The 55648-nt window shown below is 54.1% G+C and carries 62 protein-coding genes (1 of these 62 running past the window's edge); 38 read left to right on the top strand and 24 right to left on the bottom strand.

The window, feature by feature from the left end; all coding sequences use genetic code 11:
* The 6 genes from DFG60_RS10145 to DFG60_RS10120 form a co-directional block, all read right to left on the bottom strand.
* Positions 1-161, bottom strand: partial view of a methyl-accepting chemotaxis protein gene (locus DFG60_RS10145; RefSeq protein ID WP_114571652.1) — the 5' end (the start) only. Its footprint begins 1585 nt before the window's first position; 161 of the gene's 1746 nt are visible here — the first part of the coding sequence; its start codon is at positions 159-161; the stop codon falls past the left edge of the window.
* Between the two features lie 218 nt (positions 162-379).
* Positions 380-1093 (bottom strand): peptidoglycan DD-metalloendopeptidase family protein, encoded by a 714-nt coding sequence (locus DFG60_RS10140; RefSeq protein ID WP_114571651.1) that lies wholly within the window; start codon positions 1091-1093, stop codon positions 380-382.
* Between the two features lie 236 nt (positions 1094-1329).
* Entirely contained in the window at positions 1330-2217 is an 888-nt protein-coding gene (locus DFG60_RS10135; protein WP_114571650.1) for a diacylglycerol/lipid kinase family protein, read from the bottom strand.
* 110 nt (positions 2218-2327) lie between these two features.
* On the bottom strand, positions 2328-4193 hold the full coding sequence (abc-f, locus tag DFG60_RS10130) for a ribosomal protection-like ABC-F family protein (protein WP_114571649.1): 1866 nt from the start codon (positions 4191-4193) through the stop codon (positions 2328-2330).
* A gap of 277 nt (positions 4194-4470) precedes the next feature.
* Positions 4471-5352 carry a DUF1002 domain-containing protein gene (locus DFG60_RS10125; protein ID WP_114571648.1) on the bottom strand — a complete coding sequence of 294 codons (882 nt, stop codon included), beginning with the start codon at positions 5350-5352 and terminating at the stop codon, positions 4471-4473.
* 111 nt (positions 5353-5463) lie between these two features.
* Positions 5464-6372 (bottom strand): sensor domain-containing diguanylate cyclase, encoded by a 909-nt coding sequence (locus DFG60_RS10120; protein WP_114571647.1) that lies wholly within the window; start codon positions 6370-6372, stop codon positions 5464-5466.
* 238 nt (positions 6373-6610) lie between these two features.
* Between DFG60_RS10120 and DFG60_RS10115 the strand changes: the two genes are divergently transcribed.
* Positions 6611-6976, top strand: a complete 366-nt coding sequence (locus tag DFG60_RS10115) for a PH domain-containing protein (protein ID WP_114571646.1) — start codon at positions 6611-6613, stop codon at positions 6974-6976.
* Between the two features lie 220 nt (positions 6977-7196).
* Here the strand turns inward: DFG60_RS10115 and DFG60_RS10110 are convergent, their stop codons facing one another.
* Complete coding sequence (locus tag DFG60_RS10110) at positions 7197-7550, bottom strand: DUF2200 domain-containing protein (protein WP_114571645.1); 354 nt, start codon at positions 7548-7550, stop codon at positions 7197-7199.
* A gap of 70 nt (positions 7551-7620) precedes the next feature.
* Positions 7621-8394: a sporulation protein gene (locus tag DFG60_RS10105; RefSeq protein WP_114571644.1), complete on the bottom strand. Its 774-nt coding sequence runs from the start codon at positions 8392-8394 to the stop codon at positions 7621-7623.
* Between the two features lie 106 nt (positions 8395-8500).
* Between DFG60_RS10105 and DFG60_RS10100 the strand changes: the two genes are divergently transcribed.
* The 10 genes from DFG60_RS10100 (at position 8501) to DFG60_RS10055 (ending at position 15920) form a co-directional block, all read left to right on the top strand.
* Positions 8501-9682 (top strand): class I SAM-dependent methyltransferase, encoded by a 1182-nt coding sequence (locus DFG60_RS10100; protein ID WP_114571643.1) that lies wholly within the window; start codon positions 8501-8503, stop codon positions 9680-9682.
* A 28-nt stretch (positions 9683-9710) separates the two neighbouring features.
* Positions 9711-10136, top strand: coding sequence for a BrxA/BrxB family bacilliredoxin (locus tag DFG60_RS10095; protein ID WP_114571642.1), 426 nt, complete (start codon positions 9711-9713; stop codon positions 10134-10136).
* 60 nt (positions 10137-10196) lie between these two features.
* On the top strand, positions 10197-10505 hold the full coding sequence (locus DFG60_RS10090; RefSeq protein ID WP_157964524.1) for a DUF952 domain-containing protein: 309 nt from the start codon (positions 10197-10199) through the stop codon (positions 10503-10505).
* Between the two features lie 232 nt (positions 10506-10737).
* The gene (locus tag DFG60_RS10085) at positions 10738-11505 is read left to right on the top strand and encodes a transporter substrate-binding domain-containing protein (RefSeq protein ID WP_114571640.1); all 768 of its coding nucleotides are present in this window, start codon (positions 10738-10740) and stop codon (positions 11503-11505) included.
* Between the two features lie 60 nt (positions 11506-11565).
* A complete protein-coding gene (locus DFG60_RS10080; protein WP_114571639.1) occupies positions 11566-12222 on the top strand; it encodes an amino acid ABC transporter permease in 657 nt (218 codons plus the stop codon).
* Positions 12223-12250: 28 nt separating this feature from the next.
* Positions 12251-12973 carry an amino acid ABC transporter ATP-binding protein gene (locus tag DFG60_RS10075; RefSeq protein ID WP_114571678.1) on the top strand — a complete coding sequence of 241 codons (723 nt, stop codon included), beginning with the start codon at positions 12251-12253 and terminating at the stop codon, positions 12971-12973.
* Positions 12974-13037: 64 nt separating this feature from the next.
* The gene (locus DFG60_RS10070) at positions 13038-13580 is read left to right on the top strand and encodes a GNAT family N-acetyltransferase (RefSeq protein ID WP_114571638.1); all 543 of its coding nucleotides are present in this window, start codon (positions 13038-13040) and stop codon (positions 13578-13580) included.
* Positions 13573-14184, top strand: coding sequence for an HD domain-containing protein (locus DFG60_RS10065; protein ID WP_114571637.1), 612 nt, complete (start codon positions 13573-13575; stop codon positions 14182-14184). Before DFG60_RS10070 ends, DFG60_RS10065 begins: the two co-directional genes overlap by 8 nt.
* Before the next feature lie 21 nt (positions 14185-14205).
* Positions 14206-14907: an ABC transporter ATP-binding protein gene (locus DFG60_RS10060; RefSeq protein WP_198661580.1), complete on the top strand. Its 702-nt coding sequence runs from the start codon at positions 14206-14208 to the stop codon at positions 14905-14907.
* Positions 14907-15920, top strand: a complete 1014-nt coding sequence (locus tag DFG60_RS10055; RefSeq protein WP_114571636.1) for an ABC transporter permease — start codon at positions 14907-14909, stop codon at positions 15918-15920. Before DFG60_RS10060 ends, DFG60_RS10055 begins: the two co-directional genes overlap by 1 nt.
* A gap of 75 nt (positions 15921-15995) precedes the next feature.
* Here DFG60_RS10055 and DFG60_RS10050 read toward each other — a convergent pair whose 3' ends face one another.
* The 4 genes from DFG60_RS10050 to DFG60_RS10035 form a co-directional block, all read right to left on the bottom strand.
* The gene (locus DFG60_RS10050; protein ID WP_114571635.1) at positions 15996-16709 is read right to left on the bottom strand and encodes a ZIP family metal transporter; all 714 of its coding nucleotides are present in this window, start codon (positions 16707-16709) and stop codon (positions 15996-15998) included.
* 73 nt (positions 16710-16782) lie between these two features.
* A complete protein-coding gene (gene fadH / locus DFG60_RS10045) occupies positions 16783-17550 on the bottom strand; it encodes a 2,4-dienoyl-CoA reductase (protein ID WP_198661583.1) in 768 nt (255 codons plus the stop codon).
* 91 nt (positions 17551-17641) lie between these two features.
* On the bottom strand, positions 17642-18571 hold the full coding sequence (locus DFG60_RS10040; RefSeq protein ID WP_114571633.1) for a manganese-dependent inorganic pyrophosphatase: 930 nt from the start codon (positions 18569-18571) through the stop codon (positions 17642-17644).
* A gap of 56 nt (positions 18572-18627) precedes the next feature.
* Entirely contained in the window at positions 18628-19713 is a 1086-nt protein-coding gene (locus tag DFG60_RS10035; RefSeq protein WP_114571632.1) for an N-acetylglucosaminidase, read from the bottom strand.
* Positions 19714-19791: 78 nt separating this feature from the next.
* On the opposite strand from DFG60_RS10035, the gene DFG60_RS10030 reads away from it, so the two are divergent.
* Together DFG60_RS10030 and DFG60_RS10025 are read left to right on the top strand one after the other, a co-directional pair.
* Positions 19792-20748 carry an aromatic acid exporter family protein gene (locus DFG60_RS10030; protein ID WP_114571631.1) on the top strand — a complete coding sequence of 319 codons (957 nt, stop codon included), beginning with the start codon at positions 19792-19794 and terminating at the stop codon, positions 20746-20748.
* A gap of 229 nt (positions 20749-20977) precedes the next feature.
* Positions 20978-22102: a M20/M25/M40 family metallo-hydrolase gene (locus DFG60_RS10025; protein WP_114571630.1), complete on the top strand. Its 1125-nt coding sequence runs from the start codon at positions 20978-20980 to the stop codon at positions 22100-22102.
* Between the two features lie 103 nt (positions 22103-22205).
* Here DFG60_RS10025 and DFG60_RS10020 read toward each other — a convergent pair whose 3' ends face one another.
* Positions 22206-22385, bottom strand: a complete 180-nt coding sequence (locus DFG60_RS10020) for a hypothetical protein (protein ID WP_114571629.1) — start codon at positions 22383-22385, stop codon at positions 22206-22208.
* A 107-nt stretch (positions 22386-22492) separates the two neighbouring features.
* Here DFG60_RS10020 and rnz point away from each other — a divergent pair, with 107 nt between their 5' ends.
* The 11 genes from rnz to DFG60_RS09965 all read left to right on the top strand — a co-directional run bounded on the left by rnz (position 22493) and on the right by DFG60_RS09965 (position 30610).
* Positions 22493-23398, top strand: a complete 906-nt coding sequence (rnz, locus tag DFG60_RS10015; protein WP_114571628.1) for a ribonuclease Z — start codon at positions 22493-22495, stop codon at positions 23396-23398.
* 3 nt (positions 23399-23401) lie between these two features.
* Positions 23402-24298 carry a hypothetical protein gene (locus tag DFG60_RS10010; RefSeq protein WP_114571627.1) on the top strand — a complete coding sequence of 299 codons (897 nt, stop codon included), beginning with the start codon at positions 23402-23404 and terminating at the stop codon, positions 24296-24298.
* On the top strand, positions 24295-24705 hold the full coding sequence (locus DFG60_RS10005) for a DUF4430 domain-containing protein (protein WP_114571626.1): 411 nt from the start codon (positions 24295-24297) through the stop codon (positions 24703-24705). The genes DFG60_RS10010 and DFG60_RS10005 overlap by 4 nt, the downstream gene beginning before the upstream one ends.
* Positions 24683-25378 (top strand): hypothetical protein, encoded by a 696-nt coding sequence (locus DFG60_RS10000; protein WP_157964523.1) that lies wholly within the window; start codon positions 24683-24685, stop codon positions 25376-25378. The genes DFG60_RS10005 and DFG60_RS10000 overlap by 23 nt, the downstream gene beginning before the upstream one ends.
* The gene (locus DFG60_RS09995) at positions 25338-26270 is read left to right on the top strand and encodes an ATP-binding cassette domain-containing protein (protein ID WP_114571624.1); all 933 of its coding nucleotides are present in this window, start codon (positions 25338-25340) and stop codon (positions 26268-26270) included. The genes DFG60_RS10000 and DFG60_RS09995 overlap by 41 nt, the downstream gene beginning before the upstream one ends.
* A complete protein-coding gene (locus DFG60_RS09990) occupies positions 26270-26845 on the top strand; it encodes an ECF transporter S component (protein ID WP_114571623.1) in 576 nt (191 codons plus the stop codon). Before DFG60_RS09995 ends, DFG60_RS09990 begins: the two co-directional genes overlap by 1 nt.
* Positions 26846-26890: 45 nt before the next feature.
* Complete coding sequence (locus DFG60_RS09985) at positions 26891-27238, top strand: hypothetical protein (protein WP_114571622.1); 348 nt, start codon at positions 26891-26893, stop codon at positions 27236-27238.
* Between the two features lie 204 nt (positions 27239-27442).
* Complete coding sequence (locus tag DFG60_RS09980) at positions 27443-28618, top strand: right-handed parallel beta-helix repeat-containing protein (protein WP_114571621.1); 1176 nt, start codon at positions 27443-27445, stop codon at positions 28616-28618.
* Positions 28615-29154 carry a nitrous oxide reductase accessory protein NosL gene (locus DFG60_RS09975; RefSeq protein WP_114571620.1) on the top strand — a complete coding sequence of 180 codons (540 nt, stop codon included), beginning with the start codon at positions 28615-28617 and terminating at the stop codon, positions 29152-29154. Before DFG60_RS09980 ends, DFG60_RS09975 begins: the two co-directional genes overlap by 4 nt.
* On the top strand, positions 29151-29939 hold the full coding sequence (locus tag DFG60_RS09970) for an ABC transporter permease (RefSeq protein WP_114571619.1): 789 nt from the start codon (positions 29151-29153) through the stop codon (positions 29937-29939). Before DFG60_RS09975 ends, DFG60_RS09970 begins: the two co-directional genes overlap by 4 nt.
* Positions 29936-30610 (top strand): ATP-binding cassette domain-containing protein, encoded by a 675-nt coding sequence (locus DFG60_RS09965; RefSeq protein WP_114571618.1) that lies wholly within the window; start codon positions 29936-29938, stop codon positions 30608-30610. Before DFG60_RS09970 ends, DFG60_RS09965 begins: the two co-directional genes overlap by 4 nt.
* Before the next feature lie 55 nt (positions 30611-30665).
* Here DFG60_RS09965 and DFG60_RS09960 read toward each other — a convergent pair whose 3' ends face one another.
* Together DFG60_RS09960 and DFG60_RS09955 are read right to left on the bottom strand one after the other, a co-directional pair.
* Positions 30666-31094: a hypothetical protein gene (locus DFG60_RS09960; RefSeq protein WP_114571617.1), complete on the bottom strand. Its 429-nt coding sequence runs from the start codon at positions 31092-31094 to the stop codon at positions 30666-30668.
* A 142-nt stretch (positions 31095-31236) separates the two neighbouring features.
* Positions 31237-32040 (bottom strand): SDR family NAD(P)-dependent oxidoreductase, encoded by an 804-nt coding sequence (locus DFG60_RS09955; protein ID WP_114571616.1) that lies wholly within the window; start codon positions 32038-32040, stop codon positions 31237-31239.
* 154 nt (positions 32041-32194) lie between these two features.
* On the opposite strand from DFG60_RS09955, the gene DFG60_RS09950 reads away from it, so the two are divergent.
* The 4 genes from DFG60_RS09950 (at position 32195) to DFG60_RS09935 (ending at position 38284) form a co-directional block, all read left to right on the top strand.
* Complete coding sequence (locus DFG60_RS09950) at positions 32195-33655, top strand: MDR family MFS transporter (RefSeq protein WP_114571615.1); 1461 nt, start codon at positions 32195-32197, stop codon at positions 33653-33655.
* A gap of 60 nt (positions 33656-33715) precedes the next feature.
* Positions 33716-34207 (top strand): CDP-alcohol phosphatidyltransferase family protein, encoded by a 492-nt coding sequence (locus DFG60_RS09945; RefSeq protein ID WP_114571614.1) that lies wholly within the window; start codon positions 33716-33718, stop codon positions 34205-34207.
* Between the two features lie 161 nt (positions 34208-34368).
* Positions 34369-35064: an ABC transporter ATP-binding protein gene (locus DFG60_RS09940; RefSeq protein WP_114571613.1), complete on the top strand. Its 696-nt coding sequence runs from the start codon at positions 34369-34371 to the stop codon at positions 35062-35064.
* Positions 35057-38284, top strand: coding sequence for an FtsX-like permease family protein (locus tag DFG60_RS09935; protein ID WP_114571612.1), 3228 nt, complete (start codon positions 35057-35059; stop codon positions 38282-38284). Before DFG60_RS09940 ends, DFG60_RS09935 begins: the two co-directional genes overlap by 8 nt.
* A 216-nt stretch (positions 38285-38500) precedes the next feature.
* Here DFG60_RS09935 and DFG60_RS09925 read toward each other — a convergent pair whose 3' ends face one another.
* Positions 38501-39379, bottom strand: a complete 879-nt coding sequence (locus DFG60_RS09925) for a DMT family transporter (protein WP_114571610.1) — start codon at positions 39377-39379, stop codon at positions 38501-38503.
* 42 nt (positions 39380-39421) lie between these two features.
* Here DFG60_RS09925 and DFG60_RS09920 point away from each other — a divergent pair, with 42 nt between their 5' ends.
* Genes DFG60_RS09920 through DFG60_RS09905 form a run of 4 tightly spaced genes read left to right on the top strand, consistent with a single transcriptional unit; the run spans position 39422 to position 43266 of the window.
* The gene (locus tag DFG60_RS09920; RefSeq protein WP_114571609.1) at positions 39422-41536 is read left to right on the top strand and encodes a DNA topoisomerase III; all 2115 of its coding nucleotides are present in this window, start codon (positions 39422-39424) and stop codon (positions 41534-41536) included.
* A gap of 3 nt (positions 41537-41539) precedes the next feature.
* On the top strand, positions 41540-41962 hold the full coding sequence (locus tag DFG60_RS09915) for a hypothetical protein (RefSeq protein WP_114571608.1): 423 nt from the start codon (positions 41540-41542) through the stop codon (positions 41960-41962).
* A 12-nt stretch (positions 41963-41974) separates the two neighbouring features.
* Positions 41975-42841, top strand: coding sequence for an alpha/beta fold hydrolase (locus tag DFG60_RS09910; RefSeq protein WP_114571607.1), 867 nt, complete (start codon positions 41975-41977; stop codon positions 42839-42841).
* Positions 42838-43266, top strand: coding sequence for a hypothetical protein (locus tag DFG60_RS09905; RefSeq protein WP_114571606.1), 429 nt, complete (start codon positions 42838-42840; stop codon positions 43264-43266). The genes DFG60_RS09910 and DFG60_RS09905 overlap by 4 nt, the downstream gene beginning before the upstream one ends.
* Before the next feature lie 56 nt (positions 43267-43322).
* Here DFG60_RS09905 and DFG60_RS09900 read toward each other — a convergent pair whose 3' ends face one another.
* Genes DFG60_RS09900 through DFG60_RS09875 form a run of 6 tightly spaced genes read right to left on the bottom strand, consistent with a single transcriptional unit; the run spans position 43323 to position 47420 of the window.
* The gene (locus tag DFG60_RS09900) at positions 43323-43901 is read right to left on the bottom strand and encodes a peroxiredoxin family protein (protein WP_114571605.1); all 579 of its coding nucleotides are present in this window, start codon (positions 43899-43901) and stop codon (positions 43323-43325) included.
* Positions 43888-44508 (bottom strand): hypothetical protein, encoded by a 621-nt coding sequence (locus DFG60_RS09895; protein WP_114571604.1) that lies wholly within the window; start codon positions 44506-44508, stop codon positions 43888-43890. Before DFG60_RS09895 ends, DFG60_RS09900 begins: the two co-directional genes overlap by 14 nt.
* Positions 44505-44894 carry an OsmC family protein gene (locus tag DFG60_RS09890; RefSeq protein WP_114571603.1) on the bottom strand — a complete coding sequence of 130 codons (390 nt, stop codon included), beginning with the start codon at positions 44892-44894 and terminating at the stop codon, positions 44505-44507. Before DFG60_RS09890 ends, DFG60_RS09895 begins: the two co-directional genes overlap by 4 nt.
* A gap of 48 nt (positions 44895-44942) precedes the next feature.
* Positions 44943-46007 carry a sensor histidine kinase gene (locus DFG60_RS09885; RefSeq protein ID WP_198661579.1) on the bottom strand — a complete coding sequence of 355 codons (1065 nt, stop codon included), beginning with the start codon at positions 46005-46007 and terminating at the stop codon, positions 44943-44945.
* The gene (locus DFG60_RS09880; protein WP_114571601.1) at positions 45994-46692 is read right to left on the bottom strand and encodes a response regulator transcription factor; all 699 of its coding nucleotides are present in this window, start codon (positions 46690-46692) and stop codon (positions 45994-45996) included. The genes DFG60_RS09885 and DFG60_RS09880 overlap by 14 nt, the downstream gene beginning before the upstream one ends.
* Positions 46693-46709: 17 nt before the next feature.
* Positions 46710-47420, bottom strand: a complete 711-nt coding sequence (locus DFG60_RS09875; protein ID WP_114571600.1) for a cytochrome c biogenesis CcdA family protein — start codon at positions 47418-47420, stop codon at positions 46710-46712.
* 184 nt (positions 47421-47604) lie between these two features.
* Between DFG60_RS09875 and DFG60_RS09870 the strand changes: the two genes are divergently transcribed.
* The 5 genes from DFG60_RS09870 (at position 47605) to DFG60_RS09850 (ending at position 52495) form a co-directional block, all read left to right on the top strand.
* On the top strand, positions 47605-48801 hold the full coding sequence (locus DFG60_RS09870; RefSeq protein WP_114571599.1) for an FAD/NAD(P)-binding oxidoreductase: 1197 nt from the start codon (positions 47605-47607) through the stop codon (positions 48799-48801).
* A 13-nt stretch (positions 48802-48814) separates the two neighbouring features.
* Positions 48815-49363: a hypothetical protein gene (locus DFG60_RS09865; protein ID WP_114571598.1), complete on the top strand. Its 549-nt coding sequence runs from the start codon at positions 48815-48817 to the stop codon at positions 49361-49363.
* Positions 49364-49369: 6 nt separating this feature from the next.
* Positions 49370-50770: an MBL fold metallo-hydrolase gene (locus tag DFG60_RS09860; RefSeq protein WP_114571597.1), complete on the top strand. Its 1401-nt coding sequence runs from the start codon at positions 49370-49372 to the stop codon at positions 50768-50770.
* Positions 50771-50832: 62 nt separating this feature from the next.
* Complete coding sequence (locus tag DFG60_RS09855) at positions 50833-51888, top strand: PAS domain-containing sensor histidine kinase (protein ID WP_198661578.1); 1056 nt, start codon at positions 50833-50835, stop codon at positions 51886-51888.
* Positions 51851-52495, top strand: a complete 645-nt coding sequence (locus DFG60_RS09850; protein WP_232818691.1) for a response regulator — start codon at positions 51851-51853, stop codon at positions 52493-52495. The genes DFG60_RS09855 and DFG60_RS09850 overlap by 38 nt, the downstream gene beginning before the upstream one ends.
* Positions 52496-52550: 55 nt before the next feature.
* Here the strand turns inward: DFG60_RS09850 and DFG60_RS09845 are convergent, their stop codons facing one another.
* The gene (locus tag DFG60_RS09845; RefSeq protein ID WP_114571595.1) at positions 52551-53867 is read right to left on the bottom strand and encodes a cation:dicarboxylate symporter family transporter; all 1317 of its coding nucleotides are present in this window, start codon (positions 53865-53867) and stop codon (positions 52551-52553) included.
* 343 nt (positions 53868-54210) lie between these two features.
* Here DFG60_RS09845 and DFG60_RS09840 point away from each other — a divergent pair, with 343 nt between their 5' ends.
* The gene (locus tag DFG60_RS09840; protein WP_408608664.1) at positions 54211-54999 is read left to right on the top strand and encodes an endonuclease I family protein; all 789 of its coding nucleotides are present in this window, start codon (positions 54211-54213) and stop codon (positions 54997-54999) included.
* Positions 55000-55072: 73 nt separating this feature from the next.
* On the opposite strand, the gene DFG60_RS09835 is transcribed toward DFG60_RS09840, so the two are convergent.
* A complete protein-coding gene (locus tag DFG60_RS09835) occupies positions 55073-55582 on the bottom strand; it encodes a YtxH domain-containing protein (protein ID WP_114571593.1) in 510 nt (169 codons plus the stop codon).
* Between the last annotated feature and the right edge of the window lie 66 nt (positions 55583-55648).

Below are 55648 nucleotides of genomic sequence, written 5' to 3'. Positions count from 1 at the left end.
CGGAGCGCGTCCTGCTCGGCATTCTTCTTCAATGTCGAGAGTGCGGTCTGCTTCGTGTTGAAGTACAGGGCGAAGCTGCTGAAGAGAAAGGAAAACATGAGAATGAGGCTGATCGTAAGGAGTAGGCGTGTTCGAACGGAGTGGGTTTTTGAATGTTTCATGGTGACCCCCTGATATTTTTGATATGGTCTTAACTATCTTATCGACAAAAAATCGAAAAAATGAAGGGGGATATGTATTTTGAGCGAATGCATTACGGAGATTAACATCGGGGATCCTCGAACGATATCTTCTGGAGAACGCAAAAAACGTTCAGGTCCCCTCAACTCTGTCGAAAAAGAGAGAAGGGTTCCTGAACGTTTTTTTCGTTTTTGACGAATTAGAAGAAATTGAGCGGGTTCAAGCTGTTTGCAGCTGTCGAAGAACTGTAGATATAGGCGCCGCGGTGAATCTCGAAATGGAGATGCGAACCGAATGAGTTTCCAGTGTTGCCGACCGTTCCGATTTTTTCGCCTTTTGCAACCTTGTCACCTACGCTTACACCACGTGAATTGAGGTGGGCGTAGACTGTCGTGTAAGCGACACCGTTGACCGTATGTGACATCATGATGTAGTTGCCATATGCCCCGTAGTTTTTAGACGTGATGACCGTACCTGCCGCTGAAGCATAGACAGAAGTCCCAGTCGGTGCTGCGATATCAATCCCGTTATGGAACGTATAGCCATATGCTCCACTCGCTTTGCCGTAGCCTTGCGAGATCGAACCGCTAGCAGGCTTCATGAAGCCGCTCGAAGCTTTCGATGCGACAGTCGCCTTATATGTTTTCGTATATGCAGTGTAGACGTACCGTGTCTTGTTCTTATATGAAATTTTAGTCCAAGAACCTGATTTTCCAAGATAGTTGAATGTCTGGCCTTTGTTCACGACACCGACGACCGTCGATTTCGTGCTTGCAGCCGCACGGACACGAAGCCCGTTGTCCATGATTTTAACTTTCGTGATTGTCGCTGCCTCAACCTTTTCTGTACCCGTCATAGCGAATCCTGAAACCATCATTGCTGTCATCGTCATTGTTGTCAAAAAGCGTTTCATCGTTGTGATTCCTCCTAAGTTATGTAAAAACCAGTTTGGACAATCTATGTATGTGTCATAAAAATTAATTCTAAAGCATATGTTTTCACTCATGTTTTACAAATAAAGTATAGCATCGGGTTACTTCAGAATAATATTTCAATTGTATTTCAAAAGTATGCCTAAATAATATATATTGTAATAGCCATAAAATGTAAAAACCGAGCGTGCAGGCTCGGCTTTTCCGGATATCGTATTCAAGATACAGGGACGAACACGTCAAGATGATGCGGCAGTACTTCGATCGTTGCAGGAAGTTCGCCGCCGGTGTCACCGTCCGCGTTGACAGGAAGGCGCTCCGGGGAATTGATTTCAACCTTTTTAGTCGTGAAGTACTCGACCTGGTCCGAGTCGTGCATGTTTCCCGTCAACAATTTCGGCAAGAGCTGGAGCGCATCGAAGAAACCGAGTTGATGGATGATGAAGACGTGGAGAAGACCGTCATGTACCTCGGCCTCTGAAGCGAATGTCTCGAAACCGCCGACTGAGTTCGTCAAGGAGACGATCAGGAGCGGTGACTCGCCGGACCACGACTTTTCCTTTGCTTCGACGCTGAGGGGATAAGGGCTGTGATTTTTGAATGCCTTCAACCCTTCGATCAGATAAGCGACGGATCCGAGTTTCGTCTTTTGTTCGACGCTGACCTCCTCCACGGCTTCGGCGATCAGGCCGACTGCGATGACGTTCATGAAGTAGCGGTCGCCATATTTCCCGATGTCGAGCGGGTGCGTGACGGCGTCAGCGAGCATCGCGATCGCCTGTTCAGGATCACTCGGGATGTTGAGCGCGCGAGACAGGTCATTGACCGTTCCAAGCGGGATCAGCCCGAACGTGGGACGGTGCGGCTGTTCTGCCAGCCCGGCAATCGCCTCATTGACGGTGCCGTCTCCACCCATCGCGATGACGGCGTCATATTTTTTCTCGCTTGCTTCGCGAGCGAATGCGGTCGCGTCATATTCCTTCTCCGTATACCGGACATCGACACGGTCGAACCGTCCGTTGAGAACGGCCTCTGCTTCCTTCGCATGGATTTTGCCTAACTCTTTCCCGGAAGACGGGTTGACGATCAGCATGACAGTAGACAATTGGACTCCTCCTTCTAATACATTCCTCCTCTTTATTTTCCCAGAATAGATGAAACTAATCTTTTCTTATTCAATATTAAAGCGCCCTCCAAAATAGAGGGCGCGCTGTTTCAGCTCTCACTTGAGAGCAGCTGCTCATATTTCCGTTCGATCTCATCACTCATTCGCTCCCGCTCAGCGAACAACACCGACAGTGACTCGGGATCATTCGTCTCGGCCATCTGGTCGTCGATCGAGCTCAGGACGGTCTCGAGCTGCGCGATGTCTTGTTCGATATCTGTTGTTCGGACGACAGGGGAGACGACTGCTGATTTCTCCTTCAGCCGTCCTTCCGGTTTTTTCTTTTCGACTTGTGCTTCAGGCGGAAGTTCCTTTCGCTTCTCTTTCGCATAAGCATATGCTCCAGGATAAGAGACGATCGACTTATCGAGCCAGAGCGTGCGGGCGAACAGTTTGTTCAGCAAGTAACGGTCATGCGATACGGCGAGGATCGTCCCTTCGAACTGTTCAAGGGCATCCTCGAGCGCTTCACGGGACTCGATGTCGAGATGGTTCGTCGGTTCGTCGAGGACGAGGACGTTGATGTCGGAGTGGACGAGCTTCGCGAGCATCAGGCGCATGCGTTCACCGCCGCTTAAGTCTTTGACGTGGCGGAAGACGGAAGGTCCATAAAAGAGAAACTTCGCGAGCCTTTCCCTGGATGTTCCTTCGTCAAGCGGTACGGAATCGCGGAAGGCATCGATCAGGCGCGGATTACCTTCGAACGTGATGTGTTGTGACAGGTAGCCGATTTTCGCGCTCTCTGCCTTGAATGCCGTACCGGACGAGGGTGGAAGCGTGCCGAGCAACAGTTTCAAGACGGTCGACTTCCCGCTACCGTTTCTGCCGACGAGCGCGACACGCTCCCCGTACTCGACATGCAGGTTCGCGTGAGAGAATACCTCTGACGTCCCGAATGAAACGGTCGCGTCCTCGAGCTTGAAGACCACTTTGCTCGCACGCGTCGTCTTCGCGAAGTGGATGTCCGGCCCTTCGTTCTCAAGTTTTGGCCGTTTGATCTTCTCCATCCGCTCGAGCGCACGCTCCATCGATTTCGCGCGGCGATAGAACTTCTCGTTCGGCGGGTTCGCCTCATTCGCCCATTGACGCAGGCGCCGGATCGCGTCCTTCATCTGTTTGATCTTCTTCTGCTGCTCCTTGTATGCGTGGAACTGCTCGAGCAGGCGGCGTTCCTTCTCGGCCGTAAAGGCGGAGTAGTTGCCGCCGTAACATGTGATCTCACCGTCCTCGAGCTCCGCGATCGCCGTTACGACGGCGTCAAGGAAGACACGGTCGTGTGAGACGATCAATACGGTCCCTGCGTAGTCCTTCAGGAAGTACTCGAGCCATTCGACAGCCTCGAGGTCGAGATGGTTCGTAGGTTCATCAAGTATCAAAAAATCAGGATTCGACAGCAGCAACCGTCCGAGACAGAGCTTCGTCTGTTCGCCGCCGCTCAAGGAGCGGAACGGGCGCGCGGAAAGCTCATGAAGCTGCAGGCCTTCGACGACCATCCCTACTTTTGATTCAAGGGAGTACCCGTCGAGCCGTTCGAACTCGGTTTGACATTCACCGTAGACGGCAAGCGTCTTCTCGAGGTCGCACGAAGAATCACTCATCTTCTTCTCGAGCACGAGCATCCGCTCGCGGAGCAGGGTGATGTTCTCGAACGCGGTCCAGAGGACGTCTGCCCCTGTGAAGTGTTCCGGATACTGTGGAATTTGAGCGAGATAGCCGATCGAAAGACCGCTCTTCTTATAAAGGACGCCACTGTCCGGGGAATCAAGACCGGCAAGAATCCGCAGCAAGGTCGTCTTACCGGTGCCATTGCGCCCGACGAGCCCGAGCCGTGTCTTTTCGTTCATTTGCAGGGAAGCATCCGTCAGGACGGCATGGCCTCCGAATTGTTTCGTGATATGTTGCATCTCTAGTATCATGGGAATTTCCTTTCCCGCACCCTGCAAAAAAAGGTGAGCGCAAAGAGCGCTCACCTTATGCATCAGAGGTACGCTTCGCGAATTGGTTTCATCTATGACGTTCGTGTTGATGAAAAAGGGCAGACTCATCCCTTAGAACGCCATTCCATGAAAAATCGCGCGCAAGATATACAGTTGTTCCATCAACCAATGCACGCGTTTCGCGAAAGTCATGCCTCTGACACCTCCTTTAATCTGATATGTTCAGTTTACAAAATAAAGAGAACGCTTGCAATCATCATTTGAACATGTTGGAAATGGAGCTGAAGAAACTGCTCAGGCCGTCGAACAGCTTCGCGAAGAAACCTTTCGTCTCCTCGGACGTCGCGAACGCCTGGATATCCTGGCCGGCGTTCTTCAGGCCGGACTCGATTTGCCCCCAGTTGACGTTCGCCTGCTCCATGTTGTTGAAGAAGTCCGTCAACTGCTTGAGTTGCGCGTCCGTCAGGTTGATGTTGTTCTGCTGGATGACGTTGATGACGAGATTCTCGATCTCGACCTTCGTCTCCGGTTTCTCTTTCGCGATCTCGGCCTTGATCTCGTTCATCAGGTCCGTCACCTTGTCTGCACCGACCGTCTTGCCGACGTCCGACGTGACGGTCAGCTCTTCCTGGGCGAGTTCCTTGCGCTCATCGCTGAGCTCGATGCCAGTCTCGCTTGAAGTCTGATCATAAGCCTTCATGATGCCGGTCAAGGCAGAAGTACCGGTTACTTTATAAGGCGACGTGATCGTGATGTCCGCGTCCTTGATGCCGGCCGTGACGAGCGCGTTCAAATACATGTCCTTCGTCACCCATGTGATGTTCTCGGTCGAAACGGATAAGCCGTCACCTTTTTCCGCAAGCTCGATCTTCGCTGACGAATACATGCCGCCACCCGTCTTGCTTTGCGGTACGCTCTTGCCGAGATATTTCTCCTCGTCCGCTACCGTCGCGATGATCGGCGTGATTCCTTCCGGCGCGTTCAGGCGGGCCAGGACCCAGGCGCGGTCCTTCGCGCCGAGCGATTCCCCGAGCGTGACGATCGTGTCGTCGACAATCTTTTCAGCGCCTGCAGCGCTCGGGACGAGCAATGCCGTCGCGAGGACGGCCGGGATGATGTATTTGTTAGTAGATGACATGTATGAATCCTCCAAATCGGTAAGTAATTGAATTGTGACCTGCTCCTAGTGTAAGAGTAATCGAAAGGGACGGAATCGGTCTAGAGGTTGAGAAGATACATGTTCATTTTGTCAACGGAGCAAAGTCTTGGTCTCCCTTTTGTTTTGGTACATCTCTTCGTCCGCGCGGTGATAGAGCGCCATGATGTCGCTTGGCCATTCCTGCTGTGCGCTGCCGACGGCGCACGAGATGCCTTCGTCGCGCAACTTTTCTACGATTGAATGATGCAAGATTACGAATGCGTCGTGCGACGAGGAAGAATCGATGATCGCGAATTCGTCACCGCCGAGACGATACGCATGAACTGTCTCGTTCTTGAGGCATGCGGCAGCTTTTTTCAACAGTTCGTCACCTGCACTGTGACCATGGGTATCGTTCACCTTTTTCAAATCATTCAAGTCGATGATCAGAATACCGACGTGCGGGACGACCTCTCGTCGCAGCTGGAGGAGGTGTTCGTCAAAGGCGAAGCGGTTGAAGAGACCGGTCAACGCGTCGTGCCGGCTCTGATATTCAAGGATTTGTTTTTCCGTCATCGCCTGCTCGACGTTGCGGATGATTCCTTGGATGGCGATGAGCTGCTCTCCTTCGTAGAGAGGTGTCGCATATTCCTCGAACCAGATATAATCACCATCCTCCGTACGCCAGCGCTGGAGAAATGGCTTATCATAGTCCGCCTGTCCTGATACTTTATTCATCAGAATCTCGAGGTCGTCCGGATGGACCCGCTCGAAACAGTCGCTTGGATCCAGATAGCTTTTTGCTGCGACGCCTTGACCGAGAAAGTGGTCCAGGGAGGGGCTGATATAGCGGAATTTGTATTCCGGATGAACCTCGAAGATATAGATGATGTCCTTCGCATGCTCGCCAAACGTCCCAGTGATATATCTATTTCGTTCCAGGACATTTTTCAAAGAGGGGAAAAAAGTTAATGCGCCGATCATGGTGAGAGCACCGAGTATAATTCCGATCAGTAACATGATTAACACCTGCCAATATTGTCATTGGTAATATATTACCATTTTAAGGAGGCGTTGAAAGGTTTGAATGTAAAAAAAGCTATTTTTCAAAAATATTCATTTCAGGGATGGGCATAAAAGGAAACTTGATGAAGTGAATCGGACAATCGATTGATTCAAGTCACCTTTAGGATTATTTCATCAGGTATGAGGAGTGAGATTGGTTATACTGGAGAAAATGAAGATAGGAGATGGAAAAATGAGTAATCCGCTAGGTCAGTTGACGTGGACGTTCATCACGGAATGTGAGGTGCCTGCTGATATCGAATCGATGCTTGTCACGGGAGAAAAAGGCATCGCCGCATACAAAACGGTCCGGGACATCGCGATTTTCACTAACAAGCGCCTGATCGTCCGGGATGCGCAAGGTCTGACTGGGAAGAAGGTCGAAGTCTACTCTCTTCCTTACTCCTCGATCAATATGTATTCGACCGAAAACGGTGGCATGTTCGATATCAACTCGGAGGTACAACTGTTCACGCGTGCCGGAATGATTAAAATCAACCTTAATAAGAAGGTCGACGTGCGGAAAATCGATAAGCTAATCGCAGAAGCAATTTTGTGAGTCCGGGCCTCCTGCTGAAAACCGATTCCAATTCGATTCAAAAACACCCCATGAAAGTTGGAATTCCATGTCCAACTTTCATGGGGCAGTTCTTCGTCAGAAGCTGCGTTATTGAATTGAATTGAATTGACTCGGGAAGATTGGCCGATCAAAAGGTAGGATCGCTCAGCAGAAGAGGGGGATATACGGTGAGGGATCACTTCTCATGTCATTTCATGGATCAAGCAGTGCGAAGTATCTTTTCCATCGGGCGTCCCTTCGCGAGCTCATCGATCAGCTTGTCGAGGTATCTTATCTCGCGCATCAACGGATCCTCGATCTCCTCGATCCGGACGCCGCAGATGACGCCTGTGATCAAGGAACGCCGAGGATTCAAGCGTGGTGATTTCGCGAAAAACGTCTCGAAATCGACACCGCTATCAAGGACAGTCGTGAGTTCCTCTTCACTGTAACCGGTCAGCCAGGTGATGATCTGATCGACTTCCTCCTTCGTCCGTCCCTTCTTCACCGCTTTCGTGACGTAGTGCGGGTAGACGCTCGAAAAGCTCATACTGTAGATGCGGTGTTTTTTCATGGTGCACCTCCCTGTTCATGATTAAGAACGCCTTTTTTTGAACAAGGCGGTGTTTCATTAGATTGGAGCCTCAGACGGTCCGCTCGATCAGTTCCTCGATTTTACGTTTGACGAGCATGCGGTCTTCGAGGTCGCGGTTCGAGAACTTGAGCATCGTCTTCGTCTCGTCCATCCCCGCCATCTCGCTGAAGAGCGAGCCGAGGTTGTGCGCTCTGCGATCGATCTGGAAGAGGATATCAATGCCGTGATCGTCCTGCAGCATGACGACTTCGATCTCATCGAGTTTGTGGGCGAGGTGAGTGCCGCGCGCTGAGTATTCGAGCTCCTGAGCGATCGGCAGATCCTTACGGTAACGGCCGGGCAGCTGTTCCGTGTCCGCCTTCTTCAGGCTGAAGCCGAGTGTGTCCATCGCCTCCAGGATGACGTCCTGACGATCGTTCGCCCGGACAGTCACGGCGTCGCGGTCCTTCGGGTCGACAGCGGACGAGATGTCGAGACCGGTCTCGATCCACGACTTCGAGTGGCTGACCGACAGCGGCGTGTTGAAGGGAACGTGCAGCTTGAACGGGATCTCGCGCTCGCCTCCTGCAGGGATCGTGAACGCCGTCTCGTTGAGTGAGAAGCGGTCGAGCGTGTAAGAGACATATGCCTCACGGTCTCCCGACTCCTGTTTGTATTGTGTGTTCAGGTAGAGATAGATGCGCTCGATCTCCTGGTCGACGCTTCCACCCTTGATGTGGACGACACCTTCGAGGACACCGCCCGGTTCGCAATGTTCCGCGTTCAGACGTGTATCGACCGTTGCGGCACCGATGCCGATTTGTGACAGGATTTTCTTGAACATGCTGTTTCCTCCTCATGATTGTTAAGTATTAGCTCGCGCTTGTGAACGTGAACGCTTTTTGCTACAGTTTCCAAAGACTACTAAAGAAGCAAAGGACGGGACATCGATGGAATTAACGGAAGCAAAAGCCCTGATCGCAGGCAAAATCGAAACGAAGACACTCGTCAATGCGACGATCAGCGGTCCACGGCAAAAATCGAACGAGTTGAAACGGATCAAGTTGAAGCCGATTCTACTTAAAGATACGTACCATATCCAGTTCGAGTTTCAATATGAGCGGATATTGAAGCATGAAAATTTATTGATCGACGAAGCGATTGAACGTTTGGAGATTTTTTATGAAGATTTCCGGCAGTTCCAGTTCCGATTCGAGAAGGAGTCGGTCCAGCTGCAGCTCTCGAAGAAGTTCAAGGTGAACTTGAAGACGACGAAGGAAGAGGCGCAGCAAGTCGAGCTCGCGCATGACCGGAAGAAGAGCTACTTGCTCGAAGACGGCGTGCCGACTCCTTTCCTCGTCCGTCTTGGCGTCCAGACGCCCGACGGCAAGGTCAAGCGTCAGAAATACGACAAGTTCAAGCAGATCAACCGCTTCCTCGAGTTCGTCGACGACAGCATCCCCGCGCTCCCGCAAGGCCAGACGCTCCGGATTCTCGACTTCGGATGCGGCAAGGCGTACTTGACGTTCGCGCTCTATCACTACCTGACGGAGAAAGGGTTCGAAGTCGCCGTCACGGGACTCGACCTGAAGAGGGAAGTGATCGAGGAGTGCAACGAGATCGCGCGCGACCTCGGCTATGACGGGCTCGACTTCCTCGTCGGTGACATCCATGACTATTCGGGAGAGGACGCCGTCGACATGATGGTCACGCTCCACGCCTGCGACGTCGCGACCGACGTCGCGCTCTCCCGTGCCGTCCGCTGGGGGGCGTCGGTCATCCTGAGCGTCCCGTGTTGTCAGAAGGAGCTCAATCGCCAACTCGACTGCGCGCCGCTCGAGGTCATGCTGCAGCATGGGCTGATCAAGGACAAGTTCGCTTCGCTCGCGACGGACTCGATCCGGGCCGAGCTTTTGACGATCCTCGGCTACGAGACGCAGCTGCTCGAGTTCATCGACCTCGAACACACGCCGAAGAACACCTTGATCCGCGCCTACCGGACCGGCAAGGCACCGACAGAGGAGAAAATCGACCGTTACGTCGCGTTCCGTGACATGCTCGGAGCAAAGCCGTTTCTTGCGGTCGAGATGAGCGAGAGACTTGGACAGATATCGTCTAAACTCGTACAATAAGAAAAGAACGATCGAAGGAGGAAATAAGATGGATTTCAACATGTATTTCGAAGATGTCGTCCAGACGGCACGCAAAGAAGCGGTCGCTGCTGGTTTTGAGGAATTGAAGACGGTAGAGGACGTCGAGGATGCGTTCAAACGCGAAGGTCTCACGCTCGTGCTCGTCAACTCGGTTTGCGGCTGCGCAGGCGGAATCGCACGTCCTGCTGCTGCCTATATCAACCGTAAGGAAGGCGTCAAACCGGATCATTTCGTGACGGTCTTCGCTGGTCAAGACCGTGAAGCAACGGACCGCGCACGTGAATATTTTGAGGGCTATCCGCCGTCATCCCCATCATTCGCTCTGATGCAGGACGGCAATATCCTGTCGATGGTCGAACGTTTCGACATCGAGTCGTTCACGGCTGAAGAAGTAGCGGAGAAGCTCGATTCATTGCTTGAAATCTACGCATGAGACAAGAGGGACGAATCGATTCGGTTCGTCCTTTTTCTAATGAATGAGGAGGAGATTCAGATGGCGGAAGTCGTGAAGGTGATGACGAAAGAAGATTTTGAGAGCGCGAAGGCAAAAGGACATATCGAGGAGAAGTCGCTCCAAACGGAAGGATTCATCCATTGCTGCACACCTGAACAGGTAGAGGAAATCAAGGCGAAGCATTTTTCAGGAAAAGAAACTGTCGTCCTGACACTCGATCAGGAACGGCTCGGGGATTCGGTCGTCTTCGAACGGGCTAAGAACGGAGGGATGTACCCACACGTCTATGAGGCGATCCCGATCGAGGCGATCCCGATCGAGGCGATCATCGCCCTCCGGAACCTGTGAAAAAAATATCCCTTCGTTGTAAGCGCATACAATATTGAAATAAGACCGTCTTTTAACAGGAAAGGCGGTCTTTTATTCAATGATTGTTCATTTTTATTCTTTACAACGTATAAATATGCGTATATAGTGAATTCATCGAATCTCAGCAGACTTTTTAGTATTGAATTCAAAAAAATGATAAGTCATACTATTGATAAAGTTCTGACTATTCAGGTTGGAAGGGGAAGTTTTGATGAAGAAGATATTATTCGCAATGATGACAGCAGTTCTCGTGTTTGCGCTCGCAGCTTGTGGAGGCGCCGAAGAGGGTGGAAGCACTGACGGCAAGAAGGTACTGACGATGGGAACGTCGGCTGACTACTTCCCGTTCGAGTTCATCGACACGGCAAAAGGTGATGAGATCGTCGGTTTCGACGTCGAGATCGCAAAGAAGGTCACGAAAGAGCTCGGTTACGAGTTGAAGATCGAAGACATGGAGTTCGGCAGCTTGCTCGGCGCACTTAGCGCGGGTCGCGTCGATTTCGTCATGGCAGGGATGACACCGACGGAAGAACGTCAAAAGAACGCGGACTTCACTGACATCTACTTCGAATCGAAGAACCTCGTCATGACGAAGGATCAGGCGATCGCTTCAGTCGATGAGCTCAAAGGCAAGAAAATCGGTGTACAGCTCGGTTCGATCCAGGAAGGTCTCGCAAAAGACAAGTTCAAGGACAGCGAAGCGGTCGCGCTCAACAAAATTCCTGAAATCATCCAGGAACTGAAGACGGGACGGATCGACGCCCTCATCATCGAGGACGCGGTCGCAGTGAAGTACATGGAGCAGGACAGCTCGCTCAAGACGTACCAGATCGAAGAGGATGGTCCGACGGGTTCCGCAGTCGCTTTCAAGAAGGGCGACAAGATGCGTGACGAGTTCAACGCTGAACTGAAAAAGATGATCGACAGCGGTGAAATCGAGAAACTTGCACAAGAATGGTTCCAAAAAGAGGCGAAATAAGTTAAACGCATAGGGGAGGGGGCAGCCCCGCCCCTTTTTGTGCGATTTCAGGAGGTTCTTATGGTAGACTTTACGAAGATTCAAGACTCGATTCCGTATATCCTATCCGGTATCCCAATATTGTTCCAGGTCGTGCTCGTCGCCGCTGCCTGCGGGATGATCATCGGGATCGTCATTGCGGCGCTCAAGATCACGAAGAGCAGGCTTCTGCGTTTCATCGGTCATGCCTACACGGCGATCTTCCGCGGGACGCCGCTGATCTTGCAACTGGCCATCATTCATTTTGGTCTGCCGCAGATCACGGGTTATGTCACGAGCGGCTACGAGTCGGCGATCATCGCCTTCTCGCTCAATTCGGGGGCGTACATCTCCGAAATCATCCGGGCCGGTATCCAGGCGGTCGACAAAGGACAATGGGAAGCGGCTGACGCGCTCGGCATCCCGTATATGAAGCAACTCCGCTCGATCATCCTGCCGCAGGCGTTCAAGAACATCCTGCCTGCGATCATGAACGAGATGATCACGCTGACGAAGGAATCCGCGCTCGTCTCGACGGTCGGCGTGCTCGACGTCATGCGCCGCGCGCAAGTCGTCGGCGGTGAGAAGGCGCTCTATTTCGAACCGCTGCTGTTCGCGGGACTGGTCTACTTCGTCCTCGTGATGGTGCTGACATTGATTGGACAACGGGTCGAAAAAGCTATGAGAAAGAGTGGATGATATGACGAACAACCTGACGAACGAAAAGATGATCGAAGTTGAAGATCTCTACAAACAATTCGGCAAACTTGAAGTACTGAAAGGAATCTCGACGACGATCAAACGCGGCGAGGTCGTCGCCGTCATCGGGCCTTCCGGTTCCGGGAAATCGACGTTCCTGCGTTGCATCAACATGCTCGAACAGCCGACGAAGGGGAAAATCGTCGTCGACGGATTCGAGTTGACGAAGCCGAAGGCGAACATCGCGAAGGCGCGGCAGCATATCGGCATGGTGTTCCAGCAGTTCAACCTGTTCCCGCATAAATCGGTCATCGACAACTTGACGTATGCGCCGATCAACGTGCTCGGACTCTCGAAGGAAGCAGCAGTCGAGCGGGCAGAGAAGCTACTTGATCGCGTCGGTCTGACGGAGAAGCGCGACAGCTTCCCGAATCAGCTCTCCGGCGGTCAGAAGCAACGCGTCGCGATCGCCCGCGCGCTCGCGATGGAACCGAACGTCATGCTGTTCGACGAACCGACGTCAGCACTCGACCCCGAGATGGTCAACGAGGTGCTTGACGTCATGAAACACCTCGCGGAGACGGGGATGACGATGGTCATCGTCACGCATGAGATGGGCTTCGCGAAGGAGGTCGCGGACCGCGTCCTCTTCCTTGACGAAGGTATTCTGATGGAGGAAGGACGACCGGCTGATCTGTTCGACAATCCGCAGACGGAACGTGCCCAAAAATTCCTGGAAAAAGTCTTGTAATATGGAAAGGTCTAGTGGTCTATTTAAGGCGACTAGACCTTTTTTTAATGGAGGAGGAACCGATATGCAACAGCATTTTTTGACAGGGGATCGTGTCCGTCTGACCCGCTTTCAGGAAGGAGACGTCGATCAACACCTCGAATGGTATGACGACAGCGAGTTCGCCCGGATGATGAGCGCGATGCCGATGCGTCCCGCTTCACGCGAGAAGACGAAGAAATGGTTCGAGGAGGAGTCGCCGAACAGTTTCGTCTTCGCCGTCCGCTCGCTCGACGACGACATGCTGCTCGGCATCGTCTCGCTCGAGGATATCTTGTGGCCGCACGGGACGTCCTGGCTCGCGATCGGGATGGATCCGATGCGCGCCGGGCAAGGGTATGGGAAGGAGGCACTCAAGCTGCTCATCCGCTATGGTTTCCATGAACTGAACCTGTCGCGGATCCAGCTGACCGTCTTCGACTACAACGTCCGCGGACGACGGCTCTATGAGTCACTCGGGTTCGTCCACGAAGGGACGTATCGCAAGTTCCTGAAGCGGGAAGGGGAGCGGTATGACATGCTGCTCTACGGTCTGCTTCTCGAGGAATGGGAGGCGCACCATGGTTAAGACGATCGAACAGGCGGCAGAAGAGTTCGCGAGGTCATTCCATGCAGACGATTTCTCAGGTCACGACTTCGCACATATCGAGCGGGTCCGGCGCCTCGCGCTGTCGATCTCGGAAAAAGAAGGCGGTGATCGGCAGACGATCGAACTCGCCGCTCTCCTTCATGACGTCGCGGACGGGAAGCTCGGCGGGACGATCGAGACGGTCGGAACGTTCCTCGACGGCAAGGTTCCGAGAGAGCAGGCTGACCATATCCTCTCGATCATCGACGGGATGTCTTTTCGCGGCGGCGGCAGGCCGGAACTCGCGACGATCGAAGGGCGGATCGTCCAGGATGCGGACCGGCTCGACGCGATCGGTGCGATCGGTATCGCCCGTACGTTCCAGTTCGCAGGGAAGTTCGATGAACCGATGCACGTACCCGGCCTCGCGCCACGCAAACAGGGAGACAAGACGAGTCCGACGTCCGCCATCAATCACTTCTCGGAAAAGCTCTTTTTGCTGAAGGAGCTGATGAACACGGAGACGGCAAGGAAGGTCGCAGAAGACCGCGACCGGTATATGCACGAATTCGTCGAGCGCTTCCTGGCCGAGTGGGAAAACTGACAAAGAAGGGGAGAAGTCGAGATGGCAATCATCGAAGCGGTCGATTATGGGCAGTCGTACGGTAAATATGAGGTGCTTCGACAGCTGAGCTTTTCGGTCGATCCAGGTACGATCACCGGTCTGCTCGGAGCGAGCGGGTCCGGGAAAACGACACTCGTCAAGGCGATGATCGGGATGTTGCGTCCGACGAGAGGCGAGATCTCGGTCCTCGGCAAACGGATGCCGAACTTGAAGACCGCCCCGCGCATCGGCTATATGGCACAGAACGACGCATTGTACGACGAACTGTCCGCAAGGGAGAACTTGAGCTATTTCGGCCGGCTCTATCATCTCCGGGGGGATCGCCTCGAGCGCAGGATGGACCAGGTGCTCGCATTCGTCGGACTCAGTGAGGCGAAGATGCCTGTCAAACTGTTCTCAGGAGGAATGAGGCGCAGGTTGAGCCTCGCGATCGCACTCGTCCATGAACCGGAGCTTCTGTTTCTCGACGAGCCGACGGTCGGGATCGACCCCGTCTTGAAGGAGACGTTCTGGACGGAGTTCGCCGAGCTGAAAACGAAGGGCGTGACGTTGTTCGTCACGACGCATGTGATGGATGAGGCGATGCGCTGTGACCGCTTGCTCATGCTCAGGAACGGGGAGATCGTCGCAGACGGAACACCGCAGGAACTGATCGCAGCAAACGGCACGCTTGACGCCGTTTTCCTGAAGGGGGCGAAGTGATGGATGCCGTGACCGTGGCGAGACGAGTCGTCAAACAGGTCGTCAAGGACCGCCGAACGCTCGCTCTTTTATTGTTCGCGCCGCTGTTCATCTTGTTCATCCTCTACACGGTCATCACAAGTCCTGCCTCACGGCCCGTGGTCGGCCTCGTCGACCAGCAGCAAGCCTATGACGTGCTTGCCCGTGAAGCGGAGGTCGTACGGTATGATTCGCGCAAGCAGGCGGAACGGGCGATGGACGAGGAGAAGATCGATGCATACTGGGCAGGTGAGACGTTCGTCGTCGAAGGTACGAGCCGTTCACGCAGCAAATTGAGTGAGGCGGCGCTCTCGAAGACGCTCGCAGTCATGGGTGCGGGAGGGATGAGGATCGAGGCTCCGGACATCGAGTACTTGTACAGTTCGGGTGACGCGACGCTGTTCGATACGCTCGCTCCCGCCCTGATGGGTTTCTTCATCTTCTTCTTCGTCTTCATCATCGCAGGGATCAGCTTCCTCAGGGAGCGTTCGACCGGGACGCTCGAGCGGACACTCGCGACACCTCTCGCGCTCCGTGATCTCGTCGCAGGGTACTTCATCGGTTTCTTCCTGTTCGTCTCGGTTCAGACGGTCTTGATCCAGTGGTTCATCGTCAATGTGCTCGACGTCCCGCAGAACGGCGACTATCTGCTGCTGCTATTCGTCAATTTGCTGATTGCGACGGTCGCGCTGACGCTCGGTCTGTTCCTGTCGAGCTTCGCGCGAACCGAATTCCAACTGTTCCAGTTCATTCCTGCCCTGATCTTGCCGCAAGTGTTCTTCAGCGGCATCTTCGACATCTCGGAGGCGCCGCGCTGGGTCGAGCTGCTGTCGAGCGCGTTGCCGCTTACGTATGCCGCGCGAGCGCTCGTCGACGTGATGATCCGGGGAAGGGGTTTCATGGACATCACGTTCGAGCTGCTGATCCTCTCCGGATATGCGATCGCCTTCGTCATCCTCAATCTCGTATTGCTTCGCAAGGAGAGACCTTCTTGAGTGATGAAAAATCCGTCCTACCCTTGCCGTCGCGTCTGCGATAGCGGGATAGGACGGATTTTTTTCTGCTGCCGCTCAGCCGAGCACGATCGCCGTGATCAGTCCGAGCGAGGCGAACAGGCCGACGATCGTTCCGCCTTCCTCATGCGCCTCGGGCATCATCGTCGAGGCGAGCATGGCGATGATGCCGCCTGAGGCGAACGCGCCGATCATCGCGAAATTGTCATCCGGCAGATGCGAGAGGATCGAGTAGCCTGCAAGTGACGACAGGGCGGAGATGAGCCAGACAGCCCCCCACATGAAGAGGATCCGTTCCTTCGAGAAACCGTCCTTCTTCAAACCGGTCGTACTCGACAGTCCTTCCGGTACGTTCGAGACGAAGATGGCGGCGACGAGTGCGGCACTGACGTTTCCAGACAGCAGGCTCGCCCCGATCATGATCGATTCCGGGATCGCATCGAGAATCGTCCCGAAGAAGATTGCGGTGCCTGTCCCTTCGTTGCCGCCGGCGGAGCGTTTCCGTTTGCTTCCGCCCTTCGCCGAGACCCAGAGGTCGAACACCGTGAAGACGAGCGCCCCGGCGAGGAACGACAGTCCGACGACGAGTGTCGTCGATTTGGCGAGCGCCTCATCGAGCAGCTCGAACGTCGCAGCGCCGATCAGGATGCCCGTCCCAAACGACATGACGTACCCGATCAATCTCTTCTTGAGCGGGATGTAGAGCGCGATCAGCGCTCCGAGCAGCACCGCACCACCTGCGAGTGCTCCCCATCCAAAAGCTTGCAGCATGATACCCCCTCCTGTTCGATACTGTACTCTTCACTCCGAAGGATACATTCAAACGCCCGGGAGCGACGATTCTTCAGAACGGCTGTTTGTTCAACCAATGACCGCCGTCGAGCGCGATGCACTCCCCGTTCAGGTAGCGTGCCTCGTCAGACAGCATCCAAGCGGCAAGGTCCGCGATTTCTTCCGGCGTCCCGAATCGGCCGAGCGGGACGTTTCGGCGAATCTTCTCGGCATGCTCCGGCGAGAGGGCAAGTTTATCCGCACCGCCAGTCCGCTCGATCGGACCCGGGCTGATCGCGTTGACGCGGGCACCGTATTTGTAGCCCCATTCGACGGCGAGAGTTCGCGTGAAATTGAGGACACCCGCCTTAGCGGCAGCGCTTGGAGCGACCCCGGCGCCTGCCTGCCATGCGTACGAGGCGACGATGTTGAGGATCTGTCCGCCCTTGACGCCGTCCTCCTGCCAGCCTTTGACGAGCGCATGGGAACAGTTGAACGTCCCGTTCAGGACGATGTCGACGACCGTCTTCCAGCCGTTCGGCGTCAATTCGTCCGTCGGACAGATGAAGTTCCCGGCGGCATTGTTGATCAACGCCTCGACCGAGCCGAACTTCGCGCGTCCTTCGTTGATCGCGAGCAGGCAAGCATCCGGGTCCCGGACATCCATCTGGATCGTCAGGTGGTCCCCGTCGATCGCATCGAGCGTCTCGTCCATCTCCTTCAGCCGTCCCTCGTTCCGCCCCGTGACGATGACGTTCCAGCCCCGCTTTTTCAGCGTGATCGCCATCGCGCGGCCCATCCCGCTCGTACCGCCTGTAATCATGATCGTTCGTTTCATAATCCGATTCCCCCTCATATAGTGAATGAATAGCCATTCATATTAATGTATTCAGAAAAGAAGGGACGAATCCCTTCTTTTTGTTTGCTCATATTCAGACTGTCGCTGTTTCCGTCAAGATCGGGACGACCTGCTTCTTGCGGGAGACGACGCCTTCAAGATAGACGAGGTTGTTCGTCAACTCGAGACCGTAAGCGCGCTCGACGAGTGAAGCTTCACGGCCGAGGACGAGTGCGACCGAGTTGTTCGTCAGAATGTCCGTGACGATCAGCATGAACATGTCGAGGTTCTTCTCGGCGATGACACGATTGATCGCGACCTCGAGCTCTTCTTGGCGGAGAAGGACTTCCGCCGTATCGACCGCGTTCACTTGCGCGATTTCGACTTTGAGGTCGCCCATCGCGAACTCCTTCGCGTCAAGCGAAATCAGGTCCTCGATCGTTTTTTGAGAAAGGTCTGCGCCTGCCTTCAGCATCTCAAGCCCGTAGACATTCGCATCGACACCGGCGATCTCAGCAAGTTCGCGGGCAGCGATGATGTCCTGCTCCGTGCACGTCGGCGATTTGAAGAGAAGCGAGTCGGAGATGATGGCGGAAAGCATCAGACCGGCGATCTCCGGACGGATCGCGACACCGTTCTCTTTATACATCTTGTTCAAGATCGTCGCCGTGCAGCCGACAGGTTCACAGCGGTAGTAGATCGGGTCAGCCGTCTCGAAGTTCGCGATGCGGTGATGGTCGATGACTTCGATGACGCGGACCTTCTCGATGTCGTCCGCGCTTTGCTGACGTTCGTTGTGGTCGACGAGGACGACGCTCGCAGCTTCGTCCGCGACCGAAGTCACGAGCCGTGGCGCGGACGCCTTGAACGTATCAAGCGCGTATTGCGTCTCACCGTTGATCTCGCCGAGGCGGACGGCTTCAGCGTCGAAGCCGAGTGCTTTTTTCAGTTCGGCATAGGCGATGGCCGAGTTGATCGTATCCGTATCCGGATTCTTATGTCCAAAAACCAGAATCTTTTCCATTGAAAATCACTCCTACGAAGGTAATATATCGCCATTTAGTGTACCATACGCGTGCTTCAGAGGGCATCCATTTTCAGCATGATGCCGGCGATCTTCTCGCTCCAGTACGGGTCAGAGGCATAGAAGACGTTCATTCCGTGTGATTTGTCACCAAGGTGAGGACCCCGGTGATATTTGCCTTCCCGGTCGAGGTAATCCCGCTTGATGAAGGCGGCCGTCTTATCGATCGAATCCTCGAAGGAGCGATACTCCGTCGCATCATCCTTCGGGGAAGTATCGGTCGCATTGACACCGAACAGATTGAACTTCTCGCGCGCGATCGCGGAGCGTCCGTAGTTCGACTCGTGGATCGCATGGGCGAGCAGGTAGGCTGCATTGACGCCGTGCTCGCGCTCGGCCTTCTTGAACGCCTTGCCTTTTCCGACGAGCGGGCTGTCCGGTGCCTGTTCCTTGATGAATCGGTCGAGGGTGCTTGCGCTAAGTCTGCTCGCCTTGCGCAAATCGAGCAGCAGGCTCGGGGACTTGACGTGATCAAAGCTCTTCTCGCCTTCCTTCATCCCGTTCGGAGCCTTGCCCGCCGTGATCACGCCGCCAAGCCCCGCGTCTGCGACGATATGGTGGACGAGCCGTTCGCCTTCCCGGACATAGTACGACTGAGTGCGTGTCCGCTCGATCGGGTAAAGTTCTAGTGACTTCGTTCTGACATATCCCCGTACGCCGGCGATCCGCACGAGCGCCGATGCTCCGGAGACACGGTCGACCTTCAGCCTGGTGCCGCTAGCGACATAGGTGATGCGTTTTTTCAAGGCGGCGTCCTGATGAATCGAAAGCGTCGTAGCTCTCGCGATGGCGATCCCCTTGCCGTTCATCCAGATGAAATATTCATCGTATGAACGTCTGACGGCGCCGGTCTCTCCGGTCTCTGCATACGCCTTCGCCTCGACGAACGAGTCGAAGCCCTTTTCTGACGAGACCTTTCCGTCGCTGTATCGCTCGGCCGTATAGGCAGGTTCAGGTCGAAGCACGGAAGGCTCCTTATCCTTCAGCCAGAAGAGGAAGAGAAGCAACAGCAAGACGAGGACGAACATTCCCTTCAGCGAAGCCTTTCTTTTTTTCGGTTTTTTCGGTCGTATCGTCGACATGGGATCACTTCCTTTAGTTCAGGATGGACAAGCGGGTCCATCAACCGTTAGTCTTTCTCTTATAGTGAGGTGAAAAAAATGAAAATCGGTTACAGGACGATGAAGACGGCAATCGCAGCAGGCCTCGCGATGTGGATCGCGGAGCGGCTCGATCTCCATTACTACGTATTCGCCGCCATCATCGCCATCTTAAGCATCCAGGCGACACGGACGAAGTCGCTTCGTTCCTCGTACGAACGGATCATGGCGTCGCTCCTTGCGATCGGTGTCGGGTTCGTGCTGTTCGAGCTGATCGGATATCGTCCGGTCACGCTCGTCATCTACTTCATTGTCTTCCTTCCATTGACGCAGCGCCTCCGTCTTCAGGACGGTTTCATCACGAGCGTCGTCATCCTGACCCATCTCTACACGGAACAACGCCTGACGGTCGATATCTTCATCAATGAGATGCTGCTGATTCTCGTCGGCGTCGGCGTCGGTCTCGTCGTCAACATGTATATGCCGAGTCTCGACAGGGACATCGAGGAGACACGCAAGAACATCGACAGCAGACTCGCCTCCCTGTTCTATGACGTCGCGGCCTCGATCGAGACAGGTGTCTTCAACCGGCACGCGCTCTCGCTTGACGAGACGGAACGTCTGCTTACGTTCGGGAAGGACGCGTCGCTCAAACGGATGGGGAATGCGATCGGACGGCGCAATGACGATGAGGATTATCGCTATTTCCGGATGCGCGAGCAACAGTTCGAACTGCTCCGCGGTATCGTCCAGAACGTCGAGGACATCGGGTTCGTCGTACCGGAAGGAAAAAAAGTCGCCGCGTTCCTGCGGACGGTCGGAGACAATGTCAGACCGGAAGCGGACGCGACGCGCTTTTTGGATGAGCTACACGAGCTGTTGATCGATTTCCGTGCATCGCCTCTTCCGGGAAGCCGGGAGGAGTTCGAGGCGCGGTCAAGTCTGCTCCATATCCTACAGGAGGCGGAACAATACTTGTCCTTGAAAAAGCGATTCGCAAACACTCAGAAGAAATAGGTGAGCGAAGACAGGAAGGTACCGAGGAGGAAGACCGTCAAAATACCGATCGTCGTCCACTTGATCATCTTTTGTTGCTTCGAGGGGCGGTTTGCCAAAGGAATCAGTCCCATTCTGATAGTTTTTAGATACGGCTATTGTACAAACTACGTTTCCAAAGTGCAAATCAGCCGCCAGATGCTATACTGAATGGGAATCGTACTTATCCATCTATCAGGAGGAATGCCACATGGTCAATGAGCAACGACTGCTCGATACTTTTCTTGAACTGGTCCAAATCGACTCGGAATCGAAGGAAGAGGCGCGTATCTGCGCACATTTGAAGGAGGCGTTCACGGCGCTCGGCTGCGACGTCTATGAAGATGACGCTTCGTCGAAGACGGAACATAAAGGCAACAACCTGATCGTCACGTTGCCGGCGACGAAAGAGAACGTCGATAAAATTTATTTCACTTCCCATATGGATACGGTCTTCCCGGGGCAAGGCATCAAACCGATCATCGAGGACGGTTATGTCAAGACGGACGGGACGACGATTCTCGGAGCAGATGATAAAGCAGGCCTTGCGTCACTCTTCGAGCTCGTCCATGTCTTGAATGAGAAGAATATCCCTCACGGTCAGATCCAGTTCGTCATCACGGTCGGGGAAGAGTCGGGTCTCGTCGGCGCGATGGTGCTAGAACGCGAAAAGATCGATGCTGATTACGGTTTCGCTCTCGACTCGGACGGTCCTGTCGGCGATATCATCACCGCTGCACCGACGCAAGCGAAAGTAAATGCGAAGATCTACGGTAAGACGGCGCACGCTGGCGTCGCGCCGGAAAAAGGCGTCTCGGCTATCACGATCGCTTCGAAGGCGATTTCGCGGATGCCGCTCGGACGAATCGATTCCGAGACGACGGCGAACATCGGTCGCTTCAGCGGCGGCGGTCCATCGACGAACATCGTGTGCGACTACGCGGAAGTGTTTGCTGAGGCCCGCTCGTTGCTCGCTCCGAAAATGGAGGAGCAGGCGCAGAAAATGAAGAAGGCGTTCGAGGAAGTGGCTGCCGAGATGGGTGGCCGTGCGGAAGTGGATGTTCACGTCATGTACCCGGGCTTCAAGTTCGCGGACGGGGATCAGGTCGTCGAAGTGGCGAAGGCTGCCGTGACGAAGCTCGGCCGGACGCCGCGTCTCCTTCACTCGGGCGGCGGTTCGGACGCGAATGTCATCGCCGGTTTCGGAATCCCGACTGTCAATCTCGCTGTCGGATATGAGGATATCCATACGACGAACGAGAGAATGCCGATCGCGGAACTGGTCAAGACGGCAGAGCTTTGTGTGACGCTCGTCGAGTACATCGCGAACAAGTGAGTGACGAAAAAGAGTGTGCCGCAGCTTGCGGCACACTCTTTGACTAGAGGACGGACCTTCCTCGGATTGTTCCCTGCTCGTCGCGGGGAGTGGACGGTTGTATTTAAGCTGATTGTGGGCGTTGGGCGTATTCCATCGACTCAAGAACCAATTCTTCGGTGCAGAGCAACTTTCTCGCGATATCCTTGATTGAGATCGACTTTCCGAACTGGTTTCGGTAGGACTCATTCAAAGCGAGAGCGTCGCGAACGATTTGTGCGTAGGTTCGTTCGATAGGAGTCATTGAAAAACCACCTTTCCGCTTGTGATGGTTTTATTTTACCATGTATCTGTAACTGAATGGTGTAGAAACTGTATTATTTTGACGAAATATATGAAAAGGGGAAAATGATGGAATTTTATTTTTTAGGGACGGGAGCAGGTATGCCGTCGAAAAAAAGGAACGTCTCCTCGCTTGCTGTCATCCACCCGAAGATGACGTGGCTGTTCGATTGTGGTGAGGCGACACAACATCAAATCCTGCATAGTCCGGTCCGCCCACGTAAGGTGAGTGCGATCTTCATCACCCATCTGCATGGCGATCACATATTCGGTCTGCCAGGCTTCATCAGCACACGTTCTGCCCTCGAAGGGACGACGAAGCTGACCGTATATGGACCGAGGGGACTGAAGAGGTGGCTTGAGACGACTTTCGAGGTGACCGGGACACGACTTCGCTTCGGTATCGAAATCATCGAGATCGAAGACGGGATGTCGTTCGAACAGGAAGGATTCACGGTGCACGTCAAGGCGCTCGAGCATCGGTTCCCGGCATTCGGTTACCGGGTCGAGGCGAAGGAGGAGAAGGGGGTGCTGCAAGTGGAACGGCTGAAGGAACTTGGGATCCCGTCTGGCCCCCTTTACCGCGACATCAAGGAGAAGGAAGAGTTCGAATGGGGTGGAGAAGTCTACCAGTCGATTGATTTCCTCGGTCCCGCCAAAACCGGAAAAATATTTACGATCCTTGGCGACACGGTCCCATGTGATGCCGGTATCGAGCTTGCGCGCGGAGCGGATGTCCTCGTCCATGAGGCGACATTCTCGGACGAGGAAGAACTACATGCCTACCGATTCGGTCATGCGACGGCACGGCAGGCGGCACTTGTCGCGAAGGAAGCTGGAGTGAGCCATTTGCTCCTCAATCACGTCTCAGCCCGGTATGTCGACAGGGAGGACGTCCTGCTGACCGAGGCAAGAGAAGTGTTCGAAGCGACCGATCTGATGGCGGACCATTCGTCCTACCGGATCAAGGGGTAGACGATGGACTTATTGACACGCTGGGCACTCTTTTTGCTCGCTACCGTCCTGCTGTCGCTCCTGCTCGAGCGTAAGGCGGAGAGGGAGCTATATATCCGGCTGAAGTTCGTCTTTTATGCATGCCTTGGCGCCGTCTCGTTCCCGGTGAACGAAATCCAGCTGCCGCTCGGGATCATCGTCTTCCTCGTCGTCCTTCATCCGAAGATCAATTCAGGAAAGAAACGCTACATGGCGTTGTTCGGATTCCTGTTCTTCCTCGTGCAGCTGTTCATCCTGCCGCTCGATACGTTGACGGTGCGGGAAGAGACGCAGGAAATCGGGCGCGTCAAGGTGACGGACGGTTCGTACGACCGCCTGTTCGATAAAATCGAGCAGCGGATCGGTGACGAATCGCTTCGACTCGAACAGATCGATTTGCTGTTCGACCGTGGGGGCGGTCTGCGGAGCGCTGAAATCGAGGTGATCGCAAAGGGTGAGAACCGGTATTTGAAGTACGATGTCACCTATAAGGAATTGAGCGGGACACTGACATACCAGCCGCGCGAGGAAATCGCCGTCAGATCGCTGAGTGCCTACTACCAAAAATTGATCGACGCGAATGGAGCGTTCAAGACGTTCAAACGTCTCGATACGAAGCAGGTCCTCCGCTCCTCGCCGACTCCTTATATCAGACTTGAATCGGGTGGACTCTATGAGACGTTCAGTCTGCAGGATGAGAGGGTGATGTTGATCGATAAGAAAGGCGGGCTCATCCCCTATGTGAACACGGGAGAGGATGTGCTTGCGAATGCGATCCGGATCAAAAACGTCAAGGCGGATGGCCAGACGCTGAGGACGAATGAGGTGCTGCTTTACAATTACAGTTTCGAGACGTCTCGAAGAAAGGGTGTTACACGTTGAGAAAGTGGTTAGTCCTTCTGTTGTTTCCCATATTGATCGGGTGTTCGGACTCAGAGAAGAAGGCTGAGGAATATGTGGACTCCTGCCCAGTCAAGGTCGAGGCGACGGTCTTCGATCATGCGAACGACCGCTCATTGTATGAAGGGGAGGTCTGTCTCGATGAAGGGGAGACCGCACTCGATGTCCTCGAGTCGACCGACCTCACTCTGACGTTCGAAGGGTCGGGTGAGATGGTCTATGTCGCCGCCGTAGAAGGCATCCGGGAGAAGAGCGCAGGTGGCGCGAGCGGATGGGTATACGGCGTCAACGGAAAACCGGGCGACGTCGCTGCCGGTTTGAAGGTGCTTGAAAACGGAGATGAAGTGGAATGGCGGTTCGAGAAAAATGCGATGGCTTACTTTGAGTGAACCGGAACGGAAGCGGATCCATCCGCTGAACGTCGCCCTGTATGTTTTCGGCATGTTATCGCTCCCGTTCCTGCTCGCTGAACACGCCTTCGTTCTTCTGATTGCCCAGCTGCTACTGCTACATGCACTCCACATCCGTTTCGAGGGCAAGTTCTATCTTCCGCTCGTCCTGACCTTCCTCCTCGTCTCTGCGTTTCCGCTCCTGCAGGGAGGATTCGTCGACTGGTACGGGGTCTTCTTGACAGGGACGTCCCTGCTTCTGTTCGTGTCGACTAGCCAGCTTGCGATCGCGCTTGCCCCGTTCGACCAGCTCGCTGCGATGTTCCGCGTCTTTCCGCGGATGACGGACCTTGCGGGAAAAGTTGTAGCACTCGTCCCGTCCTTACTCAAGACGTGGCCCGAGGTCAGGAGTAGCCACGGAAAAGGGAACGAGGGGCAGAGTCTTGAGCGGACGGCGATTTATCACCTTTTGCCGGTACGTCATGTGCTTCCGGAACCCCGTCCCTATCGACGGGAGGACATCACTTTGACGGTCGTCCTCGTGTCTTTGCTCTATCTGATCGGACAGGGATATCTGTTCGCCGGTCTATTGCTTCCGCCAGTGACATCCTTGTCGAAAGGAGCGATACGCGATGGCTATCATCTATTCAGCAGGCGCAGCCGAACTCGCTGAACAGGCGAGAACGGTGAATCGCGAAGTTCTCCAGCCCGATCAATTGATCAGCGGCAGGGTGAAGGATCTCTTGTCCGTATCGGGGCTATTTAGAGGTGGTGAGATCGCGACGCTGTTCGGACTTGAAGCTTTTTGGGATAAGGAGGCTGGTGAACTCTCGATGGGAGAGCGTCAACTCGTCACGATCGGCCACGAGCTCGCGATGCATGAGTCTTCACTCTATCTCGAGGAGCCGTTCCTCTTTCTAGACTTCATCCGTGAGAAGAGGCTGCTTGAGCTGTTCGCTGAGCTTGAGAGGAGAGGGTGTACGGTCCATTATTCGCATCAGGAGCGTCATGAAATCGCTCCTTTGTTAACTGATGGCACGAAGGGGAGCGTGCTCGACGAGCTGAACCGGGTGCGCCATCGTTATCCGCTCAGTCCTGACTATGCCCTCGAGGTGGAGCGTCTCGTGCTTCACCGGGGGGAACGCGTCGCGCTCGTCGGAGCGAACGGAAGCGGCAAGACGACGTTGCTTCGTCTATTGATCGGCGCAGAACGTCCGCTATATGGAAAGATCAAACGGTCGGGTAAGAAGGCTTACGTTCCGGCCAATCCCGCGCTTGCGCCTGACACGGGGGAAAGGACGTTCAGCCGACAGAAGTTGCGCCTGCTCGAAACGGTCGACGAGGCAGCTGACGCGATGTACTTCGATGAACCGACTGCCGGTCTGACGAACAGTCAGCGTGAAAGCTTTCTCAGTTCGCTTTCTGGCCAAAAACGTCTCGTCGTCATCGCGACGCACGACACTGATGTCATCCGTTCTGCGTCCCGGGTCCTTTATCTCGTCAAAGGTGAAATCGCGTTCGATGGTCCGACGAGGGAGTTCTTTAAAAGGAGCTGGCTCTTTTGATGACGGTCGTCTGGTTTTCATTGCCGGCAATCCTACTGGCATTCATCGTCCTGTTCGAACGCGAGCGTTTGAGTGAGACGGACTTGCGCTTCCTTGCCCTCATCATCGCCCTGGCGATCGCCGGACGAATCCTGTTTGCCGGCATTCCGAACGTCCAGCCAGCAACTGCTTTGCTACTGCTCTTGTCTGCCTATCGCGGCCCGCTGCAAGGAAGCGTCGCAGGAGCATTCGTCGCAGTCCTGTCGAGTTTTTTTCTTGGGACAGGGACGTTCGTCATCTTCCAGGCGTTTGCGTTCGCCTTCGTCTGTCTCGGCGTTTCGTTGATTCCTTGGAAGAGGAGGCGTTTTCCGCTCGCCCTTTACGGACTTGCGGCAGGGTATCTCTACGGCTGGGTCAGCAACATCGGCTTCCTCGCGTTGACCGGGTTTTCAGTGGGCGGATTTATTTCACTGCTCGTCACGGGCGTGTTTTTCGATACGCTCCACGGTCTCTCGAACCTCTTTTTCATCTATGCGCTGCATCCGATTTTTCTTCGAATCATGCGTTCGGCGGACTCGATTGAGGGTAAGGAATAAAAAAGAATGCATCGCCTCAGCTTTGTGGACGAGGGAGGATTCAAGATGGTGTCGAACTCATACATCTTTTTTCTGATCGTGGTCAGCCTGCTAGGGATCGGGTTCGGTTCCGTGATGTTGATGCGACGGACGATCCGCGGCAGATATGCAGGGCTTTATCTGCTGTCAGCAGCAGCTTGGCCGGCGCTCATGCTCGTGACGAGCATCGAAGGCCCGCTCCTTGCGCACCTCCGTTTCGAAACGGCACTCGTGTTCGGTATCATCGCCTGGACCCTCATGTGGACATCGGCATATCTGCTTCTCGTGACGTCGCTCGTCCTCGCGCGACCACTCTTGCTCGCCAAGCATACGCCACGTCATAAGAAAATTCGGTTCGGACGAAGCAGAGCGTAAAAATGTCATCATCGAATCCTTACAGGATCGCGAAGAAGCGATCCTGTTTTTTGTCGTTTCCACACGATGTAAAAAAAATCACTCCAGTTTGAAACAATATCGACATAACTATGAAACGATATTTCACAAAAATACCCCCGGCAGTACACACATCTTTTGATTTTATTATGTACAATTGCTTCGTAATCGTCGAAGGAGGAGCTAATGAGAAGGGGATTTTATCATTACTTGCTGACAGGAGTGCTCCTGCTCATTCCTGTATCGGAAGGAGTTGCGGCATCGGAAAACATCACAATCGAGCAGGGGGATTTCAATGGTGTAGGGCAAACGATCACATTTTGTGAGGAACCTGCCTTCACGTTGGAAGGCGAAGAAGCGAGTTTAAGGAACGTTCGGCTCGTCGGCTGTGAAGGGGTGAAGGTTCCTGCTATCGAGATGACCGGGAACAATCATGAAATCGAACAGGTCACAATCGAGACTGAGGGTGTCGCGATTAACGCAATAGGAACGAAACATTCGAAGATCAGTGACGTTCGGATCAATGGGGACGGGCAGACGGACGGAATCGTGCTCGAGGCAAGCGAACGGATCACCCTCTCAAGCAGTGAGATCACGAACGTCAGGGACGCAGTCTATCTAGAAGAGGGAGGAGGACATCGGATCGAACACGTTACAGTCGATCTCTCTCGATATGGCGTACATATGATGTTCAGTAACGACAACACCGTCCTCAAGTCGACGTTCAAGCAAAATGTGACCGGATTGATGGTGATGGGGACAGACAGGTCGAGGCTTCTACAAAATATCGTGAGGCAACATACCGGGGCGTCGGCCCAAGGAATCATGTTGTATGAAGCGGAGAATTCAACCGTCTCAGGCAACGATGTCTCAGCGAACCAGGTCGGTCTTTCTGTCGAAGGGAGCACCGGTACGATGATTCGGAAGAATCGAATCAGCGAAAACAACCTTGCTCTGCGCTTTAAAACGACGAACGGGATGACCGTCGTGGACAACGATCTGCGCGGTAACCGCTATCCACTATTCGTCCGTGATGCGTTCGACAATGTATTGTCCGGCAACAGGTTCGACTCAGAACTTGTAATCGACCTCGATCGTGACCGGCGCAATGATCTCGTGTTCAGGGCAGACCCGTACCTCTACCTGCTTAGTGATCGTTATGAGGCACTTGAACTCGTCTATGATTCTCCCGGGCTCGTAGTACTTGAACATCTGCTGAAATCACAGGACGAGAGCGTGCTCGTCGATCATGCCCCCCGCTTCCTGCGCAGTAATGGATTGCATTTTTCATTCACTTTCAGTGCGTTTACGACTTTGATGATTGGCATAATCGGATGGAGACTGGGGAGGAAAACAAAATGAAAAAAGGTTTGATGGCATCATCGTTGATCGGGTTGTCGGCATTGCTCGCAGCATGCAGTTCGGCAACAGCCGCACCGTTTGAAATCAAGTGGGGCGAGACGGAATGCGAGGTTTGCAAGATGAAGGTGGTCGACAGACAATTCGCGGCTGAGGCCGTGATGGACAACGAAAAGGGTTATGCATTCGATGATATCGGCTGTCTGATGAAGGATTGGTATCCGGAACAGGACAAGGAAGAGATCGCTGCCATGTACGTTAAAGATTTCAAGACGAAGAAATGGGTCGAGCTCAAAGACGGAACGTTCGTCTACGATGAAGGCGCAAAGACGCCGATGGTCTACAACGTCGTCTCGTTCGCGAAGGAGGCTGACGCAGACCGGTATATCGAGATGAACGGTGGAGAGAAGATGTCATTCAATCAACTGAAGAAGCATGATTGGGTCCGAAACGAAGAGATGATGAAGGAAAAAATGAAGAAGCACAAGATGAACAGTGAGATGAAAGAAAACGACGCTGAGAAGATGCATGCCCATTGAAACTCTACCGAATGGAGACGTCCCGTTTTCTCAGTCAGTGGGAAAGCTACGGGATGCTGATTTTCTGGATATCACTCCTGTTGATACTCGGTTCTGCGGAGGCAGCGTTGCCGATTGCAGCAAGTTATACGAACATCAGCGCGACGCTGATGACGACGGAAGGATTTGTCATTCCTGTTCTCATCCTTATGGTGACGGCGATGCACTGGTCGAGCGAACATGAAGCTGGACGCCTCCGGCTATACCGGACGTACGCAGTCGGACTTCCTTGGATGGTGATCAGTAAATACGTGGCGTTCATGACGGCACAGACGCTGATCCTGCTGATTGCGTTCGGTCTGATGGGGCTGTTCGTCCGGATACCGCCGGGTGAATGGATTACACTGTTCGTTTACTCGTTATTGCTCGTCGCAGTGAGTGCCGCGATCGGGACGCTACTCGGAGCAGTCGCGAAGAATCGGATCCGGGGACTGATGTACGCGCTGACCGTCTTCGTCGCTTTCGTGCTGCTTTGGCCGACCATCCTTGTTTCGACCGTGACACATCTGCCATACCCTCTCCAAGAGGATGCAATGATTGGTCTGCTCTTGCTCAATCCGCTCGAAATGCTTCGTATCGGTGCGATGGCAATCGTCTCATCGAACGATGTGTTCGGTGAGCTCTATACGGGATTGCTCGGATGGCTTGCTGAGCCGGTGGGAATGCTGTGCATCCTGTCAGTCGTCCTGACTGGAATTTTCTTTTCGTTGCTTGGGACAGCGAAGCTACTCGGAGGTGCGCGATGATCGAGATGAAAAAATTAGGAAAGCGTTACGACGATGTATTCGTCCTTCAACCGCTCAGCGAAGTGATCGGGAAAGGAAGAATCATCGCTCTGTGTGGCAGTAACGGTGCAGGGAAGTCGACGTTGCTGTCCCTCCTGACAGGCGCAGCAGAGCAGTCGGAAGGAGAAGTCCTGATGAATGGTATTTCGCCTTCGGATAAACGGAGATACAACCTGCAGTTTGGTTATATGCCGGACGATTTCGAGTTCGTCCACGGCCTTACGGTCGAAAAGACGCTCGAATATTTTGCGGTTCTTCAAGGTCATGAGGTTGCGGATCAACTTGAACGGACAGGATTGACCATGCACCTGAAGAAGCGGGTGAGCGATCTGTCGAAGGGGATGCGTCAGCGTCTTTTGCTTGCTCAGGCACTGCTCTCTTCTCCTGAAGTGCTCCTCCTTGATGAACCGACGAACGGACTCGATCCGGCTTGGGTCGTAACGCTCGGTGACATCCTGCAAGAAGAGGCAGACGAGGGGACGACGATCGTCTTTTCAACTCATCAGCTGGATGCGGCAGCGAAGCTTGCTGATGAAATTTGGCTGATGCGCGAAGGTGTGATTAAAGAAAAATTATCCGGACTGGCATATCGCGAGACACTAGACAGGCTGCATATTTTTTTCGGAAATTGAATTGAAATCAACATGACAAAAGCGCGTTCCGGATGTTCGGAACGCGCTTTTTTCGTCATTCGCTGACGTATATACGACCGACGACGTTGAATTTTTGGCGTTTCGCCATCTTCATCGCAAAGAACGAGAAGGCGATCGTCGTACTGAGAAATGTCATGAAAAATCCGAAGTATGCCGAAGCGAAACTTGCTGAGAGGTTGAGTGACCCTGAGTGCGAGACCAAGAGATGGTAGAGAGATGTGAGCGGGATGAATAATAAGGCGAGGAACAGGCAGACAGTACCGAAGTTGGAGCGATTCTTCGTCCATAGCAGGAAGAAGGCGGCGACGAAGCTGATGCTCATGAGGGGATTAGAGAAAAACCAGAGCCAGCCGTCAACCGGACGGAACGTGTCTTCAAGTCGGAACCACGGGAAGAACAAACCGATGACTCCTGTGACGAGAAGAGTACTGACCAAAACCTGCTGTTTGAATTCGTTGTTCATCTGTCGTCCTCCTAGGTGTATGTATCATGAGAAGCAAATTTCGTCATAAATATAACTATAAGTAATTATATTCCAATTAGAATGTAATACAATATTTTTTTAGTAAAATGGATGCTTGGTTTGATCCAAGCACCCATGATTTTCAATCGACGAGTGCAAGTTCCGCATCCATCGTCTCTTCCTTCGGCTCTTGCAGGCGACCGGCGATTTCCGTCAACAGACGACGTGGCAGCAAGCGGGACAGGGCGACGGTCGCCATGTTTCCTGCTCCAGGGATGACGACTCGTTTCCCTTTTAGCGTACCGAGATAGCCGGCGAAGGCGACGATATGCGAAGGCATATGCGAGAATGGTAAAGAGATACCGGCCCGGTCGAAGAATTGCGTGTCAGTCGGACCGGGAACGAGGCATGTCACGGATACACCGCTGCCTTTGAGTTCAGACGCGAGTGCTTCCGAGAAGGAGAGGACATAGGCCTTCGTCGCATAGTAGACACTCATATAAGGGCCTGGCATATAGGCAGCGATCGAGGCAACGTTCAGAATTCGTCCGAAACCGCGTTCGAGCATGCCCGGAAGAAGACGTTTCGTTAATTCGGTCAAGGCGACGACATTGACCTGAATTTCGTTCAGCTCTTCTGTTGGATCGATTTCAGCGAACCGTCCCGAAGTCGCAAAACCGGCATTGTTGAAGAGAAGATCGACAGTCAGTTCCTGACGTTCGAGTTCTTGCAGGATCGAGCTGACGCTTCCCGCTTCCGAAAGGTCGGCCGGAATCGGATAGGCCTTGATATGATAGCGGCGCTCAAGTACACCTTGCAATTCCTGCAGCTTCTTTTCGTCGCGGGCGACGAGCACGCAGTCGAATCCGTCCCGTGCGGCTAAAACAGCGAGGTCAAGCCCGATTCCACCTGAGGCACCGGTGATCAGTGCAGTTTTTCGTAACATGTCGTAGTCCTCCAATTCATATGTCGATACAAGAGAGCATTCTATATGTTTCCCCGGATTCCTGCTTCTGAACCCTGTGATGATGTTCTGCTGGATTTTCTTTGCCGGGTATCGCTATCATGGATAAGAGAGTCAGGAAAGGAAGTAACTATTCATGAGAAAAAAAGTCACGATCGCGCTGCTTCTCGCGACGTTCCTCGCAGCAATCGAGGGTACGATCGTCGCGACGGCGACGCCAGTCATCGCAAGCGACCTGAAGGGTGCAGGGCTAGTCAGTTGGATATTCGCTGCATTCCTTCTGTTCATGGCCGTCTCGACGCCCATATATGGAAAAGTGGCGGATCTATACGGAAGAAAGCGTGTACTTCTGTTCGGAATCGGGTTGTTCACGCTCGCTTCGCTTCTGTCCGGACTCGCTCCATCGATGGAGCTTTTAATCATCTTCCGCGCGTTGCAGGGACTCGGCGCAGGTGCCGTTCTGCCGATCGCGATGACGATCATCGGCGACCTGTATACATACGATGAACGCGGGAAGATTCAGGGCATCTTGAGCGCGGTCTGGGGCGTCTCGGGCGTCGCCGGTCCGATCATCGGGGGATTCCTCGTCGAGACGCTATCCTGGCGTTACATCTTTTTGTTGAACGTCCCGTTCGCGCTGCTAGCCGCATTGATGCTCGTCTTCTACTACAAGGAAACAGTCGAGGAGACGGAACGTAAAATCGACTTCCTCGGAGCGATTTTATTCGCGACCGGAATGAGTGCCCTACTGTATGCCCTACTGTCAGGAAGCGAGACGCTCGACTGGACAAGGCCGCTTGTCATGCTTAGTTTTGCAGCAAGCTTTGTCCTGCTTTTATTGTTTTACCGGGCGGAGAAGCGGGCGAACGATCCACTTCTGCCGCCGGACGTGCTGAAACATCCCGTCATTGCCGTCATCAACTCGGCCGTCTTCTTTTCGGCTTGGGTGCTCGTCTCGATGTCCGCGTTCATACCGATTTGGGCTCAAGCTGTGCTCGGGAAGAGTCCGACGGCAGCAGGGTTCCTGCTGATGCCGCTCTCCTTGTTTTGGACGCTGACGGCGATTTTCGGAGGACGGACGATTGGGACGGCTTCTCCCCGCAAGCGAGCGATGACCGGGATGAGCCTGCTCGTCGCAGGGACGTTGATCCTCGTCCTGCTTGACTCGGGCTCTAGTGACATCTTCATCTATCTCGCCGTCTCGATGATCGGGACAGGATTCGGTCTTTCCCAGCCGATCTTCATGGTCGTTCTCCAGACATCGGTCGACTGGTCACGCCGGGGGTCTGCGACAGCAGTCAACTCCTTTTTGAGCACGACCGGTCAGACGCTCGGAGTCGCCATTTTCGGCACGCTGTTCAATATCTCGATCGGCCGGGCGTTTCTCGACTCGAAAGAGCTGCAAGACAAGCCGGTCGATCCGTTCTTCCAGGCCGAGACTGCCATGCGCTATGAACAATCCGTCAGGCAGGCCGCCCGTTCCGCGCTGTCCGATGGTCTTGACCTCGTCTTCGTCGCAAGTCTCGTCTGTGCGATCATTGCACTTCTGATCGTCCGTCGGATGCCGGACGGACGTCCGGATCAGCCGAACGGCTGAGGACGACTCTGCAAGTGAAGCGGGTATAGTACAAGGGAAGACGAATTGAGGAGGGGAGCCATGAAACACGTCGCGAACATCATCACCGTCAGTCGTTTGATCGGCACGGCGATCCTGTTGTTGCTCTATCTTGAATCAGGGACAGTGACGCTCTCGTTCTTCCTCCTCTTTTTATGGACGACGCTCTCCGACCTGGCTGACGGCTACTTCGCCCGCAAATATGAGACCGTCTCGAACTTCGGCAAGATCGTCGATCCGATTGCGGACAAGCTCCTGTCGTTTCTTGTCTTCTTCGTCGTCTATGATCTCGGCTTCCTGCACTGGGCAGCGCTCGTCTACATCGTCACAAAGGAAGTAGGCGTGACTGTCTATCGGTTGAAGAAAGCATCCGAAGGCGTCATCTTGTCTGCGTTCAAGTTCGGCAAAGTGAAGACGGCGTTCAACTTTCTGGCGTTCGTCGTCTTCTTTTTGACGATCATCCTCGTCGATGCCGGAATCGTTCAGGAAGTTCCACTTTTGATCAAGATTCTTATCTGGCTCGCGGTCATTTGAAGCATGCTCAAACAGGATCATTCCCCCACTCGATTTGTTGAGTGGGGGATTATTTCATTTACAATAATTACAAAAAAAGCCATTTTTTCAGAATGTTTGGTGTAAACTGACGAAAAGCTATCCTATCAGTTCGCTAAACTTCGAAAAGGATGTGTTGTGTGATGGGTCATTCGTTCGTCTGTGAAGGTATAGGAAAAGTTTTCGACAGTGGGGACGTAAAGACGGCAGCGCTTGAAAACATCAACCTCGAGTTCGGGCAAGGGGAGTTCACGTCGATCATCGGACCTTCAGGATCCGGTAAATCGACGCTGCTGAGCATCATCGGCACGCTTGACACGCCGACTTCAGGTGTCCTTCGTTTCGACGGTCAGGCTGTGTCGAGTCTCGATTCGAGAAGCCTTGCTGACTTTCGTTTCGAAAACATCGGCTTCATCTTTCAGCAATTCCATCTCATCCCGACGTTGACGACGCTCGAGAACGTGATGGCACCGCTGTTCGGCAGGAAGGTACCGTATGACAAGGAGGAGCGGGCACTTTCTTTGCTCCAAAAGGTCGGCCTCGCGGAAAAGGCGCATTCCCTTCCGTCACAGCTCTCGGGCGGTCAGCAGCAACGGGTCGCCGTCGCACGCGCCTTGGTACATGAACCGAAATGGCTGCTTGCTGACGAGCCGACAGGAAACCTCGACACGCAGACCGGGGAGGTCATCTTCGATCTGCTGATGCGATTGAACAAGGAGAATGGATGCGGTGTCCTGTTCGTGACGCATGACCCGTCACTTGCCGAACGGGCAGAGAAGGTCATCGAGATGCGGGACGGCCGCGTCGTCAGCGTAAAGCGCGGTATCGCCTATGCTTAAGTTCATCTGGAATTCCTGGTGGCGGAACAAGGAGCGCTTCATCCTGCTGCTCGTCGGCATGCTGATCGTCAGCACGGGGCTCAGCTATCTCGTCGGCATCACGCAGGCGAACAACGGGACGGTCGTCAACGAGCTCCAAAAGCGGTGGGATGCCTCGTACGATCTGATCGTACGACCTCCCGGAAGCAGGAGCGCGACCGAGAAGCTGAAGCTGCTCGAGCCGAACTACATGAGCGGCCTTGACGGCGGTATCACGATGGAGCAGTACGAAAAAATCAAAAAAATCGAAAATGTCGAAGTCGCTGCACCGATCGCGATGATCGGTGCGCTCAACATGGACGCCGTCCCGGGAGAGCACAAGTTCGACCAGCCGGGCATCTACCGGGTAAAAATCTCCGAGAAGACGGACACCGGTTTGAAAGATGAAGGATTTTCGTACATCCACTACATCGCGGTCGGCTGGGAGCCGAGTGGAGACGCGACGAACGCAGGAGTCTCTCCTCAAAGAATAGGCGAGCCGTTCCTGCTCCAGTACGGCAGTGACACGATGATCGCAGGAATCGATCCCGAGGCGGAAGCACAGCTCGTCGGGGTTGACGAAGCGATCAAGAAGACGGGGACGAGCCGGTACTTCAGCCGAGAGGACGTAGCGGAAATAAACAGCGAAGAGATCGTCTCGATCCCGGTCATCGTCAGCAGCAAACAATATGTCGACTCCAAGATCACGTATCGTTTCGAGAAGGTCGACATTCCGCTGAAGGACGACTCGATGCAGGAGACCGTCGTAGATATCCAGAAAAAGGGTGCTGAGAAGTATCTCGACACGCTTCCGGCGAAGGAAGCGAAGACGTATCGCTTCACGACGACGCAAGTGCATGAGCGTCTCACCGGACAAATCCTGAAAGGGGAGACGCTCGATACGACACAAAATCGGGATTTCCAGTGGATGCCGACGAAACCGTCACCAGTCGATTTTCAACCGGTCGCAAGCCCGTTCCCGGAGCGCTGGCCCTACAGCTATCAAGTAAAGCCGTATGAGGTGTCGAAGGAGTCGCTCTTGCGCGTCAGGAGCATGTACCGAAAAGCGAACCTCTTCTCAGAGGACAGCAGCAAATGGCCGAAGCTGAAGACGAACTACATCGGTGTCTTCGACCCGGCGAAACTGTCGATGTCGAAGGATCCGCTGACGGAACTGCCGATGGAGACCTACTACCCGGCCAAGGCGGACTGGGTGATGGATGCGAACGATCGGCCGGTCAATCCGGCTGTCACGGTCAAACCGACGAACAATATGTACGATTTCCTGACGAAACCGCCGGCACTGCTGACGACGCTCGACGCGGCCTTCAAAATCCGCGGTGAGAAAGCGATCTCGGCTATCCGCATCAACGTCGCGGGCGTCGATGTCTTGAACGAGGCGAGCGAGGCGAAGCTTCAGGAAGTCGCGCAGGAAATCGAACGGGAAACCGGACTGATTACCGACGTCACGCTCGGTTCCTCGCCGCAGTATGCCTTGACATACTTGCCTGGACTTGAGAAAGGGAAGGCACTCGGATGGGTGCAACAGCCGTGGATCAAGATCGGTTCGTCGATCTCGATCTTCAAGGAGGCGAAGGTCGGGATGACGGGTGTCGTCGCAAGTGTCATCCTCGTCGCGATCGTCTACGTCTTCAGCTCGAACATCATAATGCTCTATGCACGGAAGAAGGAGTTCGCGATCTTGCTCTCGCTCGGCTGGCGTCCGAGTCAGCTGTCTAGGCTCCTGTTCCTCGAGGCGACGATTCTCGGGACGGTCGTCGCGCTGATCTCCTGGGCGATCCTCGGATCGTTCCTGTTGACGGCGGAAGGCTCGACGTCGCTTCTGCGCGTGATTCTGATTGGGCTGAGCGGACTGTTCATCTACTGGCTCGGAACGCTTGTGCCGATCCGGCTCGTCAGTAGGATCCAGCCGTACGAGTCGATGCGTTCAGGAGAGGTGACTAAGGGTCGGCGGATGGTCGGCGCTACATCGATTCTCGGGATGAGCGTTAACCAGCTCGCGACCTACTGGCAGCGGACGTTGCTGTCTATCGTCGCAATCGCCCTTCCGACGAGTCTGTTCGGCTTCTTCCTCTTCGTGACGTTCCGATTGAAGGGCGTCCTCTATGCGTCGTGGATCGGTGAGTTCGTCGCGCTTGAGGTCGGGACGATGCACTACGTCGCGATGGGCGTCGCCTTGCTGATCGCGATTTTGACCACGACCGAGATCATGTGGCAGAATGTCGCGGAACGAAAAGCGCAGCTCGCTGTCATGAAGGCGATGGGCTGGCGGAACGGGATGATCCGTAAACTTGTCCTGCTTGAAGGGGCGATGACAGGATTGCTCGCCGGCGTGATCGGCCTTGCCGTCGCCTTCCTCCTCATCTACCAGATCTACGGGAAATTCCCGCTCGCCGAGCTCTGGTTCCTCGGCTTGACGGTATTGATCCCGGTCATCACCGGAACGCTCGGCGCGCTGCTCCCGGCAGAACGGGCCGTCCGGATCACGCCGAACGAGGCGATCGGCAGCAGTGTCGTCAACACGCGCGCAACCGAGAAACGCTTCCGTGTCGCGCTCGGTGCGACGGCGACGCTGCTCATCGCTTCAATCATCGGTCTCTTCCTGTTCGCTGCCCCGCCAGCTGAGCAGAAAGTAGAACAGGCAACGGTCAGCGAGAAGGCGGACGTCGTCACGACCGGTACGAAGCTTAAGGACTTGAAAGGGGAAGCGAAAAAGCAGGAACAAAAGGTGTCGAAGGACAAAATTGATCAAATCATGGAAAAAGGAGCGATCAAAACCTATTTCGGGGATCCGTTGCACGCGGATGATGAATTCAAGGTTGCGGCTGTGCGAGCCGGACATCCTAAGCGTCTTGAAGCAAGAGACGGGAAACAATACTGGACTGTCGCGACGAAGCTTCAAATCCCATTAAAGCCAGGTGACGAAGAAGGGGTCGGACCCTATTACCGCCCGTTCGGGTTCACATTGACGACGAAGGATGGCAAAGAATATACGCCGGTCGATTTCGTTAACAAAAATAAAAAAGCATGGAGTGAAACACACAAGTATATACCGCCGCATGAATCAATCGTAGAATTGATCTATGAGTTGCCAGAGAATGAAGAAGTAGCCGTCCTCTATGCGCTCGGTGATGCATTCGCGAAAAGTTACACCGTGAAAATCGAGTTGCCTGACAGATAACGCTTCACGTCATATTCTTACAAGCCACTCTCGATTTCTTTGGATAGTGTGAATGAGTCGAAAGCGTCTTCCATCTGGGAGACGTTTTTTTTGCACGGGAGTCGTTCAAGAAAAAGAAGATGAGAGCGGTTGGCGCTCAACCTATGTACGTTCTGTACTCCATGAACAGTAAAAGGCACGGGAACCTGTCGGAGTTCCGTGCCTTTCATCGTGCATTCAAGCGCCTCTTCGCTCGATCTGCATCCGGATATCTTTCTCGTTCCGGCGAAGGAACAAACCGATGCCGATCAGGAGCAGCGACGCTCCGGTGATCTGGATCATCGTCAGCGACTCGTCGAACAGGTAGTAGCCGAAGATCATGCCCCAGACGGCTTCACCGAGGATCGTGATGCTGACGATGCTCGCACTGACCCGCGACAGCGCCCAGTTGAACAGGTTGTGTCCGAGCAAGGTCGGGAAGACGGCGAGCAGGACGTAAAGCTTCCAGTCGACTTTGAACGCTTCGACGAGATTCACCGACTTCGTAAGCGAGAACAGCAGCAGCGCGCCTGTCGCGACGGCGTAGACGATGAACGAGTAGGTGTTCGTCGAGACGCTCGTCCGGACGTGCTGTCCGAGCAGCCAGTAGCCGGCGACGAGAATCGTCGCAAGCAGCGCGAGGCCGTCACCGATCAAGGCGCGCGGACCGATCGCGATGTCGCCGTAAGCGACGAGCCCGCCTCCGAGCAACGCGACACCAACGAAGAACAGTGCTTTCCTCGACGGATGCTGCTTGAAGAAGACGGCATTGCCGATCAGGACGAAAATCGGGCTGGCGGTTACGAAGAGCGTCGAGCTTGCGACTGTCGTATAATCAAGAGACAGGAACCAGAGCCAAAAATGACCGGCAAGCAAGAGGCCGGATAGGAACATATAACGGAAGGTCGTGCCGCTGAGCGACAGAATCTCCTTCACCCGGATGAGCGGGAACAGCAGCATCGCTGAGAACAGCATGCGGTAGAAGGCGACCGCCTCGATCGGCGTCGTTGCCCATTTGACGAAGATGGCTGATGTCGAGATGAAGAAAAGTGCGGCGAATAGTGTGAAGTATGGCATATGGACCTCCGACGTTAGATTAGAGAGAAAAGAGGATGAACCGTGCAGTTGATCATCGCAGAGAAACCGAAACAAGCAGAAAAGCTGGCAGCACCATATCCGTCAGCTAAAAGAGAAGGATACATCGAAATCAAGCCGTGCGAACGCTTTCCAAAAGGAGCGCGGCTCGCCTGGGCGATCGGGCACCTGTGTGAGCTGCAGGAGCCGGCCCATTACGACGCGAAGTGGAAACGCTGGAACTACGAACATCTTCCGATCATCCCGGAACGCTTCGACTACAAACTGGCGCGTGGAAAAAGCGCGGCTTATCAGGTGATCAAGAAGCTGATTCATGACCGTGACACATCGTCTATCATTATAGCATCTGATGCCGAGCGGGAGGGAGAGGCAATCGTACGGCTGATTTTGCGTCTTGCCCAGTCGACGAAACCAATCAAGCGTCTCTGGATTTCGAGTCTGACCCCGCAAGCGGTCGATCACGGATTCGCGAACCTGCTCGAGGGGAGCGAAACGGAGAACATCTTCCACGAGGCGATGAGCCGGGCGTGCGCCGACTGGCTGATCGGAATGAACGCGTCCCGGGCCTACACGACCCTGCTGAAGAAAAAGGGAATCAGTGATGTCTTCTCACTCGGCCGCGTCCAGACGCCGACACTCGCTCTGATCGTCGAACGGGAGCGGCAAATCGAGCAGTTCAAGCCTGAGACGTTCTATGAAGTCGAAGCGACGTTCACCGGCTATAAAGGAAAGTACTTCAAGAACAAGAAGGAGACGAAGCTGTCGGACCGTAAGGAGGCGGAGGCGATCGTCGAACGGACGAAGGGAGAGGGTGTCGTCGCGTCAGTCGAGCAGAAGGAGCAACAAGAGAAGCCGCCGTTCTGGTTCAGCCTGTCACTTTTGCAGACGGAAGCAAGCAGACGCTTCGGTCTCGGTGCGAAGGAGACGCTCGACATCGCGCAAAAACTCTACATGAAGGGATGGATCAGCTATCCCCGGACGGACTCTTCCTTCGTCACGAAGGAGGAAGCGAGTCAATTCCCGACGGTTCTCTCCAGGCTGCTCAAGCAGGAGGCCTATGCGGATCTATCCTCGCTCGTAAAGAAGAACATCACGAACGACAAACGCTATGTCAATCCGGCGAAGGTCAGCGATCACTATGCGATCATCCCGACGGAGGAGGCTGGAGCCGTCGCCCGTCTGAGCGGGAAGGAAGCGAGCGTCTATGACTTGATCATCCGCCGTTTCCTCGCTGCATTCGCACCGGACGCACGAACGATGAAGACCGAGGTCGTCACGAAGCGCGAGATGGATAGTTTCTTGACGCGCGGCAGCCGGACGCTCGATCCGGGATTCAAGACGGTGCTCGGTATCGAGTCGAAGGAGGTCGAGCTCCCGCCACTCGAAATGGGGCAGACTGTCAGGATCAAAGGTGCGAAGCTGCTTGAGAAGGAGACGGAGCCGCCGAAACGCTACACGGAAGGGACGCTCATTCTCGGGATGAAGACGGCAGGTAAGTTGCTCGAGGACGAGCTGCAGGCGATCATGAAGGAAGTCGAAGGGCTCGGTACGGAAGCGACGCGCGCAGGCATCATCGACGGATTGAAGAAGCGCAGCTACATCACGGTCAAGAAGAAGGAAATCCATCCGACGCCAAAGGCACGCGTCCTGATCGACGCCGTCCGCGGGAGCATTCTCGCCTCACCTGAGATGACGGCGAAATGGGAGTCGCGGCTTGATCAGATCGGCAAAGGTGAGGCTTCTGCCGCCCAGTTCATCGAGCAGGCGAAGAAGTTGTCCGCTCATCTCGTCGTCGACGCGCAGGAGCGAATCGGACAGCTCGAGGTCGATCCGTCGAGCGTCCCCGTCAAGACACGCGCGAAGGCGACGAACAAGCCGGTCGGCGTCTGCCCGCGGTGCAAGGAGCAGGTGCTGGACCGTGGAAAGTTCTATGGCTGCGCCGGCTACCAGAAGACGAACTGCGGCTTTACGCTTCCGAAGACGATCCTCGGGGCGAAGGTCAACATGACGGAAGCGAAAAAGATACTCGAGGGCAACAAGACGAAGCCGCTCGAGATGAAGAAGAACGGACGGAGCTTCCTTGCGATGCTCTATCTCGAGAACGGGGAACTGAAATTCGAATTCACGAAAGGGGAATGAATGATGCGACAGGAGATACTTGAGAATCGGGCTTTCTTGCCCGTACTTGAACGGTTCATCAAGGAGGGGAGGACGTTTTCCGTCTGGTTCCCGGACGCGATCGATGACCACGGACAGGCGGAGAGTGTGATCGCGGAAGCAGAGGAGCTGTTTGGCGTCGAGGCGATCGTCGTCGATGATCCGCAATCCTATGGCAAGGACTTGCTGCTGCCTTATTTGGAGGAAAGAGAGACGCGCGAAGACGGATTCGTCCATTATTCCGGGAAGATGACGGATGAGCTCCGGGGACTCCTGATTGAATTGACGATCCCGATCGTCACGCAAGGCGAGTTCGACGTCTTATTTTCTTACGCGATCGAGACAGGGACGGAGCGTCTTTTCGTCGAAGACTGGTATCATGCTGAAATCAGTGAGACGAACAGATAAGGGGAGAAGGAGATGAAGGAAAGTCGTTACCTGCTTGAATGGAACGGGAAGAAGCTGAGCTACAGCATCCGTGGAGAGGGAGATCCTGTTCTGCTCTTGCATGGCGGTCACTCGAACTGGGACGAGGAGTTCGGTGTGGATGAACTGGTCGAAGCGGGCTTTTCCGTCATTACACCCAATCGGCCAGGATACGGGGTGACCTCGTTGATGACGCCGGAAGATGAAACTGCTCATTATGCGAATCTGCTCGATTGCCTGCACATTCGACAGGTAGCCGTCATCGCAATCTCGGCAGGCGGACCGTCCGGCATCCGTCTGGCAGCGGCGCGGCCGGAACGAATCAGCTCGCTCATTCTTCAGTCGGCCGTGACAGGTGTCTGGCTCACGCCGTACGACAAGGAGTACCGGGCGGCGCACCTTCTATTTCATCCGGTGACGGAACGATACATATGGAAGCTGCTTGGCCTCTATGCCCGATTCGCTCCGCGCGCGCTCTTTAAGCAGATGGCACAGTCCTTCAGCAAATTGACGACGCAAGAGGTGCTGGAGAAGATCGATCCTTCTGACTTGGCGGCGTTTAGCCGGATGATCACCAGACAGCGTTCAGGGCGAGGTTTCCTGCTTGATGTAAAACGCCCGTCGATCGGGGAGGAGCTTCGGCGTATCTCATGTCCGGTCCTCGTCCTCCATGACGTCAACGATGCGGCTGTCCCGTTCATCCATGCAGAGCGTGTCATGCGTGCCGTCGAGACGGCACGGCTCGTCCAGGTGGACGGATGGGGGCATTTGATTTGGATAGGCAGGGGCGCACGGAAGGTGTTCGACGAGACGGCCGTCTTCCTGAACGAGAATTCGAAGAGAACTGAGGTGTCCGAATGAATGGGGAAGATGTCTTTTTTGAACCAGAAAGCAGCGGGTTCGATTTTTTCAATGTAATCGAGACCGGCTTCCCGATTTTATTTTTGATCGTCGCGAGTCTCATCGCGGCTGTCTTTTTGACGATTTTCTGGCAAATCGCGAGGCGTGGCAGGATTAAGGGTAACTTGCGGAGGCACGCGCGGGAGCTGTCGGACGAACCCTCTGAGCAGCATGTGGAAGGCTACATCTCGTTTTTACAAGGACTGACCTCCTTCCCGGTCGAGCGAGCGGATCTTGAACCGCTTCGCGTCGCACTCGGGTGCGAGAAGTTGATTTCTCAATCACATGTCAGCGACAGCTTGAAAGTAGCTTTGCAGAATGAATACGACCGCCTTGGCATCCGCTATGGCGACGTTTTGGCAGACGAGCGAACTCGAAGAGAATGAGCAGAGATACGAAAAGGAAGAGGCGTCCAGAGACGTCTCTTCCTTTTTAGCATGTGTCACGGAATGTCCTTTGTCAGGTTCCCCATCATCTCTTCATCCATCGGACCGACGATTTTGTTCGAAATTCGACCTTCCGTATCGATGATATAGCTGGTCGGAATCGTGAACGCCTCGTACTGATTCCCTACTGTTCCGTCAGCATCGAGGGGAATCGTGAACGTCAATCCATAATCCATGATGAATTTGTCGAGCGCCTCGCTTCCTTTATCGAGGGTGGTCAGATTGACAGCGAGAATCTCGATGTCTTTGTTTTCCTCATGGAATTTCTGCATGTGGGGCATCTCTGCCTTGCACGGAGGGCACCAGGTCGCCCAAAAATTCAGGATTACTTTCTTCCCGCGGTAATCGGACAACTGGACGGTCTTTCCGTCAGCCGTCTGTAGGGTGAAGTCCGGAGCCATCTCCATCTCAGCTTCAGTCTCGTCGACTTCCGTCGGTTCGAGGTTGACCGTGTTCGCTTCCTCGAGGGCCTTCACTTTCTGGTCTGCCTGATAGGTCTTGTACAGGTTGATGGCGATCAATGCGACGGCGAGGCCGATGATGATGCCTGTGATCCATTTCTTATTCAACTTCATTTTTTCCTCCAATCCACTTTGGAATGTATGTCGCGGCAAGGGTTGCGAACAAAAGCGAGAGATAGACGAATGCTTCATCGATGACCGAGTCGCTTGTCAGGCTAAGGACGATGAGCAGAAGCAAGACGAGGGCGATGCCCCATTCCAACGAGCTCTCCGTCTGTTTCATTGCGAAAAATATTGAGATAGTAAATGCGAGTAGAATCATATGAATCGCCGAGAGGCCCCAGTTCGACTCGAGAAGGTTGAAGAGGAGCTCGAACGAATAGAGATAGAGCACTATGACAGGCACCATGTCCCGTTCCAGACGTCCCTTCGCGGACAAGCTTCCCCAGTAGACGGCAAGGCCTGCTGTTGCGAGCAACTGTCCTTTCAGTCCACCGTGAAAGAAGGCAAGTGAGGCTGGCATCTCGAGGACGAGATCGAGATTGAACAAGGCATAGCTGAACTTCCAGATGAGGAAGTAGAGCAGAAAGCTGTTCATGAACCAGTCTTGCAGCTTCCGCCGGAATAGGAATCGATATGTCAGACTTACGGGAACGAGCGCAAGCAACGCGGCGAGCCAAGTGATCGGTATCGAAAATTGGCCCAATTGCAAGTAGTTCATCGACTGCCTACTCTTGAGACGACAGTGAAACGAATGTCGATCGCGTCGACGACAGACTGTATCATGCCGCAGTTCTTGACGACAAGGTCGGCGACTTTTCGGCCTTGATCCTCTGTCAGGTCTCCATCGATCGACGCGTTGAAAGTAAGCTGCTCGATCCGATTCGCGTGCGCGCTGTTTCGGACCGCTGAGACGTCAAGCGTCAGCGTCCGATAAGTAATCCTTTTCTTTCGCAAAAGTGTTCGGAGCAGCGAACCGCTGCAGCCTGCAAGAGAGGAGACGAAAAGTTCGAACGGACGATAACCGGCTTCCTCATCGGGGGAAATGGCCAGCTTACCGTAAGAGAGCTTCGTCTCGAGGTGATTTTCATGGACGATATACTGCATTGAGATCCTCCTTTTGGTTCAGTCTGCCTTGCTATTGTTAACGGTTGATTAATTATTTGCGTGAAGCGGCAAATCGATGAAGAAAAGATGGTCCGTTCCGGAAGTTTCGATACCGATACGGCCGCCGTGAGCTTCGACGATACTGCGGGTGATCGCTAGACCGAGACCGGCCCCCTCCGTCCGGATACTGCGTGATGCGTCCGAGCGGTAGAAACGTTCGAAGATGCGTTCCTTGTTCGAAGGATCGATCCATTGACCGGTATGCTCGAAAGTCAGACGGTAATAAACCGTACCGGTCGTTCCTTGGATGCGAAGAATCCGGCCGGTATCGTAAGCGAGCATGTTCTGAAGAAGATTGACGATCACTTGACGCAAGCCATCAGCATCACCGCGCACATATGAGTTTTCGAACGAGAACTCGACCTTATCGAATGAGTGGTCGAGCGGGCGGCGATAGGACTGGATCGTATCTTTGACGAGTTGATCAATCGAGATGACATCGTCGAGATGCAGCGGCATATTGCCATCAGTCCAGCGGTCGAGCTCAGTGAGGAGTTCGACGATCCGTGTGATTCGCCTTGACTCTTCGAGAAGTGAAGTGAACAGTACAGTATCCCCTTTGATCACACCTTGCTCCAAGGCTTCCAGATACCCGTTGATGTTCGTCAAAGGGGTTCGCATCTCGTGGGCGACGTCGCGGAGCAGGTCGTCCCGCGTCGTCTGTGCTTCCGTGATGGATCTCGCCATGGCAATGAAGTTTTCGGTCAGGATACGTACGTCCCTTCCTTCAGGCAAGGGGAGTTCTGGAAGAGGATGACCTTCTTTAAAGGCGGATGCAGCTGCAGATAACCTGCGAATCGGTTCAGTCATTCGACGGACACTCAAGTAGTGCAGTAAAGTCCCGAGTCCAAATGTCGAGAGGCCGATCACGAGAAGTGATTTGTTCAGCGTCGTAACTAGCGCTTGACCAGTGATGTCTCTGCTGTTGACGGCATAGCAGGCATATTGAATCAAGGAGAGACCTGCAACCAGTATGACGAGAGCCATCAGCAAAGTATTCAGGACGGTCAGGCGTGAAGCGATGTTCGAGGTGAAGCGTTTAGACGGCGACAAAGCGATACCCCATTCCGCGGACGGTCTGGATGTATTCCTTCTCCGTCTGCTCCTTGATTTTTTGGCGTAAATGCTTGATATGGACATCGATCGTCCGGTCCGTCACGTCCCGTTCGTTCTTTTCATAGATTCCGTCGAGCAGCTGCTCACGTGTCATCACATGATTCGGGTGCTGCATCAACAGGTGAAGCAATTTGAACTCGAAGGACGTCAGGGCGAGCTCGTTTCCATCGATCCACGCTTCGCCGCGGGCAGGTTTCAGGATGAATCCCGTGAAACTCAGCTTGCCGCACCTGCTTGCCGTCCGTCGGAGCACAGCGTTGATCCGACCCATCAATTCTGCCGGACTGAACGGTTTGACGACATAATCGTCCGCACCGAGCCGGAAGCCTTCGACGCGGTCACGTTCAGTCGCTTTCGCAGTCAGCATGATGATCGGCATCATGCTCTTCAGCTCCTCCCGGATCCAGCGGCAGAGTTCTTCTCCGCTCATACCGGGCAGCATCAGGTCGAGTATCACGATGCAGGGATCGTAACGTTCAATCATCTTTCTGCCTTCGATCCCGTCCTGCGCCTCGATCACCTCATATCCGTCCTTCTGCAAGTAGATTCTCAGAAGTCCGCGGATTTTCGGGTCGTCCTCGACGATCAGAACGGACTTTCCGATCAAGTTCTTTTTGTCCAAGTACAGTCACCTTTTTCTCAATTGAATAATGAATAGCTTGCGAGTATGGCGCTGATTTTTTGCATTTGACCGCTCAGCACCAGGAAGCCGAGCGCAATCATCAACACCCCGTTGAAGAGGGAAATTTTCCCGAGATGACGATTGATGCGGCGCATGAATCCGAGTGAATAAGAGATTACGACCGAGACGACCAGGAACGGGATAGCCATTCCAATCGAGTAGGCCGCGAGCAGCACAGTTCCTTGCAGCAGCGTATCCGTCGAACCGGCGAGCAGCAGGATCGAGGAGAGAGAGAGGCCGACGCAAGGAGACCAACCGCTCGCGAACGCCATGCCGATCGCTGCTGAGCTGAAGAACCCTTTTGGCGTCATCTCGGTCTGGATGCGTTTCTCATACATCAGCCACTTGAATTGTAGCAGTCCTGTCATCTGAAGACCAAAGAGGATGATCAAAAGTCCGGCCAGTTGCATCAACAGGACGCGGTAATCCATTAAAACACGGCCGAGAAAGCTCGCCGAGGCACCGAAGGCGATGAAAATCAAACTGAAACCCGCGATGAAGCCGAGTGACCTGATCAGGAGCGTCCTCCGGTCGACTTCGATCGTCGTGTCCGTGAAACGTCCACCCGTCAAGTGACTGACATAGGCAGGTAACAATGGAAAGACGCAAGGGGAGAAGAAGGATAACAGTCCGCCGGCGACGGCGAACAGGATCGAGATGTCTTGCATATGACAACACTCCTTTCCTGTTCAGGATGAAGCTCGTTTGTTAACGATGGATGAAGAAGGCGGATGTTGTGAGTGTTGCCACTTCCATCCTTCACAACTTAGGGGTTTACCCCTATATGAACGAGTAAGCGCTTTCAATAAGATGGAGGTGTACTGAACAGGAAATGGAAGGGGAGAAGAAGAGATGGAAAAGCACGCAAAAATCGTAGTAGTCGGGGCAGGGTCGGGAGGAATCACGGCCGTCGCTCAGCTCTTGCGGAAGCGGCCTTCGTTAAAAGGCGACATTCTGCTGATTGATCCGGCTAAAGATCACTACTATCAACCACTTTGGACGCTTGTCGGAGCAGGGGACGTCGAAATCGAGACGACCGTCCGACCGATGGCTTCACTGATTCCTGAGGGAGCAGCGTGGCTTCAAGAAGCGGCAGCGAGCTTCGACCCGGACAAGCACATGGTCACGACGAGGGAAGGAACGGTCGTCAAATATGATTATCTGATCGTCGCAGCCGGTCTTCAGCTGAACTGGGGAGCGATTCCCGGATTGAAGGAGACGATCGGAAAGAACGGTGTCTGCAGCAACTACTCATTCGAGACCGTTTCGTCGACGTGGGAAGCGATCAAGAATTTTAAAGGCGGAAATGCCTTGTTCACGATGCCGAGCACACCGATCAAGTGCGGCGGGGCTCCACAAAAAATCATGTATTTGGCTGAAGAACATTTCGTCCGGAGCGGTGTCAGACAACAGTCGAAGGTCAAGTTCATGACAGCACTCCCGAACATGTTCGCCGTTCCAAGATATGAAAAGACGCTGAATGAGGTCGTTCGCCGTAAAAACATCGAACCGCACTTCAAGACGGAACTCGTCGAGATCGATGGTCCGAACAAGGTAGCGACTTTCGAGAATCTCGAGACCCATGAGCGTTTCACGGAGAAGTTCGACATGATCCACGTGACGCCGCCGATGGGACCGATGGACTTCCTGAAAGACAGTCCGATCACCGACGCGTCCGGATGGGTCGACGTCGATGCGAAGACGCTTCGCCACAAGCGGTTCGACAATATTTTCGCGCTCGGGGACTGTTCGAACTTGCCGACATCGAAGACGGGCGCAGCGATTCGCAAACAAGCCCCTGTCGTCGTCGATAACTTATTGACGGTGATCGATGCCGGACAGCTGCTTGGTGCCTCCTATGACGGATACACATCCTGTCCGCTGATCACCGGTTACGGGAAGCTCGTCATGGCGGAGTTCGACTATGAGAAGCAGCCTGCTGAAAGCTTCCCGATCGACCAGTCAGAGGAACGGCTCTCGATGTTCCTCGTCAAGAAACATTTCCTGCCCGTCCTATACTGGGACGGCATGCTCAAAGGCTTGATGTGAGGAGGGATGACGAATGGACACAGGGATAAAGAATGAGGAGCGGGTCGCAGAGCTTCTCCGTCAACCGGATCAACAAGAAGCGCTCGCCCGGCTGCTGATCGATTTGCCGATGCTCGTCGAACGGCTTGAACAGCTCGAGAAGAGCGTCGCCTTCGTCGAGAACGTGATGAAGGACAAGGAATCAGTCCTGCCGCTCGTCAGACAGGTCGAGCAACGGATCGAGTCGACGGGGCTGTCGCAGGCACATCTGCAATCGATGATCGAACTCGCCCGACTGCTGCCTGAAGTCACGCCGCTCTTGAAGTCAGGGGTGACCGCCGCGTTGTTCGCGAAAGCGGTCGTCGAGGACGAACGATCGATGAACGAACTGCTCGCCCATCCGCCGACCCTGCCAGTGATCGAGGAGACGAAGCGCCGCTATGAGATGAAGCGACTCGAACGCCGCCGATTCACCCCGCTTCGGCTGTTCCGTCTGCTCCGGAGTCCGGTACTGAAACAAGGATTGCTCTACCTCGAGAGCTTTTTCGAGACGCTAGAATTCAAGACGAAGAAAAGGGGATGAACACCGATGTTTTTCCGTTCATATTTTGATTCGAAACTTGCACAGTTTTCCTATGTAGTCGGTTGCCAACGCACCGGCGAGGCCATCGTCATTGATCCTGCCCGCGATGTCGACATCTATTTCGAGATTGCGAAGTCAGAAGGCCTGCGTCTTACTGCAGCGACAGAAACACACATCCATGCGGATTTCGTCTCTGGCGCGCGGGAACTCGGAGGACGGGGAGTCAAGCTCTATCTGTCGGATGAGGGAGACGCCGACTGGAAATATGGCTACGCGAAAGACCTCGACGTCACGTTCGTCAAGGACGGAGACAAGTTCAGTGTCGGAAACATCCGCTTCGACGTCCTGCATACGCCGGGGCACACCCCGGAACATATCAGTTTCGTCTTGACGGACGAAGGTGGCGGATCGAGTGTACCGATGGGCATCTTCACGGGTGATTTCGTCTTCGTCGGCGATATCGGGCGACCCGACCTGCTCGAGAAGGCTGCCGGTATCAAGGGAACATCCGACAGCGGTGCCCGTCAACTATTCAAATCACTCGATAAGTTTCGTGCCTTGCCTGATTATCTTCAAGTCTGGCCGGGTCATGGTGCCGGCAGCGCATGCGGAAAGTCGCTCGGTGCCGTCCCGATGACGACGGTCGGTTATGAGAAATTGAACAACTGGGCATTGAAAATCGAGTCGGAGGAGGAGTTCGTTGACACACTCCTCTCAGGCCAGCCGGAACCGCCACGTTATTTCGCCGTCATGAAGCGTGTCAACAAGGTTGGACCGGACTTCGTAGAAGGAGCTATCGAACGTCTCGAATCCAAGGAAGAATTCGAGAAGGTGCGCGAAGGTAAAGTACTGCTCGATGTCCGGCCAGCCCGAGACTATCAGGCGAACTATGTCGATGGAGCAATCAACATCCCGTTCAACAAGTCGTTTCCGAACTGGGCTGGTTGGCTCCTTCCGTACGATCAGGACATCTTACTGATCGCAGACGAGGAACAGACGGATGCTGTCCTTCGCGCGATGCGTTCCGTCGGTCTTGATCGCGTCGAGCATGTGATCGAACCGGCATTTCTCCTATCCTTTAGCGAACATTCGAGCTATCCGGTCGTCGAGGCGGCAGAGCTCAACGAGATGCTCGGATCGACGGACCTGTTCCTGATCGACGTCAGAAATCAAAACGAATGGGAGAACGGTCATATCGAAGGGGCGAATCACATCATGCTCGGGACACTCGAGTCGCGATTAGACGAAGTCCCGCGCGACAAGCGGATCGTCATGCAGTGTCAATCGGGTGCGCGCTCTGCAATCGCGACGAGCCTGTTGAAGCGAGCCGGATTCGAACATGTCTATAACTTGAACGGTGGATACAACGCATGGAAAAAGGCTGACATGCCGTCTGTTCAAACGTAAAATAGAGACAGCAGCGGTCGCGTCCTTCCGAGATGCGGCCGTTTTCGATGAGGGGGGAAGAGATGGACATTGAGCAATTCGGACAGCAGATTTTGAGCATCATGCAGGACGGTGTGATCGTCATGGACCATACACGAAAAATCGTCGCGCTCAATCCTTCGGCCGAACAGCTGACGGGATGGCGGCTCGGGAATGCCGTCCCGTACTGCTCCTACTGTCAAAACCGGATCGTCGAACCCGGTCAGGAACGGTGTTATCTCATCAAACATGAACGTTCGCCATACTTTTCTTCCGAGATGCCGACATATTCCGGGATGATGGTCGATGTCGAAATGAGCACGGCACGCATCTTGAACGATACGAAGAACGGCATGACCTACTATCTCCTGGTATTGCGTGACTTCTCGGAACGAAAACGTCAGCAGGAACATGAGTTGCGCCAGAAGATGGTCCGGCAATTGATAGCAGCTCGTGAAGATGAGCACAAGCGGCTTGCGAGAGAGCTGCATGATGGGGTCGGGCAGTCTTTGTTCGGAATCTCGCTCGCACTTGATGCCCTTCGCAAAACGAGCGCAGACGAGAAGACGACCAGATATCTCGATCAAGTGACCGATGAACTGAAGCGGGTCATGACGGATCTCAGACTCTATTCGAAACAGCTGAGACCGCTCGAACTGGATCAATTCGGACTCATGACGGCGCTTGAGAATTTGCTCGCAAACTTTCGGAAGCAGCGCCCGAGCATCAGATTCATCCTCGAGGCAGAAGAAATCGAGCGCAGTGATGGTGCTCAGGAAATCAACCTTTACCGAATCGTGCAGGAGGCCGTGACGAACAGCCTTAAATATGCCCAGCCTGAACAGATCATCGTGACGTTGAGCGAATCGGATGGACGTCTGCTTTTGACGATCGAGGATGATGGGATTGGATTCGATGTCAATCGACATGAGAACGGTCTTGGTATACAGCATATGATGGAGCGGGCGAAATCGATTGGCGGGGTTTTGTCACTTGATAGTCGAAGGGGGCAGGGGACACGGATCATCGTTCAGGTCAATCAGGAGGAAAAGGAGGGGGAAGATGAAGGAGGAACGAATCAGACTGCTGATCGTCGATGATCACGTCCTCGTCCGCGACGGATTGCGGCTGATGTTCGAGAATGATCCCGACATCGAAGTCGTCGGTGCGGCAGAGGAGGGCGGGGAAGCAATCCGGGTCGCAATCAGGGAAAGACCAGATGTCATCCTGCTCGACGTGACGATGCCGGAAGGACTGGATGGCTTCGTGACAGCGCGGTCCTTAAAAGAAGAGGTTCCTGAAGTACGTGTCATCTTCCTGACGATGCACGATGAAGAAGTCTATGTACGCAAGGCGCTCGAGAGCGGGATCTCCGGATATCTGTCGAAGAACAGTGATGTCTCTGCCCTGAGGGGCGCGATCAAGCATGTTTACAGCGGCAAGACCTGTTTCGAGACGACGTTGCCACCTGAAGAAATCGATCGCCTGCTGCAGGGACAAGCTTCAAAAAAGACGCTGACACGAAGGGAAATCGAAATCGTCCGTTTGACTGCCCTCGGCTATACGAACCTCGAAATCGGAAACCAGTTGAACATCAGTCCGAAGACGGTCGAGAATCATAAAGCACGCATCATGGGGAAATTGCAGATCAAGCACAAGCATGAACTCGTCCAGTATGCGCTCAAAAATCACCTGATCGGATTGTGAAGACAAAAGAATGGCCCGTGTTCCTGCACTCAGGAATACGGGCCATTCTGATCCATTAAGCTTGCTTGCGTTCTTGTTCGACGGCATGTGTCTTCGACATGAAGCGATGCATCTGCTTCGAATCGAGGACCCCTTCCCACTTCGCGATGACGAGCGAAGCGAGCGTGTTGCCGGTGACGTTGACGACGGAACGCATCATGTCCATGATCCGGTCGACACCGGCGATGAAGGCGAGACCTTCAGCCGGAATTCCGACCGTGCCGAGTGTCGCGAGCAGGACGACGAAGGAGACACCAGGGACGGCAGCCATTCCTTTCGACGTCAGCATCAGGACGAAGACGAGCGTGATCTGCGTGCCGATCGACAAGTCGATGTTATACATCTGAGCGATGAAGAGGGCTGCGAGCGCCTGATAGAGCGCTGAGCCGTCCAAGTTGAACGAATAGCCTGTCGGGACGACGAAGCTGACGATCGATTTCGGGACGCCCATCTTCTCGAGCTTTTCCATGACGCGCGGGAGGACGGTCTCGGAAGATGCCGTCGAGTACGTCAGGAGAAGCTCGTCCTTGAAGACGCGCACGAAGTCCGTCACGCGCAGTCCGACCCATTTCATGATGGCGCCGAAAACGACGATCATGAACAGGAACGCCGTCACGTAGAGCGTACCGATCAATTTGAACAAGGCTCCGAGCGATTCGATCCCGAACGTCGAGACCGTGACGCCGATCAAGGCGAAGACGCCGATCGGCGCGAACTTCATGACGATGTTGACGAGATTGAACATCGCCGCTGCAACTCCCTCGAAGAAGCGGACGACGGGTATTCCCTTCTCGCCGGCAAAGCCGACGCCTAGACCGAACAGGACCGAGAAGAAGATGATCGCGAGCATGTCGCCGCGCACCATCGCGTCAAGGATGTTCGTCGGGACGATGTTGACCAGCTTTTCGACGATGCCGTGCTCCTGTGTCGTCTCTTCCGTCTCGACATAGGTCGAGATGTCTGTCTTATCGAGTGTGCTCATGTTGATGCCTGCGCCGGGCTCGACGACGTTCGCCGCGATGAGACCTGTCATGATCGCGATGAGCGTGACGATCGTGAAATAGCCGAGTGTCTTCGCACCGAGTCGGCCGAGGCTTTTCGGGCTCCCGACCGACGAGACACCGAGAACGATCGTCGTGAAGACGATCGGGACGACGATCATTTTCATCATCCGGATGAAGATGTCACCGATTGGCTTGAGCCATTCCGCGACATGGGGGTTACCGTAGAAGACGGCACCGACTGTGATACCGAGAATCAAGCCGATCAGAATTTGCCAGGCAAGACCGATCGGTTTGCGTTTTGATGTAGGTGTTGCTTTAGAAGCTGTCATAGTACTCCTCCTTCACTGCTGTGCTGTACTCATACAAGAACACACATAAATGCAGTTTCCATGATATCGGACAAGAAGTCAAATCCAGCAAATTGGATGTTAACGTTATCATTTTCTTGGTAACGCTATCATTCTCTCGATATCAAACATTTTCGAGTGCTGAAGTATTCTGCCGGTAAGGCGTCTTCCTTTGAAAGCGTGAGTCGGTCAAAGGCCTCATTTCCATGTATTTCGCAATCAGGACAAGCGACTCATGTCGATACAGGGAGATACCCCTTACATTAGAGGAGCAAGGACAGTGGTACATCATGAATCAGGGGGAGAAAGTATGAAATTAAGAAAGATGTTCGGAGTTTCAGGAGCAGCACTGCTGATTGGGACGACAGCTTACATACCGGCGACTGCGAAGACGACGGAGACGCCGCAACTCGTTACGTCACAAACGACGATTGACCAATACTATAGCCCGGCCGCCGGGAAGGTCGGTGCTTCATTGAAATCGGCACTTCACGATATCATCGACGACCATACACAGATTTCATACGATGCGGTCTGGACGGCACTCAAGGAGACGGACCAGGACCCGAACAACACGAACAATGTCATCGAATTGTATACACAGAAGTCGATTTCAAAGAGCAGCAACGGAGGCAATGTCGGCCAGTGGAACCGTGAGCACGTCTGGGCGAAGTCGCACGGGGATTTCGGGACGACGATGGGGCCGGGCACGGATCTCCATCATTTGAAACCGGAAGACGTTCAGGTGAATAGCGCGCGTGGAAATCTCGACTTCGACAACGGCGGAACGAAGTACAGTGGATGTGATTGCTACAAGGACGGAGATTCATGGCAGCCTCCGGCGAAGGTGCGCGGGGACATCGCACGGATGATCTTCTATATGGCGGTACGCTACGAAGGGGGAACGGAGATCGACCTCGAGGGTGCGGACACGGTCAACAACGGGTCACAGCCGCTCCACGGAAAGATGTCGACGCTTAAGCAGTGGCATGCGCAGGACCCGGTCGATGCGTTCGAACTGCGACGGAATGACGTCATCTACGAAAAATATCAACATAACCGAAATCCGTTCATCGACCATCCGGAGTATGTGTCAGCTATCTGGGGACAATGAAGAGGGCATGAAAAAAAGCGGTTTGAACCCCAGAAATGCTGGGATTCAAGCCGCTTTGTTCGCACACTAGAAATTATGATTTTGCTTGCTGGTCGTTTTGGTTTTCGGTATTTTTGGGCGTTTCCTTACCCAACGCCACGTCCTTCGCCTCGACGACCTTTTCACCAACCGATTGGATCTCGGATTTCGTATCCGCGGCAGTGGCAACGATCTTACTTGCGTCCTCTTTGACGGAATCGATGTTCTCATTGACCGTCTCGTAGACTTTCTGGACATCCGTCGCGACTTCCTGGATGACGCCGCTTGCTGCCTTCACCTGTTCGATCACTTGAGTCGCTTTGCCCGCCGGATCGGATTTGATGTCCTGGGCGACCGAAGAGACAGACTCTTTTGCTCCTTTAAAGGTCTGTTTCGTGTTCGAACGGGCATTCGAGCTGAGCAGGGCGAGAAGTCCGCCGACGGCTGCACCGATCAGGATACCCTTCATGACCGTGATGTTAGAACCGCTCTCATTCATCTCGAACTGGCGGTTAGGATTTTCGGCATTTGCTTGATGTGGGTCGTTGTTCAAAGTTGGTTGCATCTTCAAAACACTCCTTTAGGATAATGGTTTCGTCATTGGTAAGAGAATACCCCTCTCCTGAAAAGG

Origin of the sequence: Exiguobacterium flavidum (genome assembly GCF_003344535.1) — a bacterium.
GTDB lineage: Bacteria > Bacillota > Bacilli > Exiguobacteriales > Exiguobacteriaceae > Exiguobacterium_A > Exiguobacterium_A flavidum.
The sequence above is the reverse complement of the archived record's forward strand: the minus strand, read 5'-3'. Positions and strand labels throughout refer to the sequence as shown.

Bases quoted from the DNA above. Each gene is read 5' to 3' on its own strand.
- DFG60_RS10035 (WP_114571632.1), bottom strand. From the start codon at position 19,713: ATGTCGACGATACGACCGAAAAAACCGAAAAAAAGAAAGGCTTCGCTG.
- DFG60_RS10120 (WP_114571647.1), bottom strand. From the start codon at position 6,372: ATGTTACTGATCGGAATTATACTCGGTGCTCTCACCATGATCGGCGCA.
- DFG60_RS09935 (WP_114571612.1), top strand. From the start codon at position 35,057: ATGCTTAAGTTCATCTGGAATTCCTGGTGGCGGAACAAGGAGCGCTTC.
- DFG60_RS09925 (WP_114571610.1), bottom strand. From the start codon at position 39,379: ATGCCATACTTCACACTATTCGCCGCACTTTTCTTCATCTCGACATCA.
- DFG60_RS09870 (WP_114571599.1), top strand. From the start codon at position 47,605: ATGGAAAAGCACGCAAAAATCGTAGTAGTCGGGGCAGGGTCGGGAGGA.
- abc-f (WP_114571649.1), bottom strand. From the start codon at position 4,193: ATGATACTAGAGATGCAACATATCACGAAACAATTCGGAGGCCATGCC.
- DFG60_RS09965 (WP_114571618.1), top strand. From the start codon at position 29,936: ATGATCGAGATGAAAAAATTAGGAAAGCGTTACGACGATGTATTCGTC.
- DFG60_RS10095 (WP_114571642.1), top strand. From the start codon at position 9,711: ATGGATTTCAACATGTATTTCGAAGATGTCGTCCAGACGGCACGCAAA.
- DFG60_RS09980 (WP_114571621.1), top strand. From the start codon at position 27,443: ATGAGAAGGGGATTTTATCATTACTTGCTGACAGGAGTGCTCCTGCTC.
- DFG60_RS10040 (WP_114571633.1), bottom strand. From the start codon at position 18,571: ATGGAAAAGATTCTGGTTTTTGGACATAAGAATCCGGATACGGATACG.
- DFG60_RS10025 (WP_114571630.1), top strand. From the start codon at position 20,978: ATGGTCAATGAGCAACGACTGCTCGATACTTTTCTTGAACTGGTCCAA.
- rnz (WP_114571628.1), top strand. From the start codon at position 22,493: ATGGAATTTTATTTTTTAGGGACGGGAGCAGGTATGCCGTCGAAAAAA.
- DFG60_RS10125 (WP_114571648.1), bottom strand. From the start codon at position 5,352: ATGTCATCTACTAACAAATACATCATCCCGGCCGTCCTCGCGACGGCA.
- DFG60_RS09915 (WP_114571608.1), top strand. From the start codon at position 41,540: ATGCGACAGGAGATACTTGAGAATCGGGCTTTCTTGCCCGTACTTGAA.
- DFG60_RS09940 (WP_114571613.1), top strand. From the start codon at position 34,369: ATGGGTCATTCGTTCGTCTGTGAAGGTATAGGAAAAGTTTTCGACAGT.
- DFG60_RS10110 (WP_114571645.1), bottom strand. From the start codon at position 7,550: ATGAAAAAACACCGCATCTACAGTATGAGCTTTTCGAGCGTCTACCCG.
- DFG60_RS09905 (WP_114571606.1), top strand. From the start codon at position 42,838: ATGAATGGGGAAGATGTCTTTTTTGAACCAGAAAGCAGCGGGTTCGAT.
- DFG60_RS09875 (WP_114571600.1), bottom strand. From the start codon at position 47,420: ATGCAAGACATCTCGATCCTGTTCGCCGTCGCCGGCGGACTGTTATCC.
- DFG60_RS10010 (WP_114571627.1), top strand. From the start codon at position 23,402: ATGGACTTATTGACACGCTGGGCACTCTTTTTGCTCGCTACCGTCCTG.
- DFG60_RS09860 (WP_114571597.1), top strand. From the start codon at position 49,370: ATGTTTTTCCGTTCATATTTTGATTCGAAACTTGCACAGTTTTCCTAT.
- DFG60_RS09955 (WP_114571616.1), bottom strand. From the start codon at position 32,040: ATGTTACGAAAAACTGCACTGATCACCGGTGCCTCAGGTGGAATCGGG.
- DFG60_RS10115 (WP_114571646.1), top strand. From the start codon at position 6,611: ATGAGTAATCCGCTAGGTCAGTTGACGTGGACGTTCATCACGGAATGT.
- DFG60_RS09985 (WP_114571622.1), top strand. From the start codon at position 26,891: ATGGTGTCGAACTCATACATCTTTTTTCTGATCGTGGTCAGCCTGCTA.
- DFG60_RS10085 (WP_114571640.1), top strand. From the start codon at position 10,738: ATGAAGAAGATATTATTCGCAATGATGACAGCAGTTCTCGTGTTTGCG.
- DFG60_RS09850 (WP_232818691.1), top strand. From the start codon at position 51,851: ATGAAGGAGGAACGAATCAGACTGCTGATCGTCGATGATCACGTCCTC.
- DFG60_RS10020 (WP_114571629.1), bottom strand. From the start codon at position 22,385: ATGACTCCTATCGAACGAACCTACGCACAAATCGTTCGCGACGCTCTC.
- DFG60_RS09845 (WP_114571595.1), bottom strand. From the start codon at position 53,867: ATGACAGCTTCTAAAGCAACACCTACATCAAAACGCAAACCGATCGGT.
- DFG60_RS10105 (WP_114571644.1), bottom strand. From the start codon at position 8,394: ATGTTCAAGAAAATCCTGTCACAAATCGGCATCGGTGCCGCAACGGTC.
- DFG60_RS10070 (WP_114571638.1), top strand. From the start codon at position 13,038: ATGCAACAGCATTTTTTGACAGGGGATCGTGTCCGTCTGACCCGCTTT.
- DFG60_RS10000 (WP_157964523.1), top strand. From the start codon at position 24,683: ATGCGATGGCTTACTTTGAGTGAACCGGAACGGAAGCGGATCCATCCG.
- DFG60_RS09975 (WP_114571620.1), top strand. From the start codon at position 28,615: ATGAAAAAAGGTTTGATGGCATCATCGTTGATCGGGTTGTCGGCATTG.
- DFG60_RS09855 (WP_198661578.1), top strand. From the start codon at position 50,833: ATGGACATTGAGCAATTCGGACAGCAGATTTTGAGCATCATGCAGGAC.
- DFG60_RS10050 (WP_114571635.1), bottom strand. From the start codon at position 16,709: ATGCTGCAAGCTTTTGGATGGGGAGCACTCGCAGGTGGTGCGGTGCTG.
- DFG60_RS10090 (WP_157964524.1), top strand. From the start codon at position 10,197: ATGGCGGAAGTCGTGAAGGTGATGACGAAAGAAGATTTTGAGAGCGCG.
- DFG60_RS10100 (WP_114571643.1), top strand. From the start codon at position 8,501: ATGGAATTAACGGAAGCAAAAGCCCTGATCGCAGGCAAAATCGAAACG.
- DFG60_RS10030 (WP_114571631.1), top strand. From the start codon at position 19,792: ATGAAAATCGGTTACAGGACGATGAAGACGGCAATCGCAGCAGGCCTC.
- DFG60_RS10140 (WP_114571651.1), bottom strand. From the start codon at position 1,093: ATGAAACGCTTTTTGACAACAATGACGATGACAGCAATGATGGTTTCA.
- DFG60_RS10065 (WP_114571637.1), top strand. From the start codon at position 13,573: ATGGTTAAGACGATCGAACAGGCGGCAGAAGAGTTCGCGAGGTCATTC.
- DFG60_RS09990 (WP_114571623.1), top strand. From the start codon at position 26,270: ATGACGGTCGTCTGGTTTTCATTGCCGGCAATCCTACTGGCATTCATC.
- DFG60_RS09840 (WP_408608664.1), top strand. From the start codon at position 54,211: ATGTTCGGAGTTTCAGGAGCAGCACTGCTGATTGGGACGACAGCTTAC.
- DFG60_RS09950 (WP_114571615.1), top strand. From the start codon at position 32,195: ATGAGAAAAAAAGTCACGATCGCGCTGCTTCTCGCGACGTTCCTCGCA.
- DFG60_RS09900 (WP_114571605.1), bottom strand. From the start codon at position 43,901: ATGAAGTTGAATAAGAAATGGATCACAGGCATCATCATCGGCCTCGCC.
- DFG60_RS09995 (WP_114571624.1), top strand. From the start codon at position 25,338: ATGGCTATCATCTATTCAGCAGGCGCAGCCGAACTCGCTGAACAGGCG.
- DFG60_RS09960 (WP_114571617.1), bottom strand. From the start codon at position 31,094: ATGAACAACGAATTCAAACAGCAGGTTTTGGTCAGTACTCTTCTCGTC.
- DFG60_RS10080 (WP_114571639.1), top strand. From the start codon at position 11,566: ATGGTAGACTTTACGAAGATTCAAGACTCGATTCCGTATATCCTATCC.
- DFG60_RS10055 (WP_114571636.1), top strand. From the start codon at position 14,907: ATGGATGCCGTGACCGTGGCGAGACGAGTCGTCAAACAGGTCGTCAAG.
- DFG60_RS09895 (WP_114571604.1), bottom strand. From the start codon at position 44,508: ATGAACTACTTGCAATTGGGCCAATTTTCGATACCGATCACTTGGCTC.
- DFG60_RS10075 (WP_114571678.1), top strand. From the start codon at position 12,251: ATGATCGAAGTTGAAGATCTCTACAAACAATTCGGCAAACTTGAAGTA.
- DFG60_RS09890 (WP_114571603.1), bottom strand. From the start codon at position 44,894: ATGCAGTATATCGTCCATGAAAATCACCTCGAGACGAAGCTCTCTTAC.
- DFG60_RS09835 (WP_114571593.1), bottom strand. From the start codon at position 55,582: ATGCAACCAACTTTGAACAACGACCCACATCAAGCAAATGCCGAAAAT.
- DFG60_RS09910 (WP_114571607.1), top strand. From the start codon at position 41,975: ATGAAGGAAAGTCGTTACCTGCTTGAATGGAACGGGAAGAAGCTGAGC.
- DFG60_RS09865 (WP_114571598.1), top strand. From the start codon at position 48,815: ATGGACACAGGGATAAAGAATGAGGAGCGGGTCGCAGAGCTTCTCCGT.
- DFG60_RS09945 (WP_114571614.1), top strand. From the start codon at position 33,716: ATGAAACACGTCGCGAACATCATCACCGTCAGTCGTTTGATCGGCACG.
- DFG60_RS10060 (WP_198661580.1), top strand. From the start codon at position 14,206: ATGGCAATCATCGAAGCGGTCGATTATGGGCAGTCGTACGGTAAATAT.